This window comes from Mesorhizobium sp. M0500 (assembly GCF_040321165.1).
Taxonomy (GTDB): domain Bacteria; phylum Pseudomonadota; class Alphaproteobacteria; order Rhizobiales; family Rhizobiaceae; genus Mesorhizobium.
This window is the reverse complement of sequence record NZ_JAMYRB010000010.1, coordinates 1-57,671: the sequence shown is the minus strand read 5'-3', so window position 1 is coordinate 57,671 and position 57,671 is coordinate 1. Positions and strand designations below refer to the sequence as shown.

The 57,671-nt window shown below is 63.5% G+C and carries 49 protein-coding genes and 1 pseudogene (1 of these 50 running past the window's edge); 22 read left to right on the top strand and 28 right to left on the bottom strand.

The genetic code is table 11. From position 1 onward, the window contains the following. Window positions 1–1,657 carry the 3' portion of a malate synthase G gene (locus tag NKI70_RS19235; protein ID WP_352724824.1) on the top strand. 515 nt of this gene lie to the left of the window's left edge, so only the last 1,657 of its 2,172 coding nucleotides appear in the window; the start codon falls outside the window, past its left edge; the stop codon is at window positions 1,655–1,657. A 245-nt stretch (window positions 1,658–1,902) separates the two neighbouring features. Here the strand turns inward: NKI70_RS19235 and NKI70_RS19230 are convergent, their stop codons facing one another. Further along, window positions 1,903–3,432, bottom strand: coding sequence for a YifB family Mg chelatase-like AAA ATPase (locus tag NKI70_RS19230; protein ID WP_352636259.1), 1,530 nt, complete (start codon window positions 3,430–3,432; stop codon window positions 1,903–1,905). A gap of 1,705 nt (window positions 3,433–5,137) precedes the next feature. Continuing rightward, window positions 5,138–5,314 (bottom strand): DNA-binding protein, encoded by a 177-nt coding sequence (locus NKI70_RS19225; RefSeq protein WP_352724823.1) that lies wholly within the window; start codon window positions 5,312–5,314, stop codon window positions 5,138–5,140. A gap of 92 nt (window positions 5,315–5,406) precedes the next feature. On the opposite strand from NKI70_RS19225, the gene NKI70_RS19220 reads away from it, so the two are divergent. After that, on the top strand, window positions 5,407–5,718 hold the full coding sequence (locus NKI70_RS19220; protein WP_352724822.1) for a hypothetical protein: 312 nt from the start codon (window positions 5,407–5,409) through the stop codon (window positions 5,716–5,718). A gap of 267 nt (window positions 5,719–5,985) precedes the next feature. Here the strand turns inward: NKI70_RS19220 and NKI70_RS19215 are convergent, their stop codons facing one another. From NKI70_RS19215 to NKI70_RS19200, 4 genes are all read right to left on the bottom strand, one after another. After that, window positions 5,986–6,927, bottom strand: a complete 942-nt coding sequence (locus NKI70_RS19215) for an IS1595 family transposase (protein ID WP_352724821.1) — start codon at window positions 6,925–6,927, stop codon at window positions 5,986–5,988. A 142-nt stretch (window positions 6,928–7,069) separates the two neighbouring features. Next, a complete protein-coding gene (gene gshB, locus NKI70_RS19210) occupies window positions 7,070–8,011 on the bottom strand; it encodes a glutathione synthase (protein WP_352575276.1) in 942 nt (313 codons plus the stop codon). Window positions 8,012–8,229: 218 nt separating this feature from the next. Then, a complete protein-coding gene (locus tag NKI70_RS19205) occupies window positions 8,230–8,604 on the bottom strand; it encodes a GtrA family protein (protein WP_352575274.1) in 375 nt (124 codons plus the stop codon). A gap of 7 nt (window positions 8,605–8,611) precedes the next feature. Continuing rightward, entirely contained in the window at window positions 8,612–9,619 is a 1,008-nt protein-coding gene (locus tag NKI70_RS19200; RefSeq protein ID WP_031212751.1) for a glycosyltransferase, read from the bottom strand. Between the two features lie 129 nt (window positions 9,620–9,748). Between NKI70_RS19200 and NKI70_RS19195 the strand changes: the two genes are divergently transcribed. The 6 genes from NKI70_RS19195 (at window position 9,749) to NKI70_RS19170 (ending at window position 16,243) form a co-directional block, all read left to right on the top strand. Continuing rightward, entirely contained in the window at window positions 9,749–11,551 is a 1,803-nt protein-coding gene (locus NKI70_RS19195) for a GtrA family protein (RefSeq protein ID WP_352636264.1), read from the top strand. A 132-nt stretch (window positions 11,552–11,683) separates the two neighbouring features. After that, on the top strand, window positions 11,684–12,451 hold the full coding sequence (locus tag NKI70_RS19190; protein WP_023679862.1) for an SDR family NAD(P)-dependent oxidoreductase: 768 nt from the start codon (window positions 11,684–11,686) through the stop codon (window positions 12,449–12,451). Next, window positions 12,451–13,401: a 2-dehydro-3-deoxygalactonokinase gene (locus tag NKI70_RS19185; protein WP_502898926.1), complete on the top strand. Its 951-nt coding sequence runs from the start codon at window positions 12,451–12,453 to the stop codon at window positions 13,399–13,401. The genes NKI70_RS19190 and NKI70_RS19185 overlap by 1 nt, the downstream gene beginning before the upstream one ends. Continuing rightward, a complete protein-coding gene (locus NKI70_RS19180; protein WP_352575268.1) occupies window positions 13,398–14,036 on the top strand; it encodes a 2-dehydro-3-deoxy-6-phosphogalactonate aldolase in 639 nt (212 codons plus the stop codon). Before NKI70_RS19185 ends, NKI70_RS19180 begins: the two co-directional genes overlap by 4 nt. Further along, window positions 14,036–14,917 (top strand): SMP-30/gluconolactonase/LRE family protein, encoded by an 882-nt coding sequence (locus tag NKI70_RS19175; RefSeq protein ID WP_023679859.1) that lies wholly within the window; start codon window positions 14,036–14,038, stop codon window positions 14,915–14,917. Before NKI70_RS19180 ends, NKI70_RS19175 begins: the two co-directional genes overlap by 1 nt. Window positions 14,918–15,184: 267 nt before the next feature. Further along, on the top strand, window positions 15,185–16,243 hold the full coding sequence (locus NKI70_RS19170) for a D-alanine--D-alanine ligase family protein (RefSeq protein WP_352636269.1): 1,059 nt from the start codon (window positions 15,185–15,187) through the stop codon (window positions 16,241–16,243). Here the strand turns inward: NKI70_RS19170 and NKI70_RS19165 are convergent. From NKI70_RS19165 to dnaK, 6 genes are all read right to left on the bottom strand, one after another. Continuing rightward, complete coding sequence (locus NKI70_RS19165) at window positions 16,240–16,527, bottom strand: DUF1330 domain-containing protein (RefSeq protein ID WP_023679856.1); 288 nt, start codon at window positions 16,525–16,527, stop codon at window positions 16,240–16,242. The two genes, NKI70_RS19170 and NKI70_RS19165, sit on opposite strands and share 4 nt — an antisense overlap. A 27-nt stretch (window positions 16,528–16,554) precedes the next feature. Continuing rightward, the gene (gene pyrF / locus NKI70_RS19160; RefSeq protein ID WP_352575264.1) at window positions 16,555–17,268 is read right to left on the bottom strand and encodes an orotidine-5'-phosphate decarboxylase; all 714 of its coding nucleotides are present in this window, start codon (window positions 17,266–17,268) and stop codon (window positions 16,555–16,557) included. Further along, window positions 17,265–17,861, bottom strand: coding sequence for an NADPH-dependent FMN reductase (locus NKI70_RS19155; RefSeq protein ID WP_352575262.1), 597 nt, complete (start codon window positions 17,859–17,861; stop codon window positions 17,265–17,267). Before NKI70_RS19155 ends, pyrF begins: the two co-directional genes overlap by 4 nt. A 60-nt stretch (window positions 17,862–17,921) precedes the next feature. Next, entirely contained in the window at window positions 17,922–18,527 is a 606-nt protein-coding gene (gene pmtA / locus NKI70_RS19150; protein ID WP_023679853.1) for a phospholipid N-methyltransferase PmtA, read from the bottom strand. A gap of 117 nt (window positions 18,528–18,644) precedes the next feature. Then, window positions 18,645–19,775, bottom strand: coding sequence for a molecular chaperone DnaJ (gene dnaJ / locus NKI70_RS19145; protein ID WP_352575260.1), 1,131 nt, complete (start codon window positions 19,773–19,775; stop codon window positions 18,645–18,647). A 213-nt stretch (window positions 19,776–19,988) separates the two neighbouring features. Beyond that, a complete protein-coding gene (dnaK, locus tag NKI70_RS19140; protein WP_023679851.1) occupies window positions 19,989–21,905 on the bottom strand; it encodes a molecular chaperone DnaK in 1,917 nt (638 codons plus the stop codon). 570 nt (window positions 21,906–22,475) lie between these two features. On the opposite strand from dnaK, the gene NKI70_RS19135 reads away from it, so the two are divergent. The 4 genes from NKI70_RS19135 (at window position 22,476) to NKI70_RS19120 (ending at window position 30,688) form a co-directional block, all read left to right on the top strand. Beyond that, window positions 22,476–24,437 (top strand): hypothetical protein, encoded by a 1,962-nt coding sequence (locus tag NKI70_RS19135; protein WP_352724820.1) that lies wholly within the window; start codon window positions 22,476–22,478, stop codon window positions 24,435–24,437. A 10-nt stretch (window positions 24,438–24,447) separates the two neighbouring features. Beyond that, window positions 24,448–28,227 (top strand): DUF7929 domain-containing protein, encoded by a 3,780-nt coding sequence (locus tag NKI70_RS19130; RefSeq protein ID WP_352697361.1) that lies wholly within the window; start codon window positions 24,448–24,450, stop codon window positions 28,225–28,227. A gap of 219 nt (window positions 28,228–28,446) precedes the next feature. Beyond that, window positions 28,447–29,124, top strand: coding sequence for a ribulose-phosphate 3-epimerase (gene rpe, locus NKI70_RS19125; RefSeq protein ID WP_352697359.1), 678 nt, complete (start codon window positions 28,447–28,449; stop codon window positions 29,122–29,124). A gap of 40 nt (window positions 29,125–29,164) precedes the next feature. After that, a complete protein-coding gene (locus NKI70_RS19120) occupies window positions 29,165–30,688 on the top strand; it encodes a malonate--CoA ligase (protein ID WP_352697357.1) in 1,524 nt (507 codons plus the stop codon). A gap of 2 nt (window positions 30,689–30,690) precedes the next feature. On the opposite strand, the gene nagA is transcribed toward NKI70_RS19120, so the two are convergent. From nagA to NKI70_RS19100, 4 genes are read right to left on the bottom strand one after another with little or no spacing between them, the layout of a single operon-like run. Then, complete coding sequence (gene nagA / locus NKI70_RS19115) at window positions 30,691–31,860, bottom strand: N-acetylglucosamine-6-phosphate deacetylase (RefSeq protein WP_352697355.1); 1,170 nt, start codon at window positions 31,858–31,860, stop codon at window positions 30,691–30,693. Then, window positions 31,857–32,888: an SIS domain-containing protein gene (locus NKI70_RS19110; protein ID WP_036239401.1), complete on the bottom strand. Its 1,032-nt coding sequence runs from the start codon at window positions 32,886–32,888 to the stop codon at window positions 31,857–31,859. Before NKI70_RS19110 ends, nagA begins: the two co-directional genes overlap by 4 nt. Then, on the bottom strand, window positions 32,885–33,667 hold the full coding sequence (locus NKI70_RS19105; protein WP_023679844.1) for a GntR family transcriptional regulator: 783 nt from the start codon (window positions 33,665–33,667) through the stop codon (window positions 32,885–32,887). Before NKI70_RS19105 ends, NKI70_RS19110 begins: the two co-directional genes overlap by 4 nt. Next, the gene (locus tag NKI70_RS19100) at window positions 33,664–34,545 is read right to left on the bottom strand and encodes a glucosamine kinase nucleotide-binding domain-containing protein (protein WP_352697354.1); all 882 of its coding nucleotides are present in this window, start codon (window positions 34,543–34,545) and stop codon (window positions 33,664–33,666) included. Before NKI70_RS19100 ends, NKI70_RS19105 begins: the two co-directional genes overlap by 4 nt. Before the next feature lie 199 nt (window positions 34,546–34,744). Here NKI70_RS19100 and NKI70_RS19095 point away from each other — a divergent pair, with 199 nt between their 5' ends. From NKI70_RS19095 to NKI70_RS19070, 6 genes are all read left to right on the top strand, one after another. Beyond that, window positions 34,745–35,704, top strand: coding sequence for an N-acetylmuramic acid 6-phosphate etherase (locus NKI70_RS19095; protein WP_352697352.1), 960 nt, complete (start codon window positions 34,745–34,747; stop codon window positions 35,702–35,704). Window positions 35,705–35,706: 2 nt separating this feature from the next. Further along, a complete protein-coding gene (locus NKI70_RS19090) occupies window positions 35,707–36,966 on the top strand; it encodes an ABC transporter substrate-binding protein (protein WP_352724819.1) in 1,260 nt (419 codons plus the stop codon). Window positions 36,967–37,205: 239 nt separating this feature from the next. Beyond that, a complete protein-coding gene (locus NKI70_RS19085; RefSeq protein WP_352575248.1) occupies window positions 37,206–38,129 on the top strand; it encodes a carbohydrate ABC transporter permease in 924 nt (307 codons plus the stop codon). 8 nt (window positions 38,130–38,137) lie between these two features. Beyond that, entirely contained in the window at window positions 38,138–38,977 is an 840-nt protein-coding gene (locus tag NKI70_RS19080) for a carbohydrate ABC transporter permease (protein WP_352575246.1), read from the top strand. Continuing rightward, window positions 38,974–40,035, top strand: a complete 1,062-nt coding sequence (locus tag NKI70_RS19075; protein ID WP_352697350.1) for a Gfo/Idh/MocA family protein — start codon at window positions 38,974–38,976, stop codon at window positions 40,033–40,035. The genes NKI70_RS19080 and NKI70_RS19075 overlap by 4 nt, the downstream gene beginning before the upstream one ends. Before the next feature lie 15 nt (window positions 40,036–40,050). Then, complete coding sequence (locus tag NKI70_RS19070) at window positions 40,051–41,049, top strand: ABC transporter ATP-binding protein (RefSeq protein WP_352527632.1); 999 nt, start codon at window positions 40,051–40,053, stop codon at window positions 41,047–41,049. A gap of 210 nt (window positions 41,050–41,259) precedes the next feature. On the opposite strand, the gene NKI70_RS19065 is transcribed toward NKI70_RS19070, so the two are convergent. The 5 genes from NKI70_RS19065 to NKI70_RS19045 form a co-directional block, all read right to left on the bottom strand. After that, complete coding sequence (locus NKI70_RS19065) at window positions 41,260–42,105, bottom strand: fumarylacetoacetate hydrolase family protein (RefSeq protein ID WP_352697348.1); 846 nt, start codon at window positions 42,103–42,105, stop codon at window positions 41,260–41,262. Window positions 42,106–42,271: 166 nt separating this feature from the next. Then, window positions 42,272–43,003: an SDR family oxidoreductase gene (locus NKI70_RS19060; protein ID WP_023677124.1), complete on the bottom strand. Its 732-nt coding sequence runs from the start codon at window positions 43,001–43,003 to the stop codon at window positions 42,272–42,274. A 176-nt stretch (window positions 43,004–43,179) separates the two neighbouring features. Beyond that, on the bottom strand, window positions 43,180–45,552 hold the full coding sequence (locus NKI70_RS19055) for an aldehyde dehydrogenase family protein (protein WP_352697346.1): 2,373 nt from the start codon (window positions 45,550–45,552) through the stop codon (window positions 43,180–43,182). A gap of 13 nt (window positions 45,553–45,565) precedes the next feature. Next, window positions 45,566–46,615, bottom strand: a complete 1,050-nt coding sequence (deoC, locus tag NKI70_RS19050) for a deoxyribose-phosphate aldolase (RefSeq protein ID WP_031211867.1) — start codon at window positions 46,613–46,615, stop codon at window positions 45,566–45,568. Window positions 46,616–46,777: 162 nt separating this feature from the next. After that, window positions 46,778–47,605 (bottom strand): ferredoxin--NADP reductase, encoded by an 828-nt coding sequence (locus NKI70_RS19045; protein ID WP_352571526.1) that lies wholly within the window; start codon window positions 47,603–47,605, stop codon window positions 46,778–46,780. 218 nt (window positions 47,606–47,823) lie between these two features. Here NKI70_RS19045 and NKI70_RS19040 point away from each other — a divergent pair, with 218 nt between their 5' ends. From NKI70_RS19040 to NKI70_RS19030, 3 genes are read left to right on the top strand one after another with little or no spacing between them, the layout of a single operon-like run. Beyond that, complete coding sequence (locus NKI70_RS19040; RefSeq protein ID WP_352571525.1) at window positions 47,824–49,908, top strand: hydantoinase/oxoprolinase family protein; 2,085 nt, start codon at window positions 47,824–47,826, stop codon at window positions 49,906–49,908. Window position 49,909: 1 nt separating this feature from the next. Beyond that, complete coding sequence (locus tag NKI70_RS19035; protein ID WP_352571524.1) at window positions 49,910–51,595, top strand: hydantoinase B/oxoprolinase family protein; 1,686 nt, start codon at window positions 49,910–49,912, stop codon at window positions 51,593–51,595. Then, the gene (locus NKI70_RS19030; RefSeq protein WP_023677118.1) at window positions 51,592–51,966 is read left to right on the top strand and encodes a hypothetical protein; all 375 of its coding nucleotides are present in this window, start codon (window positions 51,592–51,594) and stop codon (window positions 51,964–51,966) included. The genes NKI70_RS19035 and NKI70_RS19030 overlap by 4 nt, the downstream gene beginning before the upstream one ends. Window positions 51,967–52,011: 45 nt before the next feature. Here NKI70_RS19030 and NKI70_RS19025 read toward each other — a convergent pair whose 3' ends face one another. The 4 genes from NKI70_RS19025 to NKI70_RS19010 form a co-directional block, all read right to left on the bottom strand. After that, window positions 52,012–52,668 carry a methionine ABC transporter permease gene (locus tag NKI70_RS19025; protein WP_023677117.1) on the bottom strand — a complete coding sequence of 219 codons (657 nt, stop codon included), beginning with the start codon at window positions 52,666–52,668 and terminating at the stop codon, window positions 52,012–52,014. Beyond that, a complete protein-coding gene (locus NKI70_RS19020; protein ID WP_352697435.1) occupies window positions 52,649–53,713 on the bottom strand; it encodes a methionine ABC transporter ATP-binding protein in 1,065 nt (354 codons plus the stop codon). Before NKI70_RS19020 ends, NKI70_RS19025 begins: the two co-directional genes overlap by 20 nt. 133 nt (window positions 53,714–53,846) lie before the next feature. Then, on the bottom strand, window positions 53,847–54,695 hold the full coding sequence (locus NKI70_RS19015) for a MetQ/NlpA family lipoprotein (protein WP_352571523.1): 849 nt from the start codon (window positions 54,693–54,695) through the stop codon (window positions 53,847–53,849). Between the two features lie 345 nt (window positions 54,696–55,040). Next, window positions 55,041–55,340, bottom strand: a complete 300-nt coding sequence (locus NKI70_RS19010) for a DUF1236 domain-containing protein (protein WP_023677114.1) — start codon at window positions 55,338–55,340, stop codon at window positions 55,041–55,043. Window positions 55,341–55,436: 96 nt separating this feature from the next. On the opposite strand from NKI70_RS19010, the gene NKI70_RS19005 reads away from it, so the two are divergent. Further along, window positions 55,437–56,333 (top strand): DUF1236 domain-containing protein, encoded by an 897-nt coding sequence (locus NKI70_RS19005; RefSeq protein ID WP_352571522.1) that lies wholly within the window; start codon window positions 55,437–55,439, stop codon window positions 56,331–56,333. A 105-nt stretch (window positions 56,334–56,438) separates the two neighbouring features. On the opposite strand, the gene NKI70_RS19000 is transcribed toward NKI70_RS19005, so the two are convergent. From NKI70_RS19000 to NKI70_RS18990, 3 genes and pseudogenes are all read right to left on the bottom strand, one after another. Further along, window positions 56,439–56,681, bottom strand: coding sequence for a polymerase (locus tag NKI70_RS19000; protein ID WP_352571521.1), 243 nt, complete (start codon window positions 56,679–56,681; stop codon window positions 56,439–56,441). A gap of 247 nt (window positions 56,682–56,928) precedes the next feature. Next, window positions 56,929–57,483 (bottom strand): DUF4142 domain-containing protein, encoded by a 555-nt coding sequence (locus tag NKI70_RS18995; protein WP_023677111.1) that lies wholly within the window; start codon window positions 57,481–57,483, stop codon window positions 56,929–56,931. Between the two features lie 103 nt (window positions 57,484–57,586). Next, window positions 57,587–57,671 (bottom strand): annotated as a pseudogene (locus NKI70_RS18990) (CopG family transcriptional regulator); the annotation flags it as partial.

Sequence of the window (57,671 nt, the reverse complement as noted above, 5' to 3'; positions counted from 1 at the left end):
AAGCTTCTTCGACGAGGCGGTGCCGCTCACCACAGGCAAATGGGCCGGCGTCAACGGGCTTTCGGTCGCCAACGGCATGTTGCGGCTCGGCGAGGGTGCCGGCGCCACCACGCTTGCCGACCTCAGACAGTTTGCCGGCTATCGCGGCGATGCCGCCGACCCCGAAGCCGTCCTGCTGGTCAAGAACGGCCTGCACATCGAAATCGTCATCGACCGCAACAACCAGATCGGCCGCACCGATCCGGCCGGCATTGCCGACGTCGTGCTGGAATCGGCGCTGACCACCATCCAGGACTGCGAGGATTCGGTCGCCGCTGTGGATGCGCAGGACAAGGTCCTGGTCTACCGCAACTGGCTCGGCCTGATGAAGGGCGACTTGGCGGAGGAGATCACCAAGGCCGGCAAGAGCTTTGTCCGGAGGCTCAACCCCGACCGCGCCTACACCGCGCCCGATGGCGGCATGCTGACCTTGCCCGGCCGCTCGCTGATGCTGGTCAGGAATGTCGGCCACCTTATGACCAATCCGGCGATATCGGATCGCGACGGCAACGAGGTGCCGGAAGGCATTATGGATGCGGCGCTGACGGCGCTGATCGCGCTGCATGACATCGGCGTGAACGGCCGCCGCGCCAATTCTCGCGCCGGCTCGATGTACATCGTAAAGCCCAAGATGCACGGGCCCGACGAAGTTGCCTTCGCCGTCGAGATTTTCGACCGCGTCGAGGCGCTGCTCGGCGTGCCCAAAAACACCCTCAAGATGGGCATCATGGACGAGGAGCGGCGCACCACCGTCAACCTCAAGGAGGCGATCCGCGCCGCGAAAGAACGCGTCGTCTTCATCAACACCGGCTTCCTCGATCGCACCGGCGACGAGATACACACCTCGATGGAAGCCGGCCCGATGATCCGCAAGGGCGACATGAAGCAGGCCGCCTGGATTGCCGCCTACGAAGCCTGGAACGTCGACATCGGGCTGGAATGTGGGTTGGCCGGCCACGCCCAGATAGGCAAGGGCATGTGGGCGATGCCCGACCTGATGGCGGCGATGCTGGCCGAGAAAATCGCGCATCCCAAGGCCGGCGCCAACACCGCCTGGGTGCCGTCGCCGACGGCGGCAACCCTGCACGCCACGCACTACCACAAGGTCGATGTCCACGCCGTCCAGGCGGCGCTGAAGAGCCGCCCCAAGGCGAAACTGGACGACATCCTGTCGGTGCCGGTAGCAAGGCGGCCGAACTGGTCGCCTGAAGACGTCCAGAAGGAGCTCGACAACAACGCGCAAGGCATTCTGGGCTATGTCGTGCGCTGGATCGACCAGGGCGTCGGCTGTTCGAAAGTGCCGGACATAAACGACGTCGGTCTGATGGAGGACCGCGCCACGCTGCGCATCTCCTCGCAGCACATCGCCAACTGGCTGCATCACGGCGTCTGCACGCCCGAGCAGGTCATGGAGACGATGAAACGCATGGCGGCGATCGTCGACCGCCAGAACCAAGGCGATCCGCTCTACCGGCCGATGGCGCCGGATTTCGACAAGTCCATCGCCTTCCTCGCCGCCTGTGACCTCGTCTTCAAAGGCCGCGTGCAACCCAACGGCTACACCGAGCCAGTGCTGCACGCACGGCGGCTGGAGCTGAAGGCAAAGCAGGGCACCTGAAGCGAAGGCATGGGAGTCGGTGTCCCCCTCCCCCTTGAGGGGAGGGTGGCCCGAAGGGCCGGGAGGGGTCCTGCAAGAATTGCGCCGACTCCCATTCCAGCGACAAGAACGGGATTGTCTTGGCGACCAATACTCGGTGCCATCTTGATCTGCGCATATCGTGCAGACGTTAAAGGCAGAGCACGTCGCCGGCAACCCCACCCGGCCGCTTCGCGGCCACCCTCCCCCCAAGGGGGAGGGGAACGTCACGCCGCTTGTGCCATCCGTTCCGAGCTCATGCGGTAGGAAATCGCTTCGGCCAGATGGATGCGGCCGACCGTCTCGCTGGCCTCGAGATCGGCCAGGGTCCGCGCCACCTTCAGGACGCGGTGATAGGCCCGCGCGGAAAAGCCAAGCTTTTCGCTGGCGTCCCTGAGCAGAGACAGGCCGGCGGCATCGGGCATGGCGATCTCCTCGATGACTGACGGCGAGCAATGGGCGTTGGTGGTGGCGGTCGCGCCGAGCCGCTCGAAGCGCTCGCGCTGGATCGTACGGGCGCGGGCAACACGTAGTGCGACGGCGGCACTTTTCTCCGCCCGGTCCGGCCGGATCAGATCGCTGGCCGAGACCGCCGGCACCTCGATCCTGAGATCGATGCGATCGAGCAGCGGGCCGGAAATGCGCGCCTGGTAGTCGGTGCGGCAGCGATCGCCGCGTAGACAGCGATAGCCCGGCTCGCCGGCCATGCCGCAACGGCACGGGTTCATCGCCGCGACCAGTTGGATACGCGCCGGATAGGTGACGCGATGATTGGCGCGCGCGATCATGCAGTCGCCGGTCTCGAGCGGCTGGCGCAGTGCATCGAGCGCCTGCGGCGAGAATTCGGGGAACTCGTCGAGGAACAGCACGCCGTGATGGGCAAGCGAGGCCTCGCCCGGCCGCACGCGCAGACCGCCGCCGACCATCGCCGCCATCGAGGCCGAATGATGTGGCGCGCGGAACGGCCGCCGGTCGGTGAGTTTTCCTTCGCCGAGTTCGCCGGCCACCGAGGCGATCATCGAGACTTCGAGCAATTCCCTGGGCGCCAGCGGCGGCAGGATCGACGGCAGCCGCTGCGCCAGCATCGACTTTCCCGACCCCGGCGGTCCGACCATCAGAAGATTGTGGCCGCCGGCCGCCGCCACCTCCAGCGCCCGCTTGGCGGTCTCCTGGCCCTTGATGTCGGCAAGGTCGGGCAGGTCGCGCGCCGAGGCATGGATGCCGGCTTCCGGCCGCGACAGAACCTGCGTGCCGCGAAAATGATTGGCGATGGCGATCAGGCTGCGCGGCGCCAATATGTCGAAATCCTTGCCGGCCCAGGCCGCTTCCGGCCCGCAGGCGAACGGGCAGATCAAGCCCTTGCCTTCGGCATTGGCACCGATTGCCGCCGGCAGCGCGCCAGCCACCGCGGCGATGGTGCCGTCGAGCGACAATTCGCCAAGCACGACATAGCCGGCCAGCATGTCGCCCGGAATGGCGCCGAGCGCCGCCATCAGCCCGAGCGCGATCGGCAAATCGTAGTGGCTGCCTTCCTTGGGCAGGTCGGCGGGCGCCAGATTGACGGTGACCTTCTTCGACGGCATCGACAGGCCGGATGCATGAAGTGCTGCCTGCACCCGCTCGCGGCTTTCGGCTACGGCCTTGTCGGCCAGCCCGACGATGTGCATGTTGACCTTGCCCGGCGCGATCATCACCTGCACGTCGACCGGCACGGCCTCGATGCCCTGGAAAGCAACCGTGCGAACCCGCGCCACCATGTCTTCACCCCGGATGCAGGCTTTTGCCCCAAGCCTTTGCGATCATGCCGCGAACGGCGTCACCCGAGACAACCACAGATTTCCGGCGAAGGGCGATTATATATTTGACAAACCCGGCAGAAAGGTAGGAATATGATCCTCGACAGGCCGGCAACTCATTCCGCACCAAGGAACCGCGATCAAGCGCCCGCGTTGGGGCGGATGGATCAGGACATCCAAAGCCTGCACAGGTCATTCGGGCTTGAACTAGACATGCCCATGGATGCTGGGATAGCGCCCTACGTGCACGTCTTGCGGCGGGAAGGGGTTGAGACCTCAGAATCGTGCGAAGGCGGGAACGGTCACGTATTCGCCGAGCCGACTATTCGCTTCTTTGGCGGAAGAGGGGAAGGTTTCAGAGCCTTCGCTATAGCGGCGGCACATGGCCTGCCGGTGTCGTGCGTACGCCGCATCTGGACCGTTGACGATGGCGAGCTAACAGGGCCTCTTTGGGAAATGGTGTTCTCCAAAAAGGCCCTGTCCTGATCAAGACAAGCGCTTGCAGTGATCGCACTTCGGCAAGCCGCCGGTGCCGGAAACCCGGTTCTTCGTTTCGATGTTGTTTCCTTCCGTGCACTGGTTGTTATCGTGGTGCACGCTTGTACCGACAAGTTTTGAATGGAAGGCTAGGACTTTTGACATTGCTTTCTCCGAATCGACTGTGTTTCTAACCCAACGATATCTAGCAGAAAGACTCCAGAGAGTCCGCTTTGCGGCTGTTCTTGGCTAATGTTTTTGAAGCGGACCTATGTTGCACCGCATGGTAAAAGGGTGCGCTGCAATATTTTGTATCCCTAGATGACGATTAAACCGAACTTGCGCTGGCCCATCTGCACCTCTAAGGTGTTCTTTGGGTCTAAAGCCGGGGGGCAGTCATGGCCATTCGTCGTCTGTGCGTTGTCGCTCTTGGCGTAACGTCATTCTTTGGTTGCGCTCATGCCCAGCAATCCTGCGATCCAAACTACACAGGCGCTTGCGTCCCCATAGCCAGCGATGTCGATTGTTCATCCGGGAGCGGCAATGGCCCAGCATATGTAAGGGGACCGGTCACTGTCGTAGGTGCAGATATCTATGATCTCGACCGAGACCACGACGGGATAGGCTGCGAAAGGGGCTAGAACTCCTGCCTACCCAGCCGTAGGGGAATGGCTAGGGCGCGTGGATAAACGGCCTTTTCCCACAGAAAGAACGAAAACCGAACAGATTCATCTCACAAGCCCCGGAGTCCGCGTTGACTCGAGGCCGGGGCTCACCGATGTTCAACCTGTTTGTTTGTGGTCTGATTCGTGGTCACAAATAGATAAGACCGGTTCAGTGATCAGACTGAACCGGCCTTGGATGTAACCGCCGGTGAGGGCGGAAATTTGTGGACCACGACGGGACAATTGTCGCGTTCGCGGCACAAGTCAAGCCCTTGCCGGCTATTTCGAAAGGAATAGCCATCATGGCTACCAAAGCAGACGAGCCTTGCTACAGGCTCACATTCGAAGACGCCGTTCTGGTTCATATGAGAATCTTGAATGGCGAATTTCAGAGCCGCATTGCGGCTTCGTTCGATACCAATGGCGGGCGTGTTTCCGAGGTAAATACGGGAAAACGTCATCCCGGTAGCCGCGCCGAAGCTGTCAGGCGGTTGAACTCCTAAAGGCAAGAAGGCGGCGGGCGGTTACGACTTCCCGCCGCTTTCCTTAGCCGACTTCTGATCTTTGGGCGGCGGCGACTTCGCCACCTTCTTCAACACGCGGTCAAAGGCTTCCTCTGATTGGTCGGTTTGTAGTTCGCGGGCCGCCTCGCGAAATTTGTCGATCTGCTTCGGTTCTGTTTTCAGGTTTTGTTTTGACAATTCTCGGTCCTCTTGACTGGCACCGGTTCGCCTATGGCGATTTCACTGACCCGGTGAGGGTTAGTCGCCTTGACGCTCGCCTGGTTCGCATGTTGAGCGCCAGCGATGATCGCGTCATGATCCATCCGCAGTATGCACCAAAGTTGGTGTTCAAGCACGGCATGTTGCCGATGCATTTGCCGCTACTTCCTCTTTGCGTTGAATTGGGAACCGTGCTTTGCACCAAAGACGGCGCCCTATCCTTTTTCTATGACGAACAGGTGGTGTTCGGGAAGCTGTTCCACCTTGCCATAAAGACCACAGGCGAGCGTCATGAACTATGGGTTATGACGTTCCACAAGATCGACAATTCCGACTACAAACGCCGCCTGAAGCGCGGGGAACTGTTGCGAGTCCAAGACTAAAAAGGGGCACCATGAGCGCCCCTTTTTTTGCGAGGTGAGGACTCCAAAGCAATCCCTCACATAGCCCCCGTCCACGCTTCCAAACAAACGGGTTACGGCATGGAGATTCACCGCGTCACTCGCCCAAATAATATAGGGCAAGTGGGTTGCGAAATCCACACCTTAAAAATACAGCAAAATCAACGTTTGTATCGCTTCCGAAACGGTTCGCCTTTCCAAAGGGGTAGCTTCAATTGGACCGGCTTCCGGTAGTGATCCTTCTTCGCATCAAGCAGGCTGTCGATACGTCAGCCGCTTGCCCTTGGCCCCTTTCAAGGCAATGAGCGACCGCACGTTGTCCTCAACGCCCATGGCCGAACGGTTCGAATAGCGGAAATCGAACTCTGCCAGATAGCGGTGCAGATGGTGCTCGGCGCAATGCTGATAGACGCCCTTCATGCCGCGCTTGAAGATCGAATAGAAGCCTTCCACGGTGTTGGTGTGGACCATGCCGCGAACGTATTCCTCGCGACCGTGATTGATTTTGCCGTGCGCCGCGAACTCAGGGCCGATGTTGTCGTAAACGCGGGCCTCGTCCGACATGAAGACGCTTTCCTTGTGGATGTTGGCGTTGACGATCGGCAAGACGCGGGCAACCGTGGCGCTGTCGATATGGAACGAGCGGGCAATGCCGCCCCGCTCCACAAACGTAAGCACGGTATTCTTGTGAGCCGCGCCGGTCCTCTGCTTGGGAACGCCAGCAAGGCGGCCAATGTAGGTTTCATCGACTTCAACGAACTTGCCGTTGCCGCCCATGGGCGTGAAGTCATCCGAACGCATGGCCTCGCGAATGCGGTGCGACAGGAACCACGCCGTCTTGTAGGTGCATTCCAGAACGCGGTGGAGCTGGTGCGAGGAAATGCCCTTCTTTGACGAGCACATGAGGTGGATGGCCTGCAACCACTTATGCAGCGGCAAATGGCTTTCCTCGAAGATCGTGCCCATGCGAACCGTGAACTGGGCACGGCAGGCCGAGCACTTGTATAGGCCGTGACGCTCAACGCCGTTCGGGTTCTTCTTCGAAGGCTTGGAGCGAACGCCAGCCAGCTTGTAGTGCTTGTCCATTGATCCGCAGTGATGGCAGACCGGACCCTGCGGCCACAGCATACCCTCTACATGCTCAAATGCGGCGGCCTCGTTATGGAAATAGGGGCGGGACAGAACGGACATGGCGATAACTCCTTGGAATTGTTATCGCTCATCCAGTTGGGTTTGTCAAATATATAATCGCCCGGCGAAGGCAAGAACATTTGGGGAACAGCTGAGCGCAACGGCGGCAATGGTTTGCAACGCGGCCGCTCGCGAAGCGAGGCTAGTTGCGCTTCTCCTCCACGGCATCCCAGAACAGGCTGGCGATGTCGGCGCCGCCGAAGCGCTGCACTTCGCGTATGCCGGTCGGTGAGGTCACGTTGATCTCGGTCATGTAGTCGCCGATCACGTCGATGCCGACAAGGATGAAGCCGCGCTCCTTCAGCGCGGGGCCGATGCGGGCACAGATCTCGCGTTCGCGCACCGTCAGCTCGGTTTTTTCAGCGCGGCCGCCGACATGCATGTTGGAGCGCGAATCATGCTCGGCCGGTACCCGGTTGATGGCGCCGACCGGCTCGCCGTCGATCAGGATGATGCGCTTGTCCCCGGCCCGCACCTCTTTCAGATAGCGTTGCACGATGTAGGGTTCGCGGAACATCTGGCCGAACATTTCGAGCAGCGAGGCGAGATTGCGGTCGGCCTCGTGCAGGTGGAAGATGCCGGCGCCGCCATTGCCATAGAGCGGCTTGACGATGATGTCGCCGAACTCCTTGCGGAAGGCGGCGACCTCGAGCGGATCCTTGGTGATCAGCGTCGCCGGCATCAGGTCGGAAAATTCGGTGACGAAGATCTTTTCCGGGCTGTTGCGCACCCAGGCCGGGTCGTTGACCACCAGGGTCTTCGGATGGATGCGCTCGAGAATATGCGTGGTGGTGATGTAGTTCATGTCGAAGGGCGGATCCTGCCGCAAAAGGATGACGTCCATCTCCGAAAGATCGGTGCGGACTTCTTCGCCCAGCGAATAATGATTGCCCTTCTCGTCGCGAACCTGCATCGCCTCGATACGGGCAAACACCTTGCCGTCGCGCAGCGACAGCCGGTCGGGCGTGTAGTGGAACAGCCGGTGGCCGCGCCGCTGCGCTTCCAGCGACAGCGCAAACGACGTGTCGCCGGCTACCGACACGCTGGAGATGTGGTCCATCTGGACGGCGACTTTCAGGGGCATGGCAGCTCTCCGGCGCACTTGGAGCGATCCACTTGGACGCACAAAGTACGCTCCAACATTTTTTGAATCCATGCATCGTGCTTTCCGAAAATCGATTCCGATTTTTCGGGCCGATGCATCGACGACAGCGATATAAGGAAATCGGCGGCCTCTGCCAATCGGCCAAGGTCATGATGAGGCTGCGCTTCGCTTGGCGCAGATCCCAACGCGATGTGCCTTCAGCGGTCGAAGACCAGCTTGGAATAGCCGAGGAAGGACAGCGCCATGGCGACCAGCGAGGCGACCGCAAGGGCTATGAGCGGCGACACCATCGGCAGCGCGAACAGCATGGCGCAATAGACGAGATAATTGACGAGGCTGGTGGCAATGCCGACGCCGCCATAGCGTGCGCCCTCTTGCGCGACGCCGCGGCTGGAAGGCGAGAAGGTCAGATGGCGGTTGATCAGCCAGGTGACGGACAGGGCAAAACCGATCGAGATGATGCGGGCCGCCAAGGGCCCAAGCGGCGTTGTCGCCAGCACCAGCCAAAGCGCACCCGCGTCGGCGACGAAGCCGATGCCGCCGGCGACAATGAAGCGGGCGAGGCGTCCCATTTAGGCTCTAGGCCGCCCGCGGCGTCTTGCGCGGTCCGGCCTTCAAAGTCGCGAGCGCGCTTGCACGTTCGCGCTCGACGCGACCGGAAGGCATCGACAGATAGAAGATGCGCTTCTGCTCGGCGCGGCCGCGCGACACCGAATCGAGGATCACCCCGGTCACCGCCGCCAGCATCGACAGCAGCAGCAGCCCGACCGACAGAACCCAGGTCGGCATGCGCGGCACAAGCCCGGTTTCGGCGAACTCGATCAGCACCGGCGCCATCAGAAACAGGCTTGATGCCAGGAAGAACACCGAAAAAGCGCCGAAGAAACGCAGCGGCTGCGTCTCCTTCATCAGCATGGCGAACATCCACAGGATCTTCGCGCCGTCGCGAAAGGTCGATAGCTTCGACGAGGAGCCTTCCGGCCGGCGGCCATAGTCGAGTCCGATCTCGCTGACCGGCAATTTGAGCTGCGAGGCGTGCACCGACATTTCGGTCTCGATCTCGAAACCGCCGGAAACGGCGGGAAAACTCTTGACGAAGCGCCTGGTGAAGGCGCGGTAACCCGAGAAGATATCGGTAAAGTCCGAGCCGAACAAACGTTTGTAGAGGCTGTTGAAGATGCGGTTGCCGAAGGCGTGGCCTGTCCTGCCGGCGTCGTTGGCGACGCCGCGCCTGGTGCCCACCACCATGTCGGAGCGCTCGGTCAGCAGCGTGTTGATCAGTTGCGGCGCGTCCTCCGGCGCATAGGTGCCGTCGCCGTCGGCCATCAGGTAGATGTCAGCCTCGATGTCGGCGAACATGCGGCGTACGACATTGCCTTTGCCCTGGCGCGGCTCGCGCACCACGATGGCGCCGGCGGCGCGGGCTCGGAGCGCCGTCAGATCGCGCGAATTGTTGTCGTAGACATAGATCGCGGCGGCAGGCAGCGTTTCGCGAAAGCGCCGCACCACTTCGCCGATCGTCAGCTCCTCATTGTAGCAAGGCAGGAGCACGGCGATGCTCGGCTCATGGCGCACTTCTTGTGGCATTTTCGTCTCCAGATGCCCTGTGAGGCCCCTGACCGCTCAAGCGCCGGCCTCGCTCGGGCGGCTTTACTATTTATTGAAGCTGTTAAGGCTAGGTTTAAACCGCACCCTATTCCTTCCAAAGGTCCTGATATGAGCACAGCCGACGATGGCGCCTCCATTTGGAGGTCCGATATCGCGCTGGCGCTGCTTGCCACGTTGCTGGCACTTGCCGTCAATGCCCTTGCCGGCTTCCCGGAATTGACCAATGCCGGCGGCGACAACGACAATCTGCTGCGCCTTGTCGAAGTTCGCGACATGCTGGCCAGCCAGGGCTGGTTCGATCTGCACCAGTACAGGATGGGCCTGGAAGGCGGTTTCGTCATGCATTGGTCGCGGCTGGTCGATGCGCCGATCGCCGCCATCATCATCGCCGTATCGGCCCTGACGGGCAGCGCGGCCTTTGCCGAGAATGTTGCGCAAGTGCTGTGGCCGGCGCTGCTCTTCTGCCTGACCGCATTTTTCACGGCTCGCGCCGCGCGCAGCTTTGCCGGTGACGGCGCCGTGCTGCCGGCTGTCATCGTCGGCGCCGCCGCACTGCATTTCCTCGGCATTTTTTCGCCTGGCGCGCTCGATCACCACAATGTCCAGCTGATGCTGAGCATGGCCAGCCTGAGCCTGTTGCTTGAAGCGCCAATGCGCAGGCCGGCGGCATTGCTCTCCGGCCTGTGCGCCGGATTGATGCTGGCCGTCGGCATGGAGACCGCGCCTTATCTTGCCACCATCGGCGCCTCTGTTGCCATGCTGTTCGCCGTCGGCGCCAATGGCGAGAGGTCGATTGCCAGGGATTTCGGCCTCGGCTTTGCCGGCGTGTCCGCTCTCGTCTTTGTCGCCACCATTGCGCCGTCCGCCTGGGGTCAGGCGCAATGCGACGCCTTCTCGACCGTGCAGTTCGTCGTCGCGGCGATCGCCGGAACCGGCCTTGCGGCGATAGCGTCGGTCGAGCCCGCCGGCCGCACGCGCCAATGGCGTATCGCCTCGCTTGGCCTGCTTGCCCTTCTATTGGCCGCTGCAATCGTCTTTTTGTTCCCACAATGCCTGGCAGCGCCCTATGCCAACCTCGATCCGCGCCTCAAGGAGCTATGGCTTGATCACATCGACGAGGCGCAATCGCTGTTCAAGCTGCTCGCTGAAGATCCGGCCGGGGTGGTGGCGCGCTATGCCACGCCGCTCATCGCGCTCGTGCTGATGGCGCTTCGCCTTGGCCGTGGCGGCTGGCGGCGGCAGGACAGCCTTGTCGGCGCGCTGCTTGCCGTGGCCTTCATCGTCAGCGCTTGGCAGGTGCGCGGTTCGACATTCTCGATCGCCTTCGCTGTCATCCCGCTTGCCGCCTGGATTGCCAAATGGCGTCAACGGGCCGAGGCCAGCGCGTCGCGCGGTGTGGCGCTGCGCATGGCTGCCGTCTGGCTGGTTTCGGTGAATGCGGTCTGGACTGGGGCTGCCGCGGCAACCTCGGTCGCCTTCGAGGACAGCAACACCACGGCGGATAATGGCGACGGCACCGATGTCGCTTGCCAGCGCATGGCCTCCTTTGCGGCACTCGGCCGCCTGCCCGGCACCACCGTGCTGGCAATTTCCAATCTCGGATCGCCTATCCTGGCCTATTCCGGACATCACGTCTTCGCCGGGCCCTACCATCGCAACGTCGCCGGCAACCTGCTGGCGCTCGATGCCTTCCTTGGGTCCAATGCCGATGCCAGGACGGTCGTGGCGGATCATCACGTCGGCCTCGTCGCGCTGTGCCCCGGCAGCGCCGAAAGCAAGCTCCTCGCCGCCAAGGCGCCGGCAGGTTTTCTTGCCGGGTTGATGCGCGGCAGCGTGCCGGAATGGCTTGAGCCGGTTGCCGGGACCAGTGGAGCCGCCGTTGAATTGTACCGCGTCCGGCTGGGCAGCTGATCGATCGGCGGCCCGTGCGGCCTTTTGTCGGACATAAGTCCTGACAATCCACTCTTTCGCCCTTGCCCGCCCGACACGGCTGGATAGGATGCGCGCCGGCCGACCGAGATCATTGGACCGGGAGAGAATTTCATGATGCCATCGGCACGCTTTGCCGACCTCGAAGGCGCTTCGGTGCTGATCACCGGCGGCGGCTCCGGCATTGGTGCTGCCTTGACCGAAGGTTTTGTCCGCCAGGGGGCAAAGGTCGCCTTCATCGATATCGCCGACCGTCCGAGCCTGGCGCTGGCCGATCGGTTAGACAAGGAGCTCGGCCGGCGGCCGTTCTATCTCAAGACCGACATACGCGACATCGAGGCATTGCGGGTATCAATCGCCAAAGCCGCCGAGGCGCATGGCAACGTGACCGTGCTGGTCAACAATGCCGCGCAGGATGACCGTCATGCCGTCGAAGACGTCACGGTGGAGTTCTGGGACAACAACCATGCCATCAACCTGCGCCCGCATTTCTTCAGCGCACAGGCGGTGGCGCCGGGCATGAAGCGGGCCGGCGGCGGCTCGATCATCAACTTCACCTCGACGTCGTTTCTCATCAACCATCCCGATATGCCGGCCTACACCGCCGCCAAGGCCGGCATCGTCGGTCTCACCAAGGGTCTTGCCGGCAAGCTCGGCGTCGACGGCATCCGTGTCAACGCGATCGCGCCCGGCTGGGTGATCACCGAGCGGCAGAGAAAGCTCTGGGTCACCGAAGAAGCGCTCGCCGCTCATGTCGCCAAACAGTGCATCAAAGAGGTGATGCAGCCGGAAGACATTGTCGGCACCGTGCTGTTCCTGGCGTCGGATGCCTCACGCATGCTGACCGCGCAGATGCTGATCGTCGATGGGGGGTTCCTGTGATCTCATCGAGCAAGGCAGCTTCCGTCGCGGCCGTCGACTGGGGCACCACCCGTATGAGGGTCTGGCTGCTCGACGGCGCCGGCAAGGTTCTCGCCGAGCGGCGCGGCGATGACGGGCTGATCACCGCCCAGGCTAAAGGATTTTCGTCCATTCTTGAAGGGCATCTGGGTGCCCTGGGCGCAGCCGAGGCGCTGCCGGTCATCATTTGCGGCATGGCCGGTTCGCGCCAGGGCTGGCTGGAGGCGCCCTATGTCAGCGTGCCGGCGCCGATCGGCGCTATTCTCGCCGGCGCTGCCCGCATCCCCGGCCAGCGCCGCGACATCCGCATCGTGCCCGGCCTTGCCCAGCGTCTGGCCGACGCCCCGGACGTCATGCGCGGCGAGGAAACCCAGCTTGCCGGCGCCGGTTTGCCGGCAAAGGGACGCCACCTCGTCTGCATGCCCGGCACGCATTCGAAATGGGTGCTGGTCGAGGACGGCTCTGTTGCCGGTTTCGGCACCTGGCCGACCGGCGAGCTGTTTTCGGTGCTGGCCGCGCACTCGATCCTGCGCCATTCGCTGGGCGAGCCGCCGAAGCCGGTTGCCGCCGAAAATCCATTTTTCCGGGAGTGGTGCCTGAAGGCGTTGGCCGAAGGTGGTGACATCGGTTCAAGACTGTTCTCGATCCGCGCCGCCAGCCTGCTGCAGGATCTGAAGCCCGAGGATGCCGCCGCGTGCCTGTCCGGCCTGCTGATCGGCGGCGAGATCGCTTCGGCAAATCGCCGTTATGGGGCGAGTGCCGTGCCCGTCGTGCTGATCGCGTCGGGCGCACTCGGCAAGCTCTATGCCGACGCGCTCGGCCTTGCCGGGCTCGCGGTCAGGGTGGTCGACGCCGACGAGGCGGTGCGTGCCGGTCTTGCCGAAGCCGCGCGCGAAAATGGCATGATCGCCGGAAATGGAGTTGCCGCATGACCGAAACCGCACCTTTTCCAAAGCTCGAGCGGGGTCTGGTCGCCATCCTGCGTGGCCTCAAGCCAAGCGAGGCGGTGGCGATCGGCCAGGCGATCTTCGGCGCCGGTATCGAAGCGATCGAGGTGCCGCTCAACTCGCCCGATCCTTACGCCTCCATCGCCAGCATTGTCGGAGCGCTTCCTCCAACAGCCTTGGTCGGTGCCGGCACGGTGCTCAGCGCCGCCGATGTCGACGGCCTGCACAAGGCCGGCGGGCGGCTGCTGGTCAGCCCCAATATCGACGCCGACGTCATGGGCCGTGCCATGCATTACGGCATGGTGACGATGCCCGGCGTGTTCACGCCGACCGAGGCATTCCGGGCAATCCGGCTCGGCGCCTCGGCATTGAAATTCTTCCCGGCGAGCGTGCTTGGCGCGGCAGGCATTTCGGCGATGCGCGCGGTGCTGCCGGCCAGTGTGCTGGTCGGCGCGGTCGGCGGCGTTTCGGATAAGGATTTTGCCGGCTACAAGGCAGCCGGCGTCAGCGTCTTCGGTCTTGGCTCCAGCCTGTTCAAGCCGGGCATGAGCGTCGACGAAGTGGCGGCACGGGCGAAGGCTGCGGTCGTGGCCTGGGACGCGGCGTTTGGAGCGGCATGATGAGCGAGACCATCGTTTCGGTTTTTTCCGACCATGTCTGCCAACTCGGCGAGGGACCAAGCTATGACCCTGCCACCGACACGCTCTACTGGTTCGACATCGTCAACGGCCAGCTCCTCGAACAGCGCCTGTCGGGCGGTGCCGTCAAAATCCACGAGCTCGGTCAGATGGCCAGCGCCATCTGCATCATCGACGACCAACGCCAGCTGATCGCCACCGAGACCGGTCTGCATGTCCGCGACGTCGCGACCGGCAAGCTGACGCTGCACACGCCGATCGAGGCCGACAATACGGTCACCCGCTCGAACGATTCACGCGTTCACCCTTGCGGCGCCCTCTGGGTCGGCACCATGGGCAAGGGCGAGGAGAAGGCCGCCGGTTCGATCTACTGGTTCTTCAAAGGCGAGCTGCGCCGGCTCTATGCCGACGTCACGGTGCCCAACTCGATCTGCTTTTCCGAGGATGGGACGATCGCCTATTACACCGACACCAGCACCGGGCTGTTGATGCGCGTCGGCTGCGATCCGGCGACCGGCCTGCCGGTTGGCGAACCGAAGGTCTTCGTCGACCACCGTTCGGCCAAGGGCTATATCGATGGTTCGGTGCTCGACCGTGACGGCATATTGTGGAACGCCTGCTGGGGCGGCAGCGTCGTCGAAGCCTATGGACCCGACGGCAAGCTCGTCCGTTCGGTGGCGATGCCGGCGACGCAGCCTTCCTGTCCGGCTTTCGTCGGCAGGAATGCCGACCGGCTGGCGGTCACCTCCGCCTGGTCGGGCAAGAGCGAGAAGCAGCGCCTGCTCGACCCGCAAGCCGGCATGACATTTATGCTCGACATTCCAGTCAATGGTCGCTTCGAGCCGCGTGTGCTGATTGGCTGACCATGATCCCGAAAAGTGGGAACCGGTTTTCGGAAAAGATCATGGTCAAACAGGAAGATGGCGCCGTTGCTGTCGTGCAGGCGTCCGGCTGACGTCGATTCCGCGAAAGCCGAATGCATTCGCCGTGCGATGCTAGAACGGTTCATCGTTTCGCGGAACGCTGAACCGCTCTATCTCTTTGTTTTGACGCAATTCCGGACGGAAAACCGTTTCACACTTTTCCTGGAATTGCTCTAGCAATCGTGCTGCCGGGAAATCGTTTCGATCATGTCAAGCCGCGAGCCGAAGCTGATCCTTGTCTACGAGCCAGAAAAGGCTTGCTTCGATCGGCTGGTTGCCGATAACCACGTGCCGGAGCGTGCCGCCGAAATTGCCTCCTATCTGGCGCAATCGACCGATATCGCTGCTGAATTCGACGCACTTGCCGCCGCTTGCCAGAAGCGCGGCTTGTCATTTGCGCCGGTGACGCTCGACGACGCCTCAAGCGTTCTCGCCGGCGAGGACCCGAAGACCACGCTAGTCTGGACGCTGACCGACGGCATCGCCTATTTCCGCGGCGGCGCGGCACCAGCTCTGGCACGGCTGAACGGCCTGGAGGCGATCGGCGCCGACGATGCGCTTTTCGCGCTCTGCCAGGACAAGTTCTGTTCAGGCGCCGTGCTCGGCGCGTTCGGCTTGCCGGTGCCGCAGGCGGGCCTTGCCCGTGACGGCGCCTGGCTGGTCGCGCCGCCGGCCTCGCCCGCCGGCTGGTTCGTCAAGCCGAACCGGCTCGGCGCCAAGATCGGTATCTGGCCGGATTCGCGCTGCCGCGATCTCGGCCATGCGCTGGAGCTTAGCCGGCGCGTCTTCGCCGCCTATCGCGACGATGTCGTCGTCCAGCCCTATGTCGCCGGCCGCAACGCGCGCGCCAGTTTTCTCGGATTGAGGCCGGATACCGGCGTCGAGGCGCTGGGCATCGCCTTTGTCGGTTCGGGCGGCGATTTCCAGACCATGCAGGACAGCCTGGCGCTTTACGGCGATACCGGCGCAGCGGCGAAAGCTGCGGGAAAATATACCGAGCCGGTGCTGCTGCCGGTCGCCGGCAGCCAGCCTGAAGCCGATGCAAGAATCCGTCGCATCGCCGAACGCCTGATGGTCGGGCTTGGCCTGCGGGATGTGTTTTCCATCGATTTCCGGGTCGAAGCCGACGACAGCGTCCACCTCATCGAGTTCGAGGTCTGCCCCGGCTTGCCCTGCTTCGATTTCCGCGATTACTGTCGCCAGCAATGGGGCTTGAGCCTCGCCGATGCGATGGCGGAGGCAGCGGCGAACCGGCTTCTCGCCTAAATCCCCTCGACCAGCACGATTTCGCCCTCGGCCACCTTCTGGCGGATCGCGACGGCGCGCTGGTATTCGGGCGAGTGGTAGCAGTCATGCGCCGCCGCAAGCGACGGAAACTCGATGATCACGTTGCGGTCGCGGCCCGGCCCCTCGGCCTTCTCATGCGCGCCGCCGCGCGCCAGGAACTTGGCGCCGAAGCGGTCGAAGGCCGGTTTGGCAGCTGCGACATAGTCCTTGTAGCCTTCCGCATCGCGCACGTCGACGCGAGCGATCCAGTATCCTTTGGGCATGGCTTTTCTCCGGGTTAATTCCTGGCGTCAGGCCGAGCGCATTTCATCGAGGATCGCTTCCGCCGCCGCCCGCCTGTCGGCCGCGCCGACGATCGGCCGGCCGACGACGAGATGGCTGGAGCCGTTGCGGATCGCCTGCGCCGGCGTCACCACCCGCTTCTGGTCGCCATGGTCGCTGCCCTTCGGCCGGATTCCCGGCGTCACGACCGCCAGGTCGGGGCCGACGATGCGGCGCACCGCCTCGGCTTCCTCGGCCGAGCAGACGATGCCGCCCATGCCGGCATGCAGCGCCTGCTCGGAGCGCCTCAGCACCAGTGTATGCGGATCATACTCATAGCCGGCGTCGATCACGTCCTGCTCGTCCATCGAGGTCAGCACGGTGACCCCGAGCAGGCAAAGGTCGCTGCCCCTCGCGGCCTCGACCGCCGCCTTCATCGTCTTCGGATAGGCGTGGATGGTCAGCATGCTCATGCCCATCCTGGCGATGTTTTCGACGCCCCTGGCCACCGTGTTGTCGATGTCGAGCAGCTTCATGTCAAGAAAGATCCTGGTGCCGCCGCTGGCCAGCTCGCGGGCGAAGTCGAGCCCGCCGGCAAAGGCGAGCTGGTAACCGATCTTGTAGAAGGAGACGATCCCGTCGAGCTCGCGCACCGCTTTCTCGGCTTCCTTCAGCGTCGGCAGGTCGAGGCCGACGATCAGCCTTTCCTGCATCGTGTCGGCATGCGCGGCGTCCGGGATCATGCCTCGATCCGCGTCGACAGCATGCGCGAGGTTTCGATCAGCGTTCGGCATAGGTGCTCCATCGATTGGCGTAGTCTCTCGTCCCGGAAGTTGCCCTCGTCGTCGAAGGCGTAGCCGCCCTCCGGCACCGAACACTCCGGTGTCACCACCTCCATCCGGCAGCGCACCAGCACGGCGCGCAGATGGTTGATGCAGCGTATCCCGCCGAAGGGTCCGTTGGAAGACGAGCAGAGGGCGGCGACCTTGCCGGCAAGCGGCCTGAACGTCCGGCCGCCATCCTTGCGCAGCTGGCTCACCCAGTCGATGCTGTTCTTGAGCAGCGGCGGAATGGAGCCGTTATATTCGGGCGTCGCGATCAGCAGCCCGTCATGGGCGGCGATCATCCGGCCGAGCTTGACGGCGTTTTCGGGAATGCCTTCGTCCTTTTCCAAATCCTGGTCGAGGATCGGCAGCGGATAGTCGGCGAGCGAGATGCGGGTCACCTCGGCGCCCTGCATGGCAAGTTCCTTCTGTGCCACGTCGGCGGTCCTGCCGCTATAGGCGCCGCTGCGCACCGAACCGGCGACGACGAGAATTTTCGGGATCACAGCCATGGGTCTGCCTTGTCACCCGATGGGTATAAGACAAGTGCTATTCAAACCCAACGCTTCAATTCATGCGGCCCCGCGCCGGTAGATCCAAAGCTGCGTCGGCGGAATGTTGCGGATGACGAAATGGAAATGCTCGACCGTATAGTCGCCGCGGCCCGGCGGGATCGGCGACAGCGGCCCGTAAGTTAGCTGCACGATCGGCCGGCCCGCCGGGATACGGTCGAGCAGGCTCTCGACATAGGCGATGCGCTGGGCGACAGGGAAATTGAGCAGCGGCACGCCCGATATCACAGAATCGAAGATCAGGTCGCGCTTGTCGCCAAGCGTCGCGTCGAGATTGAAGGCGTCGCCCTCGATGACGTTGACGCCTGGATAAAGCTGGCGCAGATGGCGCACGAAATCAGTGGAATATTCGACCGCGTAGAGATTCTCAGGCTTTATGCCCTGGGCGAGGATGGCGCGTGTGATGACGCCTGTACCGGGCCCGACCTCGAGCACCGGCAGGCCGGATGTCGGATCGACGATCGAGGCCATCTTGCCTGCGGTGATGGAACTGGTCGGGACGATCGAACCGACCGCCTTCGGCTTGTCGATCCAGCCCTTGAAGAACTTCAGCTCGTCGTCGAACTTTTCCGCCAGCGTCTTTCGCAGTCCGGGACTACGCGTCATCGAAAGTCCTCCTCAACGCTCCCTCGCATGCTACTTAGCAGTTACGAGGTGCAAGACAAGGCGAATCCCCGGATAAGGTGTTGATGACGCTCGGGAAGCGTTTTCCAGGGATCAGATTCAGTGCTCGCCGAACGTTTCGAAAAAGTCTTTCATGCGGGCGAAAAATCCGCTCGACTGAGGCGAATTGTCCTTTGAGGAAAGCTGCTCGAATTCCTCCAGCAATTCGCGCTGATGGCGCGAAAGGTTCTGCGGCGTCTCAACCACGGTCTGGATGTAGAGGTCGCCGATATTGGGCTGGCGCAGCACAGGCATGCCCTTGCCCTTGAGGCGGAACTGGCGACCGTTCTGGGTGCCTTCCGGCACCTTCACCTTCGTCTGGGTACCGTCCAGTGTCGTCACCTCGAACGAGCCGCCAAGCGCTGCCGTCGTCATCGAGATCGGCACCTTGCAATAAAGATCGGCCCCGTCGCGCTGGAAGAATTCGTGCGGCTTGACCGCGAGGAAGATGTAGAGATCGCCCGACGGGCCGCCGCGCAGGCCGGCCTCGCCCTCATTGGCCAGCCGGATGCGGGTGCCATCCTCGATGCCGGCAGGGATGTTTACCGACAGCGAGCGCTCCTCGGTGACACGGCCCTGGCCGGCGCATTTCGGGCACGGATCCTTGATGGTCTGGCCGCGCCCCTGGCATTGCGGGCAGGTGCGCTCGATCGAGAAGAAGCCTTGCGTGGCGCGCACCTTGCCGTGGCCGTTGCACATCGAGCAGGTGACGGGCTGGGTGCCAGGCCTGGCGCCGCTGCCCGAGCATTCCGAGCAGGAAATCGAGGCTGGCACCCGAATCTGCGCGGTCTTGCCGGAAAATGCCTCTTCCAGCGTAATTTCCATATTGTAGCGCAGGTCGGCGCCGCGCTCGCGGCCGCCGGACGAGCGGCGCTGGCGCCCGCCCATCATGTCGCCGAAAATGTCTTCGAAAATGTCGGCGAAGCCGCCGGCGCCAAAGCCTTGCGCCCCGCCATTCATACCGCCGTGCTCGAAGGCGGCGTGGCCGAAGCGATCATAGGCGGCGCGCTTCTGCGGGTCCTTCAGTGTCTCGTAGGCTTCGTTGATTTCCTTGAACTTGTGCTCGCAGGCATGGTCGCCTGGGTTGCGGTCGGGATGGAACTGCATGGCGAGCTTGCGAAAAGCGCTCTTGAGCTCCTTCTCGTCGGCGCCCTTTTGCACGCCTAGCGTTTCGTAAAAATCAGCTTTCATGTTTTCCCGCAGTCCGGATAGTCAACGTCTTGAAGCATCGTTGCGTCGTTTGCCGGCACGCTGTTCCGATTTAGGTGTGATGGAGCCGCGATGCCAGTGTCTACGAGGCTTTGTCCGCATTTTTTCGGGCAGCTCAGCGTTTTTCCGGCAAAGGGTTGCAAAAAAGCCCGGCTGTGCGCCGGGCTTTTTCCCTTACCTGTACCGTCAGGCGGTTCAGGCCGACTTCTTCTTCTCGTCGTCTTCGTCGATTTCCTCGAAGTCGGCATCGACGACGTCACTGTCCTTGGCGGCATCAGCCTTGGCGTCGGCCTCGGCGGCTTCCTTCTGCGAAGCCTCGTACATGGCCTGGCCGAGCTTCATCGAGACTTCGGCGAGCGTCTGCGTCTTGGCCTCGATCTCGGTCACATCGTCGCCTTCGGCAGCGGTCTTCAGCGCCGCGATCGCATCGGCAATCGCCGTGCGGTCGGCCTCGGAAACCTTCTCGCCGTATTCCTTCAGAGATTTCTCCGAGGAATGCACCAGCGCCTCGGCCTGGTTGCGGGCCTCGACCAGCGCGCGCCGCTTCTTGTCGGCTTCGGCATTGGCCTCGGCGTCCTTGACCATCTTCTCGATGTCGGCGTCCGAAAGGCCGCCGGACGCCTGGATGCGGATCTGGTGCTCCTTGCCGGTGCCCTTGTCCTTGGCCGAGACGTTGACGATGCCGTTGGCGTCGATGTCGAAGGTGACCTCGATCTGCGGCACGCCGCGCGGCGCAGGCGGGATGCCGACCAGATCGAACTGGCCGAGCGCCTTGTTGTCGGCGGCCATTTCACGCTCGCCCTGGAAGACGCGGATGGTCACCGCCGACTGCGAATCCTCGGCCGTGGAGAACACCTGGCTCTTCTTTGTCGGAATCGTCGTGTTGCGTTCGATCAGCCGCGTGAACACGCCGCCCAGCGTCTCGATGCCGAGCGACAACGGCGTCACGTCGAGCAGCAGCACGTCCTTGACGTCGCCCTGCAGCACGCCGGCCTGGATAGCGGCGCCTAACGCGACGACCTCATCCGGGTTGACGCCCTTGTGCGGCTCCTTGCCGAAGAACTGCTTCACGATCTCCTGGATCTTGGGCATACGGGTCATGCCGCCGACCAGGACGACTTCGTCGATTTCGCCGGCCTTCAGGCCGGCATCCTTGAGCGCCGCCTTGCAAGGATCGATCGTGCGCTGGACGAGATCCTCGACCAGGCTCTCGAACTTCGCCCGCGTCAGCTTCAGCGTCAGGTGCTTGGGGCCGGTGGCATCGGCGGTGATGAAGGGCAGGTTGATCTCGGTCTGCGTGGTGGACGACAGCTCGATCTTGGCCTTTTCAGCCGCTTCCTTGAGGCGCTGAAGGGCGAGCTTGTCGTTCCGCAGGTCGATGCCCTGTTCCTTCTTGAACTCAGCCGCCAGATATTCGACCAGACGCATGTCGAAATCCTCGCCGCCGAGGAAGGTGTCGCCATTGGTCGACTTCACCTCGAACACGCCGTCGCCGATTTCGAGCACCGAAATATCGAACGTGCCGCCGCCAAGGTCATAGACGGCAATCGTCTTGCCTTCCTTCTTGTCCAGTCCATAGGCAAGCGCGGCCGCCGTCGGCTCGTTGATGATGCGCAGCACTTCGAGGCCGGCGATCTTGCCGGCATCCTTGGTCGCCTGGCGCTGGGCGTCGTTGAAATAGGCCGGAACGGTGATGACCGCCTTCTCGACCTTCTCGCCGAGATAAGCCTCCGCCGTTTCCTTCATCTTCTGCAGGATCATCGCCGAGATCTGGCTAGGCGACTGCTTCTTGCCGCCGGCCTCGACCCAGGCGTCGCCATTGTCGCCCTTGACGATCTTATAGGGGACAAGCTTCTTGTCCTTCTCCGTCACCGGATCGTCATAGCGGCGGCCGATCAGGCGCTTGACCGCGAAAATGGTGTTCTCAGGATTGGTAACCGCCTGGCGCTTGGCCGGCTGGCCGACGAGGCGCTCGCCGTCGCTGTTGATTGCTACAATGGAAGGAGTCGTGCGCGCGCCTTCCGCATTCTCGATGACCTTGGATTCCTTGCCGTCCATGATGGCGACACAGGAATTGGTTGTTCCCAGATCGATACCGATTACTTTTGCCATTTCTTTAATCTCTCCGCTAAGCAGGCTCTCAGGACCCGTACAGGCGTTCCGACGAAAGCCCCTGTTCACAAGAAATTCCGCTCCGGCAACCGGCATTCGGCGCTGGACGGCTTGGCGCGTATATAAGAACAGGCTGCGTGGCGCGCAAGCATTCTGCGCAAGGCGTTCACCATTCATCGCGGTTGATCGGATTCGGAACCGGCAGGCCCGTATTTTCCGGCCGTGATCCAGCCCGGCCCGGCCCGGCCCATGAACCTTTCCGCCTCACCTCGCGACTGACGCTCAGGTGCCGCGTGGTGCGGCCCCGGAAAGGAAAGCCCCATGACCACAGATCCAGAGACTCCACGGTCTCCGGGAACAGCAGGAGCTCAGCGCGACCATCGCCTTCGGGACTGGGTCGATGCGCTGGGCTCTTCGCTGGTTCCGTTGACCCTGCGCGGACGCAGGCGTATCGTGACGTTGAGGAAAGCAGACAATTCGATCAGGGATGAACGTGCCGGAACGCCGCGCCTTGCCCTGATTTGCGCGCCGGGACCGGATGTTTCTCCCATGACCTGTGGGGGGAGATCCATGTCTTGCGACCACGGCGCGTTCGTGCGCTCTCGTGCCGGCCGTTTGCGCCGCGCCATCCAGGCTGCCAGCGGATTGTCGATCTTGGCGCTCGCCGCTGGGCTCTGGCTCGGTGGCTCGGCCCAGGCTCAGGAAACCCAGATCATCTATCCCGGCTCGATGGCAGTGACCGGATTCTCCGGCACCGTCATTCCCAATTTCGAGGAAGGCCTGCCGCCGGGCGTCGATCCCGTCGACGAAACCTTCATCGACACGGCGCGCGCGACCTTGCGCGTCTTCGACGTCTCAAGGCTGGGCGGGCCGGCGTCTGGCCAATTGGTCTTCACCCCGCCACCGTTCGAGGTCACGGCCGGGCAAATCGGCCAGGTGTTCGGCATCACCTACGACGACGGCGTGCGCGACGGCGTTCCATCGGCCATTCCAAACCTCTATGCCGGCGCCACGTCGCTGCACGGCATCCGCATAGTCACGCCAGACGGCGACGCCGACGGCCGGCCGGAGCGGCAGCGCCGCGGCACGGCTGACGCGGTCTTCATGGACGGCCAGTTCGGCACCGAAAACGGCGGCGGCCCCGGAACGATCTGGAAGATCGACGGCATCACCGGCGCCGTCTCGAAATTCGCCGATATCGACGCCAATAGCGGTCCCGGCATCGGCGACGTCACTTTCGACAATATCCACCGCCAGTTCTTCGCCAGCGATCTCGACACCGGCCTCATCCACCGCATCGACGCCAATGGCGCGCTGCTCGACACGTTCGACCACGGCATAGCCGGCCGCCCGGCGCACGGGCTTGCCGCCCTTGCCGACGACGGCTCGGTGATTGACATCCAGGGTGCTGCCTTCGACAGCGAGGACCCCGACAGCTGGGGCTACACGCAGGACGAGCGCCGCGTCTGGTCGGTCGTCTATCGTGGCGGCCGGCTCTATTATTCGGTCGGTGATAAGGCGGAGATCTGGTCGGTGGGCGTTGCCGGCGACGGCAGTTTCGCCGGCGACCCGCGCTGGGAACTGACGGTCAAGGCCGACAAGGATTACGCGGTCACCGACATCGCCTTCGACAACGAGGGCTTCATGTACCTGGCCCAGCGCGGCCCGGTGGAGAACCGCTACGACTACAGCCAGTTCGCCGATTCCGGCAAGGGTGAGGTCATCCGCTACTGGCGCGAAAATCCGGACGATCCGGCGACGGAATCGGCCTGGGTGGAAGTGCCGCAGGAATATGCGGTCGGCTTCCCGCAAGACAACCGACAGCCGGCCGGCGGCCTCGACCTGCAATATGGCTACGATGCCGAAGGCAATCTCGATACCGGCGTCTGCACCGACACGCTGGTCGATACCGGCGACAAGTTGCGCGACAACCCGGAGCTTGCCGAACAACTCGCAGCCGGCGGGCCGCTCGCCGTGCACGGCGTGCAAATCACGCCGACGGCACTGGTCAAGCCGGCCAACATGCCGCCTTTCGGCTCGTGGTTCGTCGACTTCGACAATTATTTCGAAGACCCCGAAGTCGAAGGCCATGTCGGCGACGTCGAGGTCTGGCGCCCCTGCGAAGGCCGTGCCGGCTATTACGAGCAGGTGCCGGGCGGCTATCTGCCACCGTTCTATCCGCCGGACTTTCCGCCCGCCGGCAATCTGCCTCCTTGCCTCGATGTCGAGGATGTCAGGTATCTCTGCACGCCCTCCGGCCTCGAGGCCGATCTCTATCTCCATGACCATGCCGGCTTTGGCGGCGATTCGATCAAGGCTCTGTCCAGGACGCCTGGCGTTGGGGTGACTTCACCTCTGTCGCATGCGCCCGGTGCGCCATACACGATCGGCATCACCGGCCATTACCCTGGCGATACGGTCGATGTCGGGCTCTGCTTCTACAGGCAGTCCGATAGCGACAAGGGTGGCTACTACCCTTGCTGCAAGATGACCTTGCGGCTCAGAACCCCAGCCGTCAGCTGCGAACCGTGAGGAGGGGAAGATGAGCAATCTCGCATTTTTCCCGCCTGCGACAAGCAGCCAAACAACCGGCAAACAATCATTCGTCATGGAGACCATCATGAAACCCCTGTCACTCGCCAGGCGCGGCGCGCGCTGGCTGATGGCGGCCGGTATCGCGGTCGCCATGCTGAGCCCGCTGCAAGGCTTCGCTGAAGACCTTGCTCCGGCCAAGACCAAGCCTGCCGATGCGGTCACTGTCATTCCCGATACCAAGCTCGATTTCGACAATCCTCGTATCGTCAATCCGGAGCCGGGCCGGATCGTGCCCTTCTTCACCAAGAAAGGCACCCAGAGAGGCTGCGACTATGTCGTATATTCGCTGAGCTTTGGCTTGCGCGGCAATCCGCAGGGTTTTGCCAGCCCGGGCCTCGCCGCCATGCTGAAAAAGGTCAGGCTCGATTTCAGGGACCAGCTCCCGCACGGCCTGCGCGTCGTCGGCGTGCATGTGACCGGCGACGGCACCGATGCGTCCGGCGGACCGCTGCCCGGTGCTGCGATCAGCAGTTCGGCTGGCCCGGACGATACCGCGACGGTGTCCGATTTCCGGATTTCCGCCAGCGATCTCGACGGCATCGGCGCTGCGAACGAGCGCGTCATCACGTTCCAGATCACCGCCAAGATCGACCATGCGGCGTTTCCGTCGCCGACGATCGTTCACAACCAGGGCGTGGTCAACGTGAGCCGCGAACGCGGCGCCGGCATCGAAATCCCGTCGCAGGATCCGGGCAAGCCGGACGACGGCAATTATCTCACGGGTGCAAAGACCTCGATCAAGATCGACGTCACCAGGTGCAACCCGCCGCCTCCACCTCCCGGCAAGGAATGCTTCAAGGTGGAGCGCGGCACGGTCGATTGCTTGCCCGGCGGCGGCGCCTTCATCTACCACATGCCGGTCGGCCCAGAGATGGCCGGCAAATGGGTGCAGCTTTCGACGACGACACCCGGCATCACCATCATTCCCGACACGCAATTGGTGCCGGCCGGCGGCGGTGTGCTCAATTGGAAGATCGTCGGCGCTTCACCCGGCGACGTCATCCACATCATCGTCACCGGTATCGAAACCTATGCCGGCCCGAGGGAGGGCTGGGGCCTGTGCTGTACGCACACCATCGATATCGTCATCCCGCGTGATCAGCGCTGCCCACCGAAGGACCAGGAACCGGATCTGAAAGTCGAAAAGCGCGCCGACGTGCAACGTTGCACGATGGGCGGCGGCTGCGACTTCACCATCAGGGTCACCAATGTCGGCGATGCACCCTACCACGGCAAGATCGTGCTCGACGAAGTCACCCTGCCGGCCGGCTCCACCCTCGATTCAGGGCCGAACCCGCCTTGGGTCTGCGCGCCTGGAACCACCCCGATGATTTGCACTCATCCGGTGACCACGCTCAATCCGGGTGCCTCTGTCGACCTCAAGCTCGGCTTCAAGCCGGCCGCAGGCTGGCGAGGCAGCGTCTTGCGCAACTGCGCCACTTACAATTACGGCGCCAGCGGCAAGCCGCTTTTCGGCAGCCAGCAAAACGATCGCGGCTGTGCTTCGATCCCGGTCTGCCGGCGTGGCGATCGTGACCGCGACTGCCGGCCGCCGGTGGAAAAGAAGGTCGACCTGATCCTGAAGAAGCGCGCCCGCACCGAATTCTGTTCGGCCGATGGCGTCTGCACCTTCGTGGTCGACATAATCAACAATGGCAGCGTCCCCTATAATGGGCCGCTGACGGTCGTCGATACCTATCCGGGCGGCGCGCCGGCATCCTCGACCTTCGGCCCGACGCCGCCATGGACATGCGGACCGAACGGCCCCGGCCAGTTCCGCTGCGACAACGCCGGAATCGTGCTGTTGCCTGGCGCCTCGACGCCGATCTTCGTCAGGGCGGTGATGCCGGCCAACTACCGGCCCGACAGTGTCGAGAACTGCGCCGAGGTGAAGGCTATTCCCGGTGAGAACGACATCACCAACAACAGGGCCTGCGCCAAGGAACGCATCCGTCATCCGAATGGCGGCCAGCCGGCCCTGCGCATCACCAAGGTATGCAATGCCTCGCTGGCCGGTGCTGCGGTCGTTTCCTGCCGCATTACCGTCATCAGCCTCGGCACCATTGCCCCGACCGGTCCGGTACGGGTCAACGATGCCGCGACGCTGATAGCCGGCGGAGCGCCGGTCCAGATCCAGACCGTCACCCCAGACGGCGCGGAATGGGCTTGCGGACCGCTTCCGGCCAACACACTGTCCTGCCAGATTCCCGGCGCTGTTATGACGCCTGGAACCAGCCGCCATTTCGACCTGACGGTTGCCGCGAACGGCGAATTCGAGAACTGCGCACGCGGCTCCTACGGCCCGGCTCCGGGAGATGACATCGTCTATCCCATCGGCCAGGCCTGCGCCAAGGGCGGCGGCGCCTCGACCATTCGCGTCGAGAAGACCGGCGACGCCGAGTGCAAGCCCGGCCAGCCCTGCTCGTTCGAGATCACCATCACGAACGATGGGGCGAGCGCCTTCTCCGGCCCGGTTCGCATCGGCGATGCCATCGGCGTCGAAGGCCTCGGCCGGCTGGAGGGCGTTGCGATCACCTCGATCGATCCGCCCTTCGGCTGCTCGCCGGCGCCGGCAATCTTGCCTGCCTCCTGCATTGCCAATTTGACGATCGGCGCCGGGGAAAGCCACGTTCACAACGTGACCGTGGTGCTTCCCGACGACGGTCGCCTGGCAAATCTGCAGGGCACGGTCAATGGTCAGAACTGCGTCGGCGTGCTCTCTCCCGACACGCCGGTGCAAGGCGGTGGCGACGTGTTGTCCCGCGGTGCGGCCAACGTGCAGGGCGATCGCGGCAAGGCCTATGCCTGTCATCCCTTCACCATCAGGAATGAGGTGAAGAAGGAATGCTCGGCAGGCTTCGTCATGAATGACGCCGGCAACTGCGTCTGCCCGCCCGGCACGACCTTCCGCAACGGCCAATGCTCGTCCGGCGGCGGCACGGTCATCGTGCCGAAGCCAAAACCTTGCGTTCTGCTCAAAGGCCAGATCCGTACCGAAGACGGACGCTGCGTCTGCCCGCACGGAACCGAACTGGAGAACGGCGCTTGCGTGGGGAAAGAGCCGAAGCCCGAGCAGTGCACCATCCGTGGCCAGATCCACGACGCTGCTGGCGATTGCGTCTGCCCGCGGGGCACCGAAGTCAGAGGCAATGCCTGCCGGCCAATCCAGCCGAAACCCGAGCAGTGCACCATTCGTGGCCAGATCCACGACGGCGGTGGTGATTGTGTCTGCCCGAAAGGTACGGAAGTCAGAGGCAATGCCTGCCGGCCAATCCAGCCAAAACCCGAGCAGTGCACCATTCGGGGCCAGATCCATAACGCCGCTGGCGATTGCGTCTGCCCGCGGGGTACGGAAGTCAGGGGCAATGTCTGCCGGCCGATCCAGCCGAAGCCGGAGCAGTGCACCATCCGCGGCCAGATCCACGACGCCGAGGGCGATTGTGTCTGCCCGCGGGGTACGGAAGTGCAAGGCAATGCCTGCAGGCGCAAGAAGCCTGTTGTGGTGGAGTGCTCGATACCTGGTCAGATCCACAACAAGCGTGGCGTCTGCGTCTGCCCGCGTGGGACAGAGCTGCGCGACGGCGCCTGCCGCAAACGGCGGCTGGAGTGCGCACCGGGCGCGCGGCCGATTAATGGCCAGTGCCAGCCGATCCGCAAACCGAGCCTGCTGCTGAATCCAGATGTTCTTCAGCAGCTGCCAAGGCGCAAGCCGCAGCTCGAGCAATAGGATCGCGCGCGAACTTCAAACGGTGATCATTCGATCAAGAAAACCCCGCCGGAGCGATCCGGCGGGTTTTTCTTTGGCTGGCAGATGAAAGAGCAGCGAAAACCTGAAGCCGTGGCATCAGCGGAAGGACAAACCGGCTTCCACTTTCCGGACTCGACTCATGGTCTAGGCAGGCGATACAGAGGGGCCGTAAACCGAGGTGTTCGGGAAGACCGCGTCATGAGCAAAAAAACCCTGATCGCGCCATCGGTGCTGGCTTCCGATTTCTCGAAGCTCGGCGACGAGGTCGAGGCGGTGGCGGCCGCCGGCGCCGACTGGATCCATCTCGACGTCATGGACGGGCATTTCGTCCCCAACATCACCTTCGGGCCGCCGGTGATCAAGGCGATCCGCAACCGCACCAAGGCCTTCTTCGACTGCCATCTGATGATCGCCCCCGCCGACCCCTATCTGACCGCCTTCGCCGAGGCCGGGTGCGACGGCATCACGGTGCACGCCGAAGCCGGGCCGCATCTCGACCGCTCGCTGCAGACGATCAAAAACCTTGGCAAGAAGGCCGGTGTGTCGCTCAACCCGGCGACACCGGAGACGATGATCGAATACGTGCTCGACCGGCTCGATCTTATCCTGATCATGACGGTCAATCCGGGCTTCGGCGGCCAGGCCTTCATTCCGGCGATCGTAGACAAGGTGAAGCGGGTGAAGGCGCTTATCGGTGACAGGCCGATCCGGATCGAGATCGACGGCGGCATTTCGCCGGAAACTGCGCCCCTGGTCACCGCCGCCGGCGCCAGCGTGCTGGTCGCCGGTGCGGCCATCTTCAAGGGCGGCAGCGTCGAGGCCTACCGGGCAAATATCGAGGCAATCAGGGCGGCGGCGGACAAGGCGGCCGGCTGACCGCCGCCGTTCGGCCGGAGACAGCCGCTCGGGGGGACTTATGAGCAACCATCTGTTCGATGCTTTCCGTGCCCGGATGCCCACGCCCGGACGCCTTTTGATGGAGGCAGAGGACGGGCGCTCGATCAGCTATGGCGAAATGCTGGCGCGCTCCGCTCAACTGGCACATGTGCTGTCGCAGCTGGGCGTCGAAGCCGGCGACCGCGTCGCCGTTCAGGTCGAGAAGAGCCCGGAGGCCATTTTCCTCTATCTCGCCTGTCTGCGTGCCGGCGCGATCTTCCTGCCGCTCAACACCGCCTATACGCTGACCGAGCTCGACTATTTCTTCAGGGATGCCGAGCCGCGACTGATCGTCTGCGACCCGGCGCGAGCGGGCGAGATCGGCCCCTTGGCGCAGGCCTCGGGCGCTGCGGTCGCGACACTCGGCAGCAAGGGCGAGGGTTCGTTGACCTATCGCGCCTCTGAGGCGGCCGTGGACTTCCACGACGTGGCGCGCGGACCGGACGACCTTGCTGCGATCCTCTACACCTCCGGCACCACCGGCCGTTCGAAAGGCGCCATGCTCAGCCACGAAAACCTCGCCTCCAATGCGCGGGTGCTGGTCGACCTCTGGCGCTTCACTGCCGCAGACGTGCTGATTCACGCGCTGCCGGTTTTCCACACGCATGGCCTTTTCGTCGCCACCAATGTCGTCCTGATGGCCGGCGCCTCGATGCTGTTCGAAACCAAATTCGACCCGGCCCGCATCGTCTCGCTGCTGCCGCGCGCCACCGTGCTGATGGGCGTGCCGACATTCTACGTCCGCCTGCTGCAGCAGGACGGTTTGAACCGGCAAGCGGCGAAAAACATCCGCCTGTTCATTTCCGGCTCGGCGCCGCTTTTGGCCGAGACGCACAGAGCCTGGCGAGAGCGCACCGGCCACGCCATCCTCGAGCGCTACGGCATGACCGAGACCAACATGAACACGTCGAATCCATACGAGGAAGAGCGGCGAGCCGGCACGGTTGGCTTCCCCTTGCCCGGCGTCTCCCTGCGCATCGCCGATCCCGATGTCGGCGAAACACTTGCCCGGGGCGAGGTCGGCATGATCGAGGTCAAGGGCCCGAACGTCTTTTGCGGCTACTGGCGCATGCCGGAAAAGACAAGGGCCGAATTCCGTGACGACGGTTTCTTCATCACCGGCGATCTCGGGCTGATCGATGCCGACGGCTATGTCCACATCGTCGGCCGCGGCAAGGACCTGATCATTTCCGGCGGCTACAATATCTATCCAAAGGAAGTCGAGAGCGAGATCGACGCGCTGCCTGGCGTCGCCGAAAGCGCTGTCATCGGCGTTGCCCATCCGGATTTCGGCGAAGGCGTCACCGCTGTCGTGGTGAGGGCGCCGGGCTCGACCATCAGCGCCGCAGGGATCGTCGAGGCCATCGCCGGGCACCTCGCCAGGTACAAGCATCCGAAATGGGTGATCTTCGTCGACGAACTGCCGCGCAACACGATGGGCAAGGTGCAGAAGAACCTGCTGCGCGAAGCCTACAAGGACCTCTATACGTCCAAAGCCGGCTAACCCTAACGAGCAGGGCTGCCTGCAAAAACCTTGGCACCATCGATCCAGACGCTTTTAATGTCCAGATCGTCCGACAGCGAAACGATGTTGGCCGCGGTACCGTTGGCGAAGCGCCCGAACCGGTGCGACTGGCCGACCGCCTGCGCCGGATAGAGGGAGGCCATGCGCAAGGCTTCGTCGAGGTCGAGGCCGACGACGCGGTGCATGAAGCGCACCGCGGAAATCATATCGAGATCCGCGCCCGCCAGCGTGCCGTCGGCAAGTGTCAGCCTGCCATCCTTGCGGTGGATGGTGCGGCCGTTCAGCGTGAACGAGGTCATGTCGGTGCCGATCGTCGCCATGGCATCGGTAACGAGCAGGATCTTGCCCGGCCCCTGCTTGGCGCGCAAGGCGATGGCCATGGTGGCCGGATCGACATGGATACCGTCGGCGATGATCCCGGCATAGAATGTGCCGGTATCGATTGCGGCGCCCGCTAGCCCTGGCTCGCGATTACCGATCTGGCTCATAGCATTGAACAGATGGGTGACCACCGTTGCGCCGGCCTCGGCAAAGGCGCGAGCCGTGGCATAGCCGGTATCGGAATGGCCGATGCTGACGACAATGCCGGCCTTGCTAAGCGCCGACACCTGGCTGGGCTCGACGGATTCGGGCGCCACCGTCGTCAGCAGCACGGGCAGGTTTTTCCGTGCGGCGATCAGCATCGTCTGGTCGGAGTCTAGCATCGGCCGGATCAAAGCCGGGTCATGTGCGCCCTTGCGGGCGATCGACAGATGCGGCCCTTCGAGGTGCAGGCCCAGGAACCCCGGCACCTTCCTCCGTGCCGCCTCGGCTCCGGCCGCAACCGCCGCGGCGGTGATCTCGGACGTGTCGGTGATCAGCGTCGGCAACAGCGCCGCCGTGCCGAAGGGTGCGTGCGCCCGGCAGATGGTCTCGATCGAGGCGACGTCCGGATGGTCGTTGAGCATGACGCCGCCGCCGCCATTGACCTGCAGATCGACGAAGCCAGGCGCCAGCATGCCGCCGCCGGTCTCGATACGCGCAACATTGGATGGAATGGCGCCGGCGGCAACAATGGCCTCGACGAGGCCGTCGCACACGAGCGCCGCATTGTCGTGCCAGTCGTCGCCATCGAAAATCCGGGCGCCAGTCAGGGCAAAACGGTCGCTCATAGGGTTTCCGTTACTTTGCGCAGATTGGGCGGCGTGTCGGGGTCGAGGCCGCGATGGCGGGCAAAAGCCTCGACGAAACCATAGAACGACACGATCAGCGTCAGCGGGTCGGTCAGCGGATGACCGGTTGCGACATGCGGCAGGCGCTGAGCGCTCTTTGCCTTGTTCGACGTCACAAAGACGGCAGCGCCCTTGCCGGCCAGGCTGTCGGCGGCATCGGCCACCGATGGCTCGGACGCATCGCGAGCAGCCAGAGCCAGCACCGGGAAACCGGGACCGACCAGCGCCAGCGGGCCGTGCATGACCTCGGCGGCACTATAGGCTTCCGCATGCATGGCGCAGGTTTCCTTGAATTTCAGCGCCGCCTCGTTGGCGATCGCCGCCGACGGGCCGCGGCCGAGAATGAACAGCGATTTCGGCGTCTCGAGTGCCCCAGCCAGCGCCATCCAGTCGCAGGCGATCGCCTTGCGAAAATGCTCCGGCAAGCGCGCGAGCGCCACCAGGAGTTTCTCGTCGCCGGTGCAATGCGCCATCAAGGCGAGTCCTGCGACGGCTGAATTGACGAAGGTCTTCGTCGCCGCGACGCTGCGCTCCGGTCCGGCCAGGATGTCGATCGCGTAGTCCGAAGCCCGCGCCAGCGGCGAATCGGCGGTGTTGGTGATGGCGACGGTCAGCGAACCGCCGGTCCTCGCCGCTTGCGCCATTGCAACGATGTCCGGGCTCTTGCCGGACTGCGAGATCGCCAGGCAGGCCGAGCCGCCCAGCTTCAGCTTGGCGCCATAGATCGAGGCGATCGACGGGCCGACCGATGCAACCGCCAGCCCGGCGGTCAACTCCACGGCATATTTCATGAAGGTTGCGGCATGGTCGGACGAGCCGCGCGCCACGGTGACGACGAAATTCGGGTCGCGCTCGCGAATGCCGCGTCCAGCTTCCGTCAGCACCGCGGCCGAGCCATCGAGCAGACGGGCGGTGGCCTCCGGGATCTCCTCGATCTCGCGCCGCATATGGGTTGTTGTCGCGGTCATGGCCGGCCCTCTTCGCCCGGCCCGCTCAGCCGGAGTTCGGCGACAAAATCATAGGCGTCGCCCCTGTAGATGGAGCGGGTAAACTCGATCACCTTGCCGCTCGCCAGATAGGAGATACGCTCGATGTGCAGGCCGGCAATGCCCGGCGGTACTTCCAGCAGATGTGCGTCGCCATCGCCGAGGTTGGTGGCGGAAATGCGCTGCACCGCCCGCACCGGCCTGTTGCCGGTCTTTTCCAACGCGGCGTAGAGCGACGAACCAATCGCCGCCGGATCGGGCAGCACGCTTGTCGATAGCGAGGCGCGCTCGATCGCCAGCGGCGTGTCGTTGGCGATACGAAGGCGCGCCACGCGCGCAACCAATTCGTTCGACGCCAGGCCGAGCACCATCATCTCGTCGGGCGACGGCGGATAGAGGCCGCGGTCGAGCCAAGCCGAACGCACCGCCATGCCGCGCCGCGCCATGTCTTCGGTAAACGAGGTCAGCATCGACAGCGACTGCTCGACGCGCTCCATGCGCGGCGCAACGAAGGTGCCGGAACCATGGCGCTGGACGAGGATGCCGCCTTTGACCAGGTCCTGCACCGCCTTGCGCACGGTGACGCGCGAAATGTCGGCCTTGCTGGCGATGTCGCGCTCGGAAGGCAGCGCATCGCCAGGTCCGATCAGCCCGCGTTTGACCGCATCCTCGATGCTCTTCCTGAGCTGCAGATAGAGCGGCGCGCCACTCTGCGACGATTGTTTCAGCGCCGCGAATATCTGGTCGGCGGCCTCGCTCATCGAGCTGCCTCCGCCGTGTTTGCGAAAATCCGAACCGCCATCTGCACCGCGCCGCCCAGCGCGTCATCGAGCGGCGGTTTCAGCAGCGCCCGGTAGCGGGCCGACAGGCGCGGCGCATAAAGCGGCGCCAGCCCGCCGAGCAGGCAGAGCGGATCGTCGCCGCCGAGGTCGAGCACGCCAAGCGCTGCCTCGACATCGGCGACCGCCTTGTCGAGGATCCAGATAGCGACGGCGTCGCCTTTTTCGGCATGTTCGAACACCTTGGGCGCGAAGCCGCCGAAATCGCCGGGCTTGGCATTGGTGGTGAATTCGACCACATCCTCGGGATTGTTGCGGAAAATGGCGAGCATGGTCTCCGTCAGCGGCGATCCCTGGCGGATGCCGTCATAGGCGAGCAGCGTCTGCTCGAGCAGGTCGCGGCCGATGCGGGCGCCGCTGCCCTGGTCGCCGACCTGGAACCCCCAGCCGCCGATGGCGCGCGACTTGCCTCGTCTGCGCGCCATATAGGCGGTGCCGGTGCCGAGTATGGCCATGGCGCCGTCGCCGGAGCCAACCGCGCCTTCCAGCGCGATCTCGGCGTCGGTCTCGACACGGCTGATGCGAAACGGCAGGATCGCTTCGAGCTGCTGCCGGTAGGTGCCGACATTGGCGCCGGCAAGACCGAGAACGGCCGGAGTTTGCGGGATCTGTGCGGGATCCCTGCCCGCGGCGACAAAGGCCTGCTGCGCTGCGTCGACGATGTTCGTCCTGGCGCCGGTGAGATCGGTTCGGATGTTGGCGGCACCGCCTTTGGCGCGGCCGAGGACGCTGCCGTCGGCCGTTGCAAGGGCCGCCCTGCAGCTGGTGCCGCCGCCATCGATGCCGAGCACGAATTTCACGCGATTTCTCCTCCGGGCGGATAATACCAATAAAATACCAATAGCCAAGGATTAATTTCCGTTTCAAAAAAGTTAAGGCGTAGTTTGTTGGAAAATCAGCCAATTTCGTTCGCAAGCCTGCACCGCCGCAAGGATTTCATTAATGCGTGTGGACAAGTGGTATTTTTTTGGTATGGTTTTCTCGATTGGAGGAAAGCGGATGGCCGAAACGCGCACCGAAGCGCTTCACCAGAATGCCGAGGGACTGGATATCCAGGCCCCGCAAGCCATCCTTTCCTCGTTGGCCAACGCACAGATCGAGGCCGCCAAGGCCGTGCACGGCGCCATTCCTGCCATTGCCGCGGCAGCCGAAATCATCGCAAGCAGACTGAAAAGCGGCGGCAAGCTCGCCTATGCGGCTGCCGGCAGTTCGGGCCTGATGGCACTGGCCGATGCGCTTGAGCTGCCGGGCACTTTCGGCATCCAACGCGACCGCATCGCCATCCTGATCGCCGGCGGCGACGAGGCCTTCAAGACACTGGCCGGCGGGCCGGAGGACGACACCGAGGAAGCTTCGGCAGCAGTTGCCGCCGCCCGCATCGGCAAGGGCGACTGCCTGATCGCCGTCTCGGCCAGCGGCTCGACACCTTATGCAGTCAGGGCGATCGAGGACGCCAGGCGCCGCGGTGCGGCGACCATTGCCATCGCCAACAACAGGGATGCGCCGCTGTTGCGGCTGGCCGACATCGCCATCCTGCTCGAAACGCCGCCGGAGCTGATTGCCGGCTCAACGCGCATGGGCGCAGGCACCGCCCAGAAGATCGCGCTCAACATGCTGTCGACGCTCGCCGCCATCCATCTCGGCCATGTCCATGACGGCTACATGGTCAACCTCATGGCCGACAACATCAAGCTGCGCGACCGCGCCGCACGCATCGTTGCCGCCGTCAGCGGGCGCGACAAGGACGAGGCGGCGCGCCTGCTCGAAAGGAGCGGCGGCGTCGTCAAGACCGCTATTCTGCTCGCCGCCGGCGCCGCCAGCGCCGATGCAGCCGAGAAGATATTGGAAGGGACCGGCCACAAGCTGCGGCCGGCCCTTTCCGCGATCGAGGGGAGCAAGGGGCGCAATGCCTCTGTTCTCATCAAAACCGAACCTGAAAAAGGTCAACAGGGAGACTGAGCATGACAACGAAGCTACTGACGGCACTTCTTCTCGGCACCAGCATTCTCGGCTCCGCCGGGGTGGCTTATGCCGACGACGTAACGCTCAACATCGAAAGCTGGCGCGGCGACGACCTTGCCATCTGGAAGGACAAGCTGATCCCGGCCTTCGAAGCCAAGAACCCGGGCATCAAGGTGGTGTTCGCGCCGTCGGCGCCAACCGAATATGACGCCGCCCTCGGCGCCAAGCTCGCCGCCGGCTCGGCGGGCGACCTGATCACCTGCCGCCCGTTCGACAAGTCGCTGGAACTCTTCAAGAAGGGCAACCTCGCCGATCTGTCGGCGCTGCCGGGCATGGAGAACTTCTCCCCGGTGGCCAAGTCGGCCTGGCAGACCGACGACGGCAAGGCGACATTCTGCGTGCCGATGGCCTCGGTCATCCATGGCTTCATCTACAACAAGGACGCCTTCGACAAGCTCGGCATCAAGGTGCCGGAGACGCGCGACGAATTCTTCGCCGCGCTCGACAAGATCAAGGCCGACGGCACCTACATCCCGATGGCGATGGGCACCAAGGACCTCTGGGAAGCCGCGACCATGGGCTACCAGAACATCGGCCCGAACTACTGGAAGGGCGAGGAAGGCCGCGCCGCACTGATCAAGGGCGAGCAGAAGCTGACCGACCCTCAGTGGGTCGCACCTTATGCCGAGCTTGCCAAGTGGAAGCCCTATCTTGGCGACGGTTTCGAGGCGCAGACCTATCCGGACAGCCAGAACCTGTTCACGCTCGGCCGCGCCGCCATCTACCCGGCCGGCTCGTGGGAGATCGGCCTGTTCAACACGCAGGCGCAGTTCAAGATGGGCGCCTTCCCGCCGCCGGTGCAGAAGGCCGGCGACACCTGTTACATCTCCGACCACACCGACATCGGCATGGGCCTCAATGCGGCGTCCAAGAACGCCGACGCGGCCAAGACCTTCCTGTCCTGGGTCGCCTCGCCGGACTTCGCTACCATCTACGCCAACGCGCTGCCGGGCTTCTTCAGCCTGAACAACACACCGGTGAAGATGCAAGACCCGCTGGCGCAGGAATTCGTCTCCTGGCGCGACAAGTGCAAGTCGACGATCCGCTCGACTTACCAGATCCTGGGCCGCGGTACGCCGAATCTCGAAAACGAGACATGGGTTGAATCGGCCAACGTCATCAACGGCACCGACACGCCGGAAGCTGCCGCCAAGAAGCTGCAGGACGGCCTCGACAGCTGGTACAAGCCGGCGAAGTAAGAGTGCGGCGAAGTGTTGTCTCCCCCCTCGAGGGGGGAGATGTCGCCGAAGCGACAGAGGGGGTCGGTCGAGGCAGGCTGCGGCTTGATCGCTGCTGGAAAGCACGGTCGAACGACGATGGCGCGCTGCCTCTGCCGACTCCACCCGCCTCGCTTTGCGAGGCACACTCCCCTCGAGGGGAGGGAGGCGCCGCGCCCTTTGACGGCAATTGCAAGAACCTGATCGGCGGGATCGAACTCATGGCCGCAACACCGAAAAGACCGTTCCGCTGGCACATCGGCGTCTTTCTGGCGCCGGCAGTGCTGGTCTATACGGCGATCATGATCCTGCCGCTGGCCGGCACGCTGCAGCTCTCCTTGTTCCGCAACATAGACCAGTCCCAAGTCTTCGTGGGACTGGCAAACTTCCGCACGCTGTTCGGCGATCCTAACTGGTCGGTGGGCTTCTGGAATGCTCTCCGGAACAATGTCTGGTTCTTCATCATCCACATGCTGGTGCAGAATCCGATCGGCGTCCTTTTGGCGGCGCTGCTGTCGAGCCCGCGGCTGAGATTCTCCGCCTTCTACCGAACGGCGATCTTCGTGCCGACGATCCTGTCCTTCGTCATTGTCGGCTTCGCCTGGAAGCTGATCCTGTCGCCGCTGTGGGGCGTGGCGCCGCATCTGCTCGATCTGGTCGGCCTCAAGAGCCTGTTCACGCCCTGGTTGGGCAAGGAGCAGTACGCGCTGACCACACTCAGCCTGATCTCGGTCTGGCAGTTCGTCGGCATCCCGATGATGCTGATCTATGCTGCGCTGCTGTCCATCCCCGAAGAGGTGATCGAGGCGGCTGAATGCGACGGCATCACCGGCATGTCGCAGTTCTGGAAGATCAAGCTGCCGCTGATCCTGCCGTCGATAGGCATCATCTCGATCCTGACCTTCGTCGGTAATTTCAACGCGTTCGACCTGATCTACACCGCGCAAGGGGCGCTCGCCGGACCGAACTATTCAACCGATATCCTCGGCACCTTCCTCTACCGCGCCTTCTTCGGCTTCCAGTTGCAGATCGGTGATCCCAACATGGGCGCGGCAATCGCCACGATGATGTTCCTGATCATCCTGGGCGGCGTCTGCGTCTACCTGTTCCTCGTGCAGACGCGCCTGCGTCGCTACCAGTTCTGAGGCGTGACATGAGCACGGCAACCCGCTCGCTGCCCCGCACCATTGGCGCCCACGCGATCCTGTTGACCTACACCGCCATCGCGTTGTTTCCGGTCATCCTCGTCATCATGAATTCGTTCAAATCGCGCGCCGCCATCTTCGGTGCGCCGCTGGCGCCGCCGACGCCAAAAACCTTCGATCTAATCGGCTACACGACGGTGATCGGCCAGGGCGATTTCATCCACTATTTCCAGAACAGCCTTGTCGTCACCGTCGCCTCGCTGTTCTTCGTGCTTTTGTTCGGCGCCATGGCGGCTTTCTCGCTGTCGGAATACCGCTTCCGCGGCAATTCGCTGATGGGGCTCTATCTGGCGCTCGGCATCATGATCCCGATCCGCCTTGCCACCGTCGCCATCCTGCAATTGATGGTGGCGAGCGGGCTAGTCAACACGCTGACGGCGCTGATCCTGGTCTATACCGCGCAAGGCCTGCCGCTTGCCGTCTTCATCCTGTCGGAATTCATGAAGCAGGTCTCGGACGATCTGAAGAATGCGGGCAGGATCGACGGCCTGTCCGAATACACCATCTTTTTCCGGCTGGTGCTGCCGCTGGTGCGCCCATCGATGGCGACCGTCGCCGTCTTCACCATGATCCCGATCTGGAACGATCTGTGGTTCCCGCTGATCCTGGCGCCGTCGGAGGAGACCAAGACGGTGACGCTCGGCGCCCAGCTGTTTCTCGGCCAGTTCGTCACCAACTGGAACGCCATCCTGGCGGCGCTGTCGCTGGCAATCATGCCGGTACTGATCCTCTACGTCATCTTCTCACGGCAGCTGATCCGCGGCATCACCTCGGGAGCAGTCAAGTGAGTTCGCAACAACCTCTTCGCGTTGTCATCGCCGGCCTCGGCAACATGGGGCGCAGCCATGCGCTGGCGTATCACACCAATCCGGGATTCCAGATCGCCGCGCTGGTCAACCGCTCCGATGTGCCGCTGCGGGAAGGGCTTTCGACCTACGCCATCCGGCGTTCCTTCGACGAGGCGCTACGCGACGAAAAGCCCGACGTCGCCTGCATCGCCACCTATTCCGACAGCCATGCTGACTATGCCGTCAAGGCGTTCGAGGCCGGCTGCCACGTCTTCCTCGAAAAGCCGCTGGCAACCACCGTCGCGGATGCAGAGCGCGTCGTCGCCGCCGCCAAGGCCAACGGCAAAAAACTGGTGATCGGCTATATCCTGCGCCACCATCCGTCCTGGATCAGGCTGATTGCCGAGGCGCGGAAGCTCGGCGGCCCTTACGTGTTCCGCATGAATCTCAACCAGCAATCCTCCGGACATACCTGGGAGACGCACAAGCAGCTGATGCAGATGACGTCGCCGATCGTCGACTGCGGCGTGCATTATCTCGACGTGATGCTGCAGATCACCGACGCCAGACCAGTCGAGGTGCGCGGCATGGGGCTACGGCTGAGCGACGAGATCGCGCCGTCGATGTACAATTACGGTCATCTGCAGGTGCTGTTCGACGACGGTTCGGTCGGCTGGTACGAGGCCGGCTGGGGGCCGATGATTTCGGAGACGGCTTTTTTCGTGAAAGACGTGATCTCGCCCAATGGCTGCGTGTCGATCGTCATGAAGGAGGGTGTCAGGTCCGACGACATCGGCACCCACACCAAGACCTCGACCATCCGCCTGCACAGTGCGGCGACCGGAGCCGACGGCAAGTTCGCCAAACCGGACGAGATGCTGTCGATGCAAGGCGAGCCCGGCCATCAGGACCTCTGCGACCTGGAACAGGCGTTTGTGCTGAAGGCGGTCCGCGAGGATCTGGACTTGACCCGTCACATGGACGACGCGGTGAAGTCGCTCGCCGTCTGCCTTGCCGCAGACGAGAGCGTGCGCAGCGGCCTCGCCGTGAAACTCTAGAACAGGGACGACGCCGTGGGCTCGCTGAACATCGAGAATGTAAAAAAGGCCTTTGGACCGGTCGAGGTGCTGAAGGGCATCAACCTCGAGGTGACGGATGGCGAGTTCGTCGTCTTCGTCGGTCCATCCGGCTGCGGAAAGTCGACGCTGCTCAGGGTCATTGCCGGGCTGGAGGACTCGACCTCAGGCCGCGTGGTCATCGACGGGGCGGACGTTTCGGCCACCCCGCCGGCCAAGCGCGGCATCGCCATGGTGTTCCAGACCTATGCGCTCTACCCGCATCTGACGGTGAAGAACAATATGGGCCTCGGCCTCAAGCAGGCGGGCACGCCGGCGGCCGAGATCGACCGCCGCATCGGCATCGCCTCGTCGATGCTGTCGCTGGAGCCCTACCTCTCGAGGCGGCCGGCCGAGCTCTCCGGCGGCCAGCGCCAGCGCGTCGCCATCGGCCGCGCCGTGGTGCGTGAGCCCAAGCTTTTTCTGTTCGACGAGCCCCTCTCGAACCTCGACGCCGCACTGCGCGTCAACACCAGGCTGGAGATCGCGCAATTGCATCGCCGGCTGAAGGCCACGATGATCTATGTCACCCACGACCAGGTCGAGGCGATGACGCTGGCCGACAAGATCGTCGTGCTGAACGCGGGAAAGATCGAGCAGATCGGCGGACCGATGGAGCTATACAATTCGCCGGCAAATGAATTCGTCGCCGGCTTCATCGGCTCACCGAAGATGAATTTCGTCGACGGCGCCAGGCTTGGCGAGACGGCCAAGACCATCGGCGTCCGTCCCGAACATCTGACCGTCGATCCCAAATCCGGCGCCTGGAAAGGCACGGTCGTCCATGCCGAGCACCTTGGCGCCGACACCAACCTCTATCTCGACTGCGAGAAGGCCGGGTTGATCACAGTGCGCATCTTCGGCGTCTATAACGCTGAGCCGGGTGCCACGCTCTATGCGACGCCGGATCCGGCAAAGACATACCGGTTTGGAGCCGATGGGAAGGTGCTGAAGTAGCGCAGGCGCCGACTCCCCTTCTCCCCTTGTGGGAGAAGGTGGCCGAGCGAAGCTCGGTCGGATGAGGGGTGTTGGACGGATCGCTACGCTGAAGGCGTAAGCGACGGAAATCCTTCGATGTTTTCTCGTCGCGTTTCTTCCAGCACCCCTCATCCGTCTCGGCGCTGCGCGCCGATCCACCTTCTCCCACAAGGGGAGAAGGAAGAGCGCCTACAAATCCGCCTTGAACGTCTGCTTCTGGATGCCCAGCCCCTCGATACCGAGCTCGACCACGTCGCCGGGCTTCAGGAAGACCGGCGGCTTCATGCCGAGGCCGACACCGGGCGGCGTGCCGGTCGAGATGATGTCGCCGGGGTGCAGCGACATGAACTGACTGAGATAGGAGACGAGATAAGCGACGCCGAAGACCATGGTCTTGGTCGAGCCGTTCTGCATCGTCTTGCCGTTGACCGTCAGCCACATCGGGATGTTCTGCGGGTCCTTGACCTCGTCCTTGGTCACCAGCCACGGGCCGATCGGCCCGAACGTGTCGCAGGATTTGCCCTTGGTCCACTGGCCCTGGCGCTCGGCCTGGAAGGCGCGCTCGGAGACGTCATGCGCGACGCAGTAGCCGGCGACATAATCCGGCGCCTCGGCCTCGGTGACATATTTAGCGGTCTTGCCGATGACCACGCCGAGCTCGACTTCCCAATCGGTCTTGACCGAGCCGCGCGGGATCAGCACGTCGTCGTTCGGCCCGACAATGGCCGAGCTTGCCTTCATGAAGATGATCGGCTCCGGCGGAACGGTGGCGCCGGTTTCGGCGGCGTGGTCGGAATAGTTGAGACCGATGCAGATGAATTTGCCGGTGCCGGCGACGCAGGCGCCGATCCGCGGCTTGCCGGAAACCGCCGGCAGCGTCTTCGGGTCGAGCTTCGACAATGTCTCGAGCGATGCCGGGTCAAGTGCCTTGCCGGCAATGTCGGTGACACGGGCGGAGAGGTCGCGGATCGTTCCATCGGCATCGAGCAGGCCGGGGCGTTCGCTCCCCGCCTCGCCATAGCGCAGCAGTTTCATGCAGTTTTCTCCCAGTTGCGACCAGAGGCCGTTTGCAAACTCGCTCCGCTGCGGCGAATGGCGTGGGTTTCGAGAACCGGAGCGGAGCGTACTTAAAGTACGTGAGCACCGGAAGCGCAGAAAGCCGCGTCAGGCGCCCGGCGGAGTAGGGTTTTCAAATGGCCTCTTAGATCGACCAGCCACCGTCGATATTATAAGCCTGCCCCGACGTATAGGTGGCGCCGGCCAGATAGACGGCGAGATCGGCGATTTCCTCGGGCGTGCCGAGGCGGCCCATCGGCTGGCGGGCGATGAAGGCGGCGCGAGCTGCTTCGTAGTCGCCCTGCGCATGCATGCGGTCCTGCAGCGACGGGCTTTCGACCGTGCCCGGACAGATCGCATTGCAGCGTATGCCCTTGCCGACATAGTCGGCGGCGACCGATTTGGTCAGGCCGATGACGGCTGCCTTGGTCAGCCCGTAAACGAAGCGGTTCGGCACGCCCTTGGTCGAACTGGCCAGCGACGCCATGTTGATGATCGAGCCGTCGCCGCGCTCCAGCATGCCGGGCAGCACGGCGCGGATGGTGCGGATCATCGAGCGGACATTGAGATCATAGGCAAAGTCGAGATCGCCGTCCTTCATCTCGAGGATCGAGCCGGAATGGACGAAGCCGGCGCAATTGAACAGCACGTCGACGGCGCCGATCTCGGCAAAAGCGGCGTTCACCGCCTCGTCGTTCAGCACGTCGAGCTTGCGGGTCTTGATACCGGGCGTCTTGCCGAGGTCGGCGAGCACCACCTCGTTAATGTCGGTGGCATGGACGACGGCGCCGACCTTGGCGAACGCCAGCGCGCTCGCCCGGCCGATGCCTTGCGCCGCCGCCGTGACGACAACGATTTTGCCTGTCAGATCCGCCATGCTTTTCTCCTCGCCCGTCTGTGGTCGTCCGGCTTTTACCGGCGCAAGGCCGGGGCGCAATGTGCCAGCCGGGCACTACCATCCCGCCTGTTTCGATATTCGCCTGCCAGCCAAATGTTTTTTCTCGGTAAAGAACATCTTTTGGCCCGTCAAGCCCGGACGTCTCTCCGGGGCACTCAGTCGCCGTAGGGCACCCAGACGTTCTTGACCTCGATCGCACGGCGCAGCAAGGCATCGCCGGCTGCTTCGTTCGACGCCCAGTCGAGGCTGTGGCCGTTGCCGGTCCAGACGCGTTTGAGATTGCCGATGGACTCGGCCTCGGCCTTGGCGCAAGTCTCGGCATCGGCGAACACCCAGAGCCCGTCGACATCGTCATGCTTGGCCAGCACGCCGGCAAGCTCGGCGCTACGGCCGGTGACGATATTGATGGCGCCTGCCGGAACGTCGGAATATTCGATGACCTGGTAGAGGTCGGTGGCAAGCAGCGGGTATTTTTCGGACGGCACGGCGACCACGGTGTTGCCCATGGCGAGCGCCGGCGCCACCAGCGATATCAAGCCAAGCAAAGGTGCGTTGTCCGACGCGACGATACCGACGACCCCGACCGGTTCGTGCAGTGCCAGCGTGATGGCGCGGGCCGGCGGCTGGTGGACGCGGCCCTCGATTTTGTCGGCCAAGCCGGCATAGAGGAACAGGCGCTCGATCGACAGCTCGACCTCGTCACGCGCCGCCTTGGCGGTCGCGCCGGTGAGCTGGGTCAAACGGGCGGCAAACTCGTCGGCGCGGCCGGACAGATTTTCGCCCAGGTAGTAGAGCACTTGGCTGCGGTTGTAGGCGGTCGCCTCCGGCCAGGCCTTGCAGGCGCGCGCGGCCGCGACAGCGTCACGGATATCCTTGCGGTTGCCGAGACCGACCTCGCCGGCAAGCTTGCCCTTGGCGGTGGCGATGGCGATGGAATAATTGCCGTCCGGCCGGACCTGCTTGCCGCCGATGAACAGCTTTGCCGTGCGGTCGATGGCGGCACCTTCCGCCTGCTCGACAGGTTGAGCCGAAGACGTTGCCGGCTTGATGAACGGGCCGAGCGGCAGTTTTGCCGAGAGATATTCGAACATGCCCTCGCGCCCGCCTTCGCGGCCAAAGCCGCTCTCGCGGTAACCGCCGAAGCCGCAGGCGGCGTCGAACATATTGGTGCCGTTGACCCAGACGACGCCCGCCTTCAATTGGGGCGCGACGTGCAGGGCAAGATTGATGTTCTCGCTCCACACCGAAGCGGCCAGGCCATAGCGTGTGTTGTTGGCGAGCTCGACCGCTTCCTCGGTGTTGCGGAAGGTCATAGTGGCGAGCACCGGCCCGAACACCTCTTCCTGTGCCAAGATGTTAGCCGGCGAAACACCGGTCGCCAGCGTTGGCAGATGGTAATAGCCCGAGGAGGGCAGCGCCGAGTCCGGCTGCCAGCAGATTGCGCCCTGCTTGGCGCCCTCGGCGATCAGGCCCTTGACGCGATCGAGCTGGGTCAAATCGACCAGCGGGCCGATATCGGTGTTCTTGTCGAGCGGGCTGCCGACGCGCAGCCGGCTCATCCGCGTCTTGACCTTGGCGATGAAGGCATCGGCGATGCCCTCCTGCACCAGAAGCCGCGAACCGGCACAGCACACCTGGCCCTGGTTGAACCAGATGCCGTCGACCAGTCCCTCGACGGCGCTGTCGAGATCGGCATCCTCAAAGACCACAAAGGCCGACTTGCCGCCAAGCTCCAGCGACAGTTTCTTGCCCGAACCGGCGGTGGCTTTGCGGATGATCTTGCCGACCTCGGACGAACCGGTGAAGGCAATCTTCTGGATCCCGGGATGATTGACGATTGCCCCACCCGCCTCCGGCCCGCCCTGGACGATGTTGACGACGCCCTTCGGCACGCCGGCGCGTCCACAGATCTCGGCAAACAGGATCGCGGTGAGCGGCGTGAATTCCGCGGGTTTGAGCACCACGGTGCAGCCCGCAGCGAGCGCCGGCGCGATCTTCCAGGCGAGCATCAAGAGCGGGAAGTTCCACGGGATGATCTGGCCGACGACGCCGACCCCCTTATGGCCTGGAAAATCCCTGTCCAGCGCCTGCGCCCAGCCGGCATGATGGATGAAATGGCGGATGGCCAGCGGCACGTCGATGTCGCGGCTTTCGCGGATCGGCTTGCCGTTGTCGATCGATTCCAATACCGCGAACAGCCGTTGGTGGCGCTGCATGGCGCGGCCGATGGCGTAGAGCACTTTGGCGCGTTGATAACCGGTGCTGGCGCTCCATTTCGGCAGCGCTTTTGTGGCGGCCGAAACCGCCGCGTCGATATCGGCGGCACCGGCATCCGACACCTTGGCCAGCAGCTTTCTCGAGGACGGATCGCTGGTGTCGAAGGTTTTGCCTCCGCTGGCTGCCTTCCAGTCGCCGCCGATAAACAGCGCTTTGCCGAAATCCCGCGCGGCAAGCCACGCATCGGCCTCGTTGCGCGCCTCCGGCGCCGGGCCGTATTCCATGGCGTGATAGCGTTCGAGAATGTTCATGGCGCGCTCCGAATCACGCCATCGCGTGGCGATGATTGGCCGAGTAGTGGCCGGTCAGATGATGCTCGAGCTGGCGCTCGATGTCGGTCAAAAGGCTCGATGCTCCGAAGCGGAACAGCTCCGGCTCCAGCCACGGCCGGCCCAGTTCTTCTTTCATCAGCACCAGCCAGTCGAGCGAGGCTTTTGCCGTGGAAATGCCACCGGCCGGCTTGAAGCCGATGAGATAGCCGGTTTCCTCGAAATAGGCGCGGATGGCGCGCACCATGGCAAGGCCGACCGGCAGCGTCGCGTTGACGCTTTCCTTGCCGGTCGAGGTCTTGATGAAATCTGCACCCGCCATCATCGCCACCATCGAGGCGAGCATGACGTTGCGCAGCGTCGCGAGGTCGCCGGTGCCGAGGATCACCTTCAGATGGGCCTCGCCGCAAGCGGCGCGCATCGAGACAATCTCGTTATAGAGCTCCTGCCATTTCGCCCCGAATACCAGGCCGCGCGGGATGACGACGTCGATCTCGTCGGCGCCGTCCCTTACCGATGCTTCGATCTCCTGCAGACGTGTCGAAAGCGGTGCAAGGCCGTGCGGGAAAGCCGTGGAAACGGCGGCGACATGGACGCCGCTGCCGCGCAGCGCTTCGACGGCAGTGGCGACGAAGGGCTGATAGACGCAGACCGCCGCCGGGCGGATCTTTTCACCAGTAATGCCGAGCCCCTCGGCAATGTCGCGACGGAACGGGTTGACCGCCTTGGCACAAAGCCGGCGCACGCGCTCTTCCGTGTCGTTCGAGTTCAGCGTCGTCAGGTCCATGCAGGCGACGGCGCGCAGCAGCCAGGCGGCCTGGTTATCGGCCTTGATCGAGCGTCTTTTGGTCAGGCTGGCGACGCGGCGTTCCAGCGCCGAGCGGTTGACGCCGCGCATCGATTCCATGAAGCCGAGATCGAGCCTCATGCCGGGATTGCGAGCAATGCCATGGGCTTGCGGGATTGGTGCATTGGCGGCGGCGCGTGCCGGCAGCGGCGTGACCTTCGATATGCCGACGTCGGTTTCGCGGATTGTGCTGCTCATCTCCTGCCCCTTGTTCAGCGACTTATGCCGAAGATAGACCGTGAAGCAGCGCTTCACGAGTCCTTCAAGCGGTCATAGCGGAAAAAGACAGTCAAGGCAGCCGATTTTTGACCGCATGATCAAAATCAGGGTCTCGAACCAGTGGACGCTGAACTGCGCGTCTCAGCCGACGAAGGCGCGCTCGACGACGAAGCTTGCCGGATGATGCAGCGAGCCTTCCTGGAAGCCGTGGCTTTCGGCCAGTTCCTTGACGTCCTTCAGCATATGCATCGAGCCGCAGATCATGATGCGGTCGGTTTCGGGATTGAGCCTGTCGATGCCGAGATCGGTGTAGAATTTGCCCGAGCCGATCAGCGCGGTGATGCGGCCCATGCGCTCGGAGGTCTCGCGCGTCGTCGAATTATACAGCGTGACGCGGCCGCCGGTCAGTTCGCCGATCAGCGGATCGTTCTCCAGTGCGGCCACCAGTTCCTGGCCGTAGGTGAGCTCGGCATTGTCGCGGCAGGTATGGGTCAGGATAACCTGCTCGAACTTCTCATAGGTATCGGGATCGCGCAGCAGGCTGGCGAATGGAGCAATGCCGGTGCCGGTCGAGATCATGAACAGGCGCTTGGCCGGCGTCAGCGCGTCGACCACCAGCGTGCCGGTCGACTTCTGCCGTATGATGACGGTATCGCCGATCTCGATTTTCTGCAGCTCCGAGGTAAGCGGGCCGTCCGGCACTTTGATCGAGAAGAATTCGAGTTCGTAGTCCCAGGCAGGGCTGGCGATCGAATAGGCGCGGAACACCGGCTTCTCGGCATTGGGCAGGCCGATCATGACGAACTCGCCGGAACGGAAGCGCAGCGATTGCGGCCGGGTGATGCGGAACGAAAACAGCCGGTCGGTATAATGCTTCACCGAGACGACGGTTTCGGCATAGACATTGGCCGGTATCGGGAACTGCAACGGCCGGGCGCCGGCAGTGTTGAACGCGGATATGGTGTTCATCAAACCTAACCTTCCGGGCCAGCTCAGCGCCCGCGCCAAATCTTCACCTGCGCGCCCGAACCGGTCAGGTTCCAGCGTGCCGTTTGCACACTCCGAAGCGGTAAGCTCTTGTGTCCGGAATTTATTAGTATACAAACGATATTTGCGTCAAGACGCCGCCGTAAAACAGCTTTCCAAACTGAGGCATGTAAGCAGTTCGGGCATTTCGGGTTTCGACAATGGAACAGAATTTTTCGGCGCAAGCTCTGGATTCGACGGGCAGCGTCGTCGCCGGTATCGATGTCGGCGGCACCTTTACCGACCTGCTTCTGATCGACGGCCGTGACGGCGGCCGGGTGCATATCGCCAAGACCCCGACGACGGTCGACAACCAGGCTTTCGGCGTCGTTGCAGCTCTTGGTGCCACCGGCTTTCCCGTCGACGGCATCGACCTCATCGTGCACGGCACGACGACCACCACCAACGCGGTGCTGGAGCGCCGGCTGGCCAAAACCGGCATGATCACCACGCGCGGCTTTCGTGACGTCATCGAGCTTGGCCGGCGGACACGGCCGCAAGCCTATGGCATGACAGGCACGTTCGTGCCGATCATTCCGCGCAATCTGCGGCTCGAAGTGTCGGAGCGGGTCGAGGCCTCGGGCGCGGTGCGCATACCGCTCGACGAGGCCGAGATGCGGGCAGCGATTTCACAACTGATCGCGGCCGGCTGCGAATCCCTCGTCATCCATTTCCTGCATTCCTACGCCAACCCGAGGCATGAGCGGCGTGCCGCCGAGATCGCGGCCGAGCTTTGGCCGAACGGCTACATCACGACAGGCCATGCGCTGCTTTCGGAAGCGCGCGAATTCGAGCGCGGCGTCACCGCTTCGGTCAACGCCTCGGTGCAACCGATCCTCGAACGCTATGTCGAGCGGCTGCGCAAGGAGCTGGCGTCAAAAGGCTACGCCCGCGACTTCCTGATCATGAACGGCAATGGCGGCATGATCTCGGCCCGCTTTGTCACACGTGAGTCGGCCAAGACCGTCATGTCCGGCCCCGCTTCCGGCGTCATTGCTGCCGCCTATACGGGAAAACGCGCCGGCTTCGAAAACCTGGTCACCTATGACATGGGCGGCACCTCGACCGACGTGGCGCTGATCCGCAACGCCGAGCCGGCGGTGTCGAACGAGATCGAGATCGAGTATGCGATGCCGATCCACGTGCCGATGGTGGCGGTGCATACGGTCGGCGCCGGCGGCGGCTCGATCGCCCGCGTCGATGCGGCCGGTCTGATCCAGATCGGCCCGGAAAGCGCCGGCGCCAATCCCGGCCCGATCTGCTACGGACGCGGCGGCTTGGAGCCGACCATTACCGACGCTAATCTGGTGCTCGGCAGGCTGGCGCCGAAGAAGCTGCTCGCGGTGGAAAACCCGGTCACCGTCGAACGGGTCACCGGCATATTCGAGGACAGGATCGGCCGCGCCACAGGCTTGTCCGGCGTCGAGGCGGCGGGTGCGGTGCTGCGGCTCGGCAACGTGAAGATGGCCGGCGCCATCCGCATGGTGTCGGTGTCGCGCGGCCACGACCCGCGCGATTTCGCGCTGTTCGCCTTCGGCGGCGCCGGGCCGCTGCATGCGACGGCACTGGCGCGCGAGCTCGGCCTGCCCAAGGTGCTGGTGCCGGCGCGGCCGGGCATCACCAATGCGCTCGGCTGCGTCGTCGCCGATCTGCGCCATGATTTCGTTAATACGGTCAACCAGCCGGTGGCCCGTCTCGATGAAATCCAACTCCACGAGACATTGGAACGGCACCGAAACGAAGGCAAGGAGCTGATCGGCAAGGAGGCGGTGAAGCCGGAAATGATCCGCGTCACGCATTCCGCCGACATGCAGTTCGTCGGCCAGACGCATATCATCAACGTGCCGCTGCCGTCATCTGCGGTGACACGCGAGGGACTGCAGCAACTGTTCGAGAAGGCCTATTTCGCCCGCTTCAAGGTCCAGTTGCCGGAAATCCGCGCCAATCTGGTCAACCTCAACACCTCGGTCACCGGCGTGCGGCCGGCAATCGATCTGTCCCGGCTGATCGACCCGGCTGGGCGCGCCAAAACGCTCGAAGAGGCGCGGCGCGAGATCCGGCCTGTCTGGTATGGCGGGCGCTGGTACGACACGCCGGTCTACAGCAGAGAGAAGTTGCCGCTCGACGCAACAATCGAAGGTCCGGCGATCCTCGAACAGATGGACGCGACGACTGTGCTGGAGCCCGGTGACCGGGCGCGATCGGATGCCGACGGCAACATCATCATCGATATCGGCGAGGCCTGAGATGGAAAAACTCGACGCCATCACCCTTTCGGTCATCCAGGCGGCGCTACAGCAAGTCTGCGACGAAATGGACCTGACATTTTCGCGCGCCGCCTTCTCGCCTGTCATCGCCGAGGCCAATGACCGTTCGGATGGCATCTATTCGGCGCTCGATGGTTCGCTGATCGCGCAAGGCAGCCAGGGCCTGCCGGTGTTCGTCGGCGTCATGCAGTATTCGACCAAAACGGTGATCGAGATGATCGCCGACGGTCGCTGCCTGCCGCCCGAGCCAGGCGATATCTACATCGTCAACGATCCCTATCTCGGCGGCACCCATTTGATGGATGTGCGCTTCGCCATGCCGGTCTATCGGGACGGCAAGATATTCTGCTGGCTGTCGAACACCGGCCACTGGCCCGACATCGGTGGTTCGGTGCCGGGCGGCTTTTCCGCCTCGGCAACAGCGGTCGAGCAGGAAGGCTTGCGACTGCCGCCGGTGAAATTATTCAAGAAGGGCGTGCTCGACCCTGAGATCTACGCCATCATCTGCTCGAACATCAGGGTTGCCGACCAGCGCATCGGCGACATCCGGGCGCAGGCGGCGGCACTGCTGATCGGTCAAGACCGACTGAACGGAATCCTGGATCGTTACGGAGATGAAACGGTCGTCGGTGCGATCGCCGAACTGCGCCGCCGCGCCGCCGAACAGATGCGCGCGAACATATCAGCCATTCCCGACGGCATTTACCGGTCGCAGGCTTTTGTTGATTCCGACGGCGTGGTCAACGAGCCGCTGACTATCGCGCTGGCGGTCGAAAAACAGGGCGACACGCTCAGCTTCGACTTCTCCGGTTCGTCAAAGCCCTGCGCTGGGCCGATGAACAGCGTGCTGGCGACGACCTTGTCCTCGGTCTATCTCGCCATGCGGCACATTTTCCCCGACGTGCCGATCAGCGCTGGCGCCTTCGAGCCGCTGATCGTCAAGCGGCCGGAAGGCACCTTCCTCGACGCCAAATATCCGCGGCCGGTATCGGGCTGCGCGGCTGAGGTTTCGCAGCGCATTGCCGAAGCGGTGTTCGCGGCGATGGTGCAGGCGCTGCCGGACAAGGTGACGGCGGCCCCCGCCGGCTCCAGCGGCAATTTCGCGCTCGGCGGCAACGATCCGGCCCGCGGCCGCGATTATGTCATGTACCAGATCTCCGGCGGCGGCTATGGCGGCAATGCCGGTCACGACGGCCTGACCAATGGCTGCTCGACCATCGGCATTTCCAAGTCGCCACCGGTCGAAATCATGGAGCAGGCCTTCCCGGTGCTCTACCGCCACTACGCCCTGCGCGAAGGCTCGGGCGGCGCCGGCAAGCATCGCGGCGGTTTTGGCCTCGCCTATGAGGTCGAGATCCTGCGCGGCGACGCCCGCGCCTCTTTCGTCATGGATCACGGCCGCTTCGGCCCGCAAGGCGCGCTCGGCGGCAAGGACGGCGCGGTCAACACGGTCACCGTGTTCCGCGACGGCAAGGAACATGTGCCGCCGCACCTCTCCAAGGAACAGGACATCGCGCTGAAGGCAGGCGACCGCGTGCGCGTTAGCACGCCGGGCGGCGGCGGCTACGGCGATCCGTTGCAGCGGGATCCGGAATTGGTCGCTCGGGACGTCAGGCTAGAGTACTATACCGCCGAGCAAGCCAGGGACCTGTTCGGGATCAAATGAATCCACAAGACAAATTCAAATGCCGTGTCTGCGGCCTCGATCAATCTCCCGATCTGCCATGGGGCGAGAACGGCAAAGAACCCAGCTCCATCATATGTTCGTGCTGTGGAGTGGAGTTCGGCTACGAAGACGACGGCCTCGGCAATTGTTTGTCAATTCGCCGGCATTGGGTGGAGGTTCGGCGATGCAAGTGGTTCGCGCCGGAGGATCGGCCGCTCGATTGGGACATGCCCGCTCAAATCAGAGGTATTCCGTTAGCCTATAAAGGCGCAGAGGATGAGCAACTGATCCAACGATATCTGCAGGCCGGAGAGCCGCCGCTACAAGGCTTGGCGGCGCTGAGCGCGGTGGAGAAGCCGGACCGGCAGTGAGGGTTTTACCGGGTGCTGGCATATCGCCCAGACCGCTGCGCACCGCTATGCCCTGTGGTCCAGCCTCGCGACCAGCCGGTCGCCGGCCCACTGGATGCCGCAGACCAGGACGATCAGGACGATGACCACGGCGATCATGACGGACGTCTCGAAGCGCTGGTAGCCGTAGCGGATGGCGAGGTCGCCGAGCCCGCCGGCGCCGATGGCGCCAGCCATGGCCGAGGCGCCGATAAGCGTCACCAGCGTCACCGTGAAGCCGGCGACGATGCCGGGCAACGCTTCCGGCACCAGCACCTCTCGAATGATCGTCCAGCGGTTGCCGCCCATGGCGCGTGCTGCCTCGATCAGCCCGTGGTCGACCTCGCGCAGTGACACTTCGGCGATCCGGGCATAGTAGGGCGTCGCCGCGATCGACAGCGGCACAATCGCTGCCCAGGTGCCGATTGAGGTGCCGACGATCAGCCGCGTCACCGGGATCAGCGCAACCAGCAGGATGATGAAAGGCACCGAGCGGAAGCCGTTGATGACCGCTCCGAGCGCGCGGTTCATCCACAGGTTTTCGGCGATACCGCCGCGGTCGGTGGCGACCAGCGCCAGGCCGAGCGGCAGCCCGAAAACCAGCGAGATGAGGCCGGAGGCGGCCGTCATCAGGATCGTTTCCCAGATCGAACGGGCGAGAAGCTCAAACAGAACCGGCGACATGGCCAAGCACCTCCACCCGCGCTTGGCGGGCTTTCAAGAACGCGATCACCTCTGCCAGGTGAGCTTCATTGCTGCCGGCGACCGCCACGAACAGTGTACCGACAGGCTGCTGCTGGACGTGATCGATGCCGCCATGCACGAGGCGGAACGAGCCGGGAACTGCCGAGGCAAGATCGGACAAAAGCGGGCTTCGGGCGGCCTCACCCGCCACGTCGATCCTGAGGATCGCCTCCACGCCGGCGTTCTGCGTTAGCCGGCTTGCGATCTCCGCCGGCAATTGCGGCCGGATGCCGCCGAGCAGGCTTTGTGTGATCGCCGACTTCGGATCGGCAAACACCGACCACACCGGCCCTTGCTCGACGATCCGCCCAGCGTCGATCACCGCGACACGATCGGCGATCGAACGGATCACCTCCATCTCATGGGTGATGAGCAGGATGGTCAGGTCGAGCTGCCGGTTGATATCTCTGAGCAAGGCGAGGATGGAGCGCGTCGTCTCCGGGTCCAATGCCGAGGTCGCTTCGTCGGACAGCAGCAGCGCCGGGCGCGCCGCAAGCGCCCGGGCAATGCCGACGCGCTGCTTCTGCCCGCCCGACAGCGACGCCGGATAGGCTTTCGCCTTCTCCGACAGGCCGACGAGCTCGAGCAGCTCGGCAGCGCGCGCCAGGCGTTCGGCCCTTGGCCGGCCTTCGATCTTGAGCGGCAGCGCTACATTGTCTTCGACCGTCTTGGCAGACAGCAGGTTGAAATGCTGGAAGATCATGCCGATACGCCGGCGCAGCGGTTGCAATTCGCGCTCGCCGAGCCGGCTGATGTCGCGGCCTTCGATGAAGACCTGTCCTGTATCCGGCCGCTCCAGGCCGTTCAGGCAGCGTATCAGCGTCGACTTGCCGGCGCCGCTCCGGCCGATGATGCCGAGGATCTCGCCCTGGCGCACGCTGAGCGATACGCCGTCCAGCGCCGCTGTCGCGCCGAAGCTGCGCTTCAGCTCGATGAGGCGCACGACATCGTTCGGTCCCGCGGAGCGGCCGCCGACGGGATGCATGACTTCGGTGACCGAGGCGAAATGCTGGTTCATGAAAGTTCCTGTATTCGTGCCCGCAAAACGCGATCGCGGTCCGCGTTGGAGCGCGGACCGCTTTATCATGCCGGGCTTCAGCGCCAAGTCGAGCTCGGTATCAATAGGCGCTGATGCCGGTTCCCTTGTAGACTCGGTCGAATTCGGCCTTCACCTTTTCGTTCTGGTAGGAGGCGACCAATGTCTTTACCCAGGGCTGGTTTTCATTGCCGGCCTTGACCGCGATGAAGTTGCGGTAGGGATTGTCGGCCACCGCCTCCTGGGCGATGCGGTTCTCCGGTGTGAGGCCGCTTTTAAGCGCCCAATCCGTGTTGACCACGGCCCCGTCGAGGTCTTCCACCGAGCGCCCGACAATCCCGGCGTCAAGCTCCTTGACGACTAATTTCTTCGGGTTTTCGGCAATGTCGGTCGTCGTAGCCAGAATGCCGGTGCCTTCCCTGAGCTTGATCAGACCTTCGCTCTGCAGAACGCGCAGTGCGCGGCCCTCATTGGACGGGTCGTTCGGCACGCCAATGACGGCGTCTTCGGGCAGGTCGGCAATCTTCGTGTACTTCTTGGAATAGAGGCCGATCGGCCAGACCCCGGTATAGCCGACCGGGACGATGTGATAGCCCTGCGTCTTGATCTGGTTGTCGAGATAGGGCTTGTGCTGGAAGGCGTTGGCGTCGATTTCGCCACGCTCGAGTGCTTCATTCGGCTGGGTGTAGTCGTTGAACACCACGGTCTCGATCGTCAGCCCCCTCTCCGCCGCCTGGGCGGTGACGACGCGCCACACATCCTCGTCCTCGCCGCTCATGATGCCGACCTTGACCGCCGTCTTGTCTTCGGCGAACGACGGCGCAGCAAGGCCGACAATCGCAACCGCCGACGCGAAAAGTACAGCCAGACCGGCGCGCCGGTTTATACTTGCGGAGAGAAATGAGAGCAAAGTGTTGGTATTCCCAGACATGATCTATCCCGTCGGTTCTGAAGTCGTTGCGGCCAGGCGGAGTGCCAAGCCTTGCCGGCATCATCGGGAATGCTGACCGTCGGATCAAAGCACCGTATTTCCCGCGAAATGCGAAGCCAGGAATATTCTCTTAAAGTTTCGGGCCTGGCGAGCACAGGGCGTGCTGGGATCATGCGTTCTAAGCCAATGCTGGTTCAGAAATTGTCCGGACGTCGTCTCCGCTATGAGGCCCGCCGTGCTTCGAAGCGGCGGGCCTTTCTGCGTCCGAATGCCCAACACGGGCAGCGGTGTGGGATGTCGACAATGCTGGACGCGCCGCATGTCCCTTCAAAGCGACGCGCTTGCTCACTCGATGACCTTTACAATCCTGCGCGTGCCAGGATCGACCAGGACGGTCCGATTGTCGACGACGACATAGCGGTATTTGACGTCGGGAACCTCATGAAGCTCGACGGTATCGGGCAGTGTCGAGCCGACATTGAGCTCCACGCCGGGAAGCTGGACGGACGCCAGAGGCTGCTTTTTCACATACTCGCGTACGATCGTCTCCTGCTGCGGTTCGATGACCACGTCCTGAGCGGCAGCGGCGCCAATACCCGCAAGCAGCAAGAACCCAGCCGCGGCTGCCGAAAGATGCATTCTCATGATCGTCTCCTTTCATGGTGAGCCACCTCTGCGCTGCGCCGCGTCATGCTGTTCGCAGCGGGGTCGCTATAGGCCGGTAACGTCATCAGGTGGAGCTTGTTCCGCCACTCGGATCGCTTGCCGTTTCGCTCCATTAGTTTGGAACAAAGTTTTTTAGCCGCAGTTTTACGCGGTGAAGGGACGCGTTTTCCAAGGAGATCTCTCATGAAAGGCGTTCTGATCACCAGCATGCTAGCAATCAGCGTCAGCTGCGGGGCTGCACTTGCCCAGACGCAGCAGTCGACCGACGACCAGTCCGGCGCCAATTGTGCAGCCGGCACTGCCAATTGCCAGAACGGCGCCAAAATGGGCGAGCAGGCTCAGGGCAAGGCCGGCGCTGCAACTGATCAACAGGCGCAAGGCAACAAGAAGCTGAAGACCGATGAGCAAGCCAAAGGCAAGGCCGGCGCAACGACTGACCAGCAAGCCCAGGGCAAACCGAAACTGAAGACCAACGAGCAGGCTCAGGGCAAGGCTGGCGCCACGACTGACCAGCAGGCCCAGGGCAGCACCAAGATGAAGACCGACGAACAGGCCCAAGGCAAGGCCGGAACCACCACCACCGAGCAGGGCCAAGGCAGCACGAAAATGAAGACCGAGGAGCAGGCTCAGGGCAAGACTGGGACCACGACCACCGAGCAGACTCAGGGCAATGCCTCGACGCAGACGCAAGACCAGAGTTCGACCGCTTCCATCAACAATGTGACCGTTGAACAGAAGACGGAGATCACGCAGGTCATCAAGGAGACGAACGTCCAACCGGTTTCCAGCGTCGATTTCGACATCTCTGTCGGTGTCGAGGTTCCGCGAAAGAAGGTCCGGCTGCATCGCCTGCCGGCGCGCATCGTCAAGATCATTCCGGCTTACGAAGGCTATGAGTATTTCGTGCTCGCCGACGGCCGGATCGTCATCGTCGACCCGAATACCTACGAGATCGTGATTATCCTGACCTAGTCGTGGCCAGACGGTCTACCGTGGGTTGATGCACCAAAAAAGCCCGCCGCGCAGCTCGGGCGGCGGGCTTTTCCGTACCCGGCTCCAGCGTCTGCAAATCGCAAATCAAGGTCCGTCCTCGGGGCGAGGAGTGAGCACTGTGTGATCGATGGTGTCGGGCAGGCAGGGACTGGGCACGCAGCTTGTTCGGACTGACGCGGTGGTCATGGCATCGATATCCGTAACCAGCGCCATTCTCGCGTAGTGCCGCGGCCACAGCGGCTCTCCAAACAGGACGAAGACGCCGCCAATCATCAAGGCCAGCAACATGAGTGCCGTAACATTTGCAAATATCTCGCCGTAGCGCATGAAGGCAGCCTGTCCCGTTCGGAAAGCGATTTCAGCCTGTGACAGCGGCGACCAGGACGGCGCCGAAAGCCGGCGCTACTATCCTTGAGGCCGCGCGAATGCCGCCTTCCATTGGATCCTCCCCGAACAAGCCGGATAAATAACGGCACTCTCGGTGCTTTGTTCCCGGCCGTGTGGCCGGACGACAGCCGCGTCACACAGGCCGTGTGTGGGGCGGCCTTTCGTTTGCAAAAGGCACTCTTCGCTCTCATTGATGCGCGGCAGCGAGGTTCTTGACATGACGTTCGTGCATTTGCAGCACCGGCAGCGTCTTCTTGGCAAACTCCTTCATCGCCGGATCGTCGCCGGAATTCGCGTAAGCGGAAAACAGCGCCACCGCTTCCTTATGCGCCTGGGTCTGCATGTCGATATATTTCGATTGGAAGCTGTCCCCGCTGGCCTCCTTGAGTTGGTCGAGCAGCGCCTGGTGCTTGGTGTCCAGCGACGGGCCGGCTGGCGCGGTGGCCGAAGTCGTCTGACCCTTGCTGAGCGCCGCCTTGAAGTCCTCGCCGGCCTTGGTGTGGTCCGTGACCATTTGCGCCGCGAATGCCTTCACGTCGTCGGCAGTCGCCTGCGTCTGCGCAAGTCGGCTCGATTCGATTTCGAATGTATTGGCGATGGGCACGGTCTTGACGAACGTCGCGGTGTCAACCTTGCTCATGGTGTCGGTCGTTAGAGGCGTCAGCGTCGCCGATTGGGCAAAAGCAGCCAAAGGTGCGCCAGCCATCATCGCTGCCGCAGTGATGGATAGAAGGGTTTTCATGGGGGTTCTCCGAGGCTGATGTCATCCCTCCGATGGCTCAACGCGCAAGCTGCGGCGAGGTTGCCTGGTCGTGGGGGGGGGCGGGGCGCCCCCCCCCCCCCCCCCGGGCGAGATCGGTGATGACCTCGCCGAGGCTGCGATCCTGCTGCCGGGCCATGGCCTTGGCCGCGACCAGGACATCGTCATCG

Coding starts and splice junctions, on each gene's coding strand:
- NKI70_RS19060 (WP_023677124.1), bottom strand. CDS start 43,003: ATGGCGGATCTGACAGGCAAAATCGTTGTCGTCACGGCGGCGGCGCAA.
- NKI70_RS19175 (WP_023679859.1), top strand. CDS start 14,036: ATGAGCGAGACCATCGTTTCGGTTTTTTCCGACCATGTCTGCCAACTC.
- NKI70_RS19010 (WP_023677114.1), bottom strand. CDS start 55,340: ATGAGAATGCATCTTTCGGCAGCCGCGGCTGGGTTCTTGCTGCTTGCG.
- pmtA (WP_023679853.1), bottom strand. CDS start 18,527: ATGACGCGTAGTCCCGGACTGCGAAAGACGCTGGCGGAAAAGTTCGAC.
- NKI70_RS19205 (WP_352575274.1), bottom strand. CDS start 8,604: ATGGGACGCCTCGCCCGCTTCATTGTCGCCGGCGGCATCGGCTTCGTC.
- gshB (WP_352575276.1), bottom strand. CDS start 8,011: ATGCCCCTGAAAGTCGCCGTCCAGATGGACCACATCTCCAGCGTGTCG.
- NKI70_RS19230 (WP_352636259.1), bottom strand. CDS start 3,432: ATGGTGGCGCGGGTTCGCACGGTTGCTTTCCAGGGCATCGAGGCCGTG.
- NKI70_RS19135 (WP_352724820.1), top strand. CDS start 22,476: ATGTCTTGCGACCACGGCGCGTTCGTGCGCTCTCGTGCCGGCCGTTTG.
- NKI70_RS19080 (WP_352575246.1), top strand. CDS start 38,138: ATGAGCACGGCAACCCGCTCGCTGCCCCGCACCATTGGCGCCCACGCG.
- NKI70_RS19035 (WP_352571524.1), top strand. CDS start 49,910: ATGGAAAAACTCGACGCCATCACCCTTTCGGTCATCCAGGCGGCGCTA.
- NKI70_RS19170 (WP_352636269.1), top strand. CDS start 15,185: ATGTCAAGCCGCGAGCCGAAGCTGATCCTTGTCTACGAGCCAGAAAAG.
- NKI70_RS19165 (WP_023679856.1), bottom strand. CDS start 16,527: ATGCCCAAAGGATACTGGATCGCTCGCGTCGACGTGCGCGATGCGGAA.
- NKI70_RS19045 (WP_352571526.1), bottom strand. CDS start 47,605: ATGAACACCATATCCGCGTTCAACACTGCCGGCGCCCGGCCGTTGCAG.
- NKI70_RS19120 (WP_352697357.1), top strand. CDS start 29,165: ATGAGCAACCATCTGTTCGATGCTTTCCGTGCCCGGATGCCCACGCCC.
- NKI70_RS19110 (WP_036239401.1), bottom strand. CDS start 32,888: ATGACCGCGACAACAACCCATATGCGGCGCGAGATCGAGGAGATCCCG.
- NKI70_RS19025 (WP_023677117.1), bottom strand. CDS start 52,668: ATGTCGCCGGTTCTGTTTGAGCTTCTCGCCCGTTCGATCTGGGAAACG.
- NKI70_RS19015 (WP_352571523.1), bottom strand. CDS start 54,695: ATGTCTGGGAATACCAACACTTTGCTCTCATTTCTCTCCGCAAGTATA.
- rpe (WP_352697359.1), top strand. CDS start 28,447: ATGAGCAAAAAAACCCTGATCGCGCCATCGGTGCTGGCTTCCGATTTC.
- NKI70_RS19180 (WP_352575268.1), top strand. CDS start 13,398: ATGACCGAAACCGCACCTTTTCCAAAGCTCGAGCGGGGTCTGGTCGCC.
- NKI70_RS19065 (WP_352697348.1), bottom strand. CDS start 42,105: ATGAAACTGCTGCGCTATGGCGAGGCGGGGAGCGAACGCCCCGGCCTG.
- NKI70_RS19000 (WP_352571521.1), bottom strand. CDS start 56,681: ATGCGCTACGGCGAGATATTTGCAAATGTTACGGCACTCATGTTGCTG.
- dnaJ (WP_352575260.1), bottom strand. CDS start 19,775: ATGAAAGCTGATTTTTACGAAACGCTAGGCGTGCAAAAGGGCGCCGAC.
- NKI70_RS19195 (WP_352636264.1), top strand. CDS start 9,749: ATGAGCACAGCCGACGATGGCGCCTCCATTTGGAGGTCCGATATCGCG.
- NKI70_RS19200 (WP_031212751.1), bottom strand. CDS start 9,619: ATGCCACAAGAAGTGCGCCATGAGCCGAGCATCGCCGTGCTCCTGCCT.
- NKI70_RS19130 (WP_352697361.1), top strand. CDS start 24,448: ATGAGCAATCTCGCATTTTTCCCGCCTGCGACAAGCAGCCAAACAACC.
- NKI70_RS19055 (WP_352697346.1), bottom strand. CDS start 45,552: ATGAACATTCTCGAACGCTATCACGCCATGGAATACGGCCCGGCGCCG.
- deoC (WP_031211867.1), bottom strand. CDS start 46,615: ATGAGCAGCACAATCCGCGAAACCGACGTCGGCATATCGAAGGTCACG.
- NKI70_RS19085 (WP_352575248.1), top strand. CDS start 37,206: ATGGCCGCAACACCGAAAAGACCGTTCCGCTGGCACATCGGCGTCTTT.
- NKI70_RS19030 (WP_023677118.1), top strand. CDS start 51,592: ATGAATCCACAAGACAAATTCAAATGCCGTGTCTGCGGCCTCGATCAA.
- NKI70_RS19040 (WP_352571525.1), top strand. CDS start 47,824: ATGGAACAGAATTTTTCGGCGCAAGCTCTGGATTCGACGGGCAGCGTC.
- NKI70_RS19215 (WP_352724821.1), bottom strand. CDS start 6,927: ATGTCCGTTCTGTCCCGCCCCTATTTCCATAACGAGGCCGCCGCATTT.
- NKI70_RS18995 (WP_023677111.1), bottom strand. CDS start 57,483: ATGAAAACCCTTCTATCCATCACTGCGGCAGCGATGATGGCTGGCGCA.
- dnaK (WP_023679851.1), bottom strand. CDS start 21,905: ATGGCAAAAGTAATCGGTATCGATCTGGGAACAACCAATTCCTGTGTC.
- NKI70_RS19095 (WP_352697352.1), top strand. CDS start 34,745: ATGGCCGAAACGCGCACCGAAGCGCTTCACCAGAATGCCGAGGGACTG.
- NKI70_RS19155 (WP_352575262.1), bottom strand. CDS start 17,861: ATGGCTGTGATCCCGAAAATTCTCGTCGTCGCCGGTTCGGTGCGCAGC.
- NKI70_RS19020 (WP_352697435.1), bottom strand. CDS start 53,713: ATGCATCCCGTCGGCGGCCGCTCCGCGGGACCGAACGATGTCGTGCGC.
- NKI70_RS19090 (WP_352724819.1), top strand. CDS start 35,707: ATGACAACGAAGCTACTGACGGCACTTCTTCTCGGCACCAGCATTCTC.
- NKI70_RS19190 (WP_023679862.1), top strand. CDS start 11,684: ATGATGCCATCGGCACGCTTTGCCGACCTCGAAGGCGCTTCGGTGCTG.
- nagA (WP_352697355.1), bottom strand. CDS start 31,860: ATGAGCGACCGTTTTGCCCTGACTGGCGCCCGGATTTTCGATGGCGAC.
- NKI70_RS19105 (WP_023679844.1), bottom strand. CDS start 33,667: ATGAGCGAGGCCGCCGACCAGATATTCGCGGCGCTGAAACAATCGTCG.
- pyrF (WP_352575264.1), bottom strand. CDS start 17,268: ATGATCCCGGACGCCGCGCATGCCGACACGATGCAGGAAAGGCTGATC.